Annotated in this window: 42 protein-coding genes and 1 tRNA gene (1 of these 43 cut by a window edge); 20 read left to right on the top strand and 23 right to left on the bottom strand. The window is 62.5% G+C overall.

Translation table 11 applies throughout. The features are described 5' to 3' along the window. Window positions 1-12 precede the first annotated feature (12 nt). The gene (locus ACYP2A_RS07320; RefSeq protein ID WP_459744037.1) at window positions 13-843 is read right to left on the bottom strand and encodes a class II aldolase/adducin family protein; all 831 of its coding nucleotides are present in this window, start codon (window positions 841-843) and stop codon (window positions 13-15) included. A 524-nt stretch (window positions 844-1367) separates the two neighbouring features. Between ACYP2A_RS07320 and ACYP2A_RS07325 the strand changes: the two genes are divergently transcribed. Beyond that, window positions 1368-2411, top strand: coding sequence for an ABC transporter substrate-binding protein (locus tag ACYP2A_RS07325; protein WP_459744039.1), 1044 nt, complete (start codon window positions 1368-1370; stop codon window positions 2409-2411). A gap of 84 nt (window positions 2412-2495) precedes the next feature. Here the strand turns inward: ACYP2A_RS07325 and ACYP2A_RS07330 are convergent, their stop codons facing one another. After that, a complete protein-coding gene (locus ACYP2A_RS07330; protein WP_459744040.1) occupies window positions 2496-3242 on the bottom strand; it encodes an outer membrane beta-barrel protein in 747 nt (248 codons plus the stop codon). Between the two features lie 219 nt (window positions 3243-3461). Here ACYP2A_RS07330 and ACYP2A_RS07335 point away from each other — a divergent pair, with 219 nt between their 5' ends. Next, window positions 3462-3701: a hypothetical protein gene (locus ACYP2A_RS07335; protein ID WP_459744042.1), complete on the top strand. Its 240-nt coding sequence runs from the start codon at window positions 3462-3464 to the stop codon at window positions 3699-3701. A gap of 498 nt (window positions 3702-4199) precedes the next feature. Here the strand turns inward: ACYP2A_RS07335 and ACYP2A_RS07340 are convergent, their stop codons facing one another. The 5 genes from ACYP2A_RS07340 to ACYP2A_RS07360 form a co-directional block, all read right to left on the bottom strand. Beyond that, the gene (locus tag ACYP2A_RS07340) at window positions 4200-5135 is read right to left on the bottom strand and encodes a hypothetical protein (protein WP_459744044.1); all 936 of its coding nucleotides are present in this window, start codon (window positions 5133-5135) and stop codon (window positions 4200-4202) included. A 166-nt stretch (window positions 5136-5301) separates the two neighbouring features. Next, a complete protein-coding gene (locus ACYP2A_RS07345) occupies window positions 5302-7497 on the bottom strand; it encodes an OsmC domain/YcaO domain-containing protein (protein WP_459744046.1) in 2196 nt (731 codons plus the stop codon). An 89-nt stretch (window positions 7498-7586) separates the two neighbouring features. Further along, on the bottom strand, window positions 7587-7769 hold the full coding sequence (locus ACYP2A_RS07350; protein ID WP_459744048.1) for a hypothetical protein: 183 nt from the start codon (window positions 7767-7769) through the stop codon (window positions 7587-7589). Window positions 7770-7841: 72 nt separating this feature from the next. Continuing rightward, window positions 7842-7964 carry a hypothetical protein gene (locus ACYP2A_RS07355; protein WP_459744049.1) on the bottom strand — a complete coding sequence of 41 codons (123 nt, stop codon included), beginning with the start codon at window positions 7962-7964 and terminating at the stop codon, window positions 7842-7844. A 71-nt stretch (window positions 7965-8035) separates the two neighbouring features. Next, a complete protein-coding gene (locus ACYP2A_RS07360; protein WP_459744051.1) occupies window positions 8036-9661 on the bottom strand; it encodes a methyl-accepting chemotaxis protein in 1626 nt (541 codons plus the stop codon). Between the two features lie 438 nt (window positions 9662-10099). Between ACYP2A_RS07360 and ACYP2A_RS07365 the strand changes: the two genes are divergently transcribed. Then, window positions 10100-12130, top strand: coding sequence for a TonB-dependent siderophore receptor (locus ACYP2A_RS07365; RefSeq protein WP_459744166.1), 2031 nt, complete (start codon window positions 10100-10102; stop codon window positions 12128-12130). A gap of 61 nt (window positions 12131-12191) precedes the next feature. Here ACYP2A_RS07365 and ACYP2A_RS07370 read toward each other — a convergent pair whose 3' ends face one another. Next, window positions 12192-13148, bottom strand: a complete 957-nt coding sequence (locus ACYP2A_RS07370; protein WP_459744052.1) for a helix-turn-helix domain-containing protein — start codon at window positions 13146-13148, stop codon at window positions 12192-12194. Window positions 13149-13418: 270 nt separating this feature from the next. On the opposite strand from ACYP2A_RS07370, the gene ACYP2A_RS07375 reads away from it, so the two are divergent. Further along, the gene (locus tag ACYP2A_RS07375) at window positions 13419-15467 is read left to right on the top strand and encodes a TonB-dependent receptor (RefSeq protein WP_459744054.1); all 2049 of its coding nucleotides are present in this window, start codon (window positions 13419-13421) and stop codon (window positions 15465-15467) included. A 17-nt stretch (window positions 15468-15484) separates the two neighbouring features. Here ACYP2A_RS07375 and ACYP2A_RS07380 read toward each other — a convergent pair whose 3' ends face one another. Genes ACYP2A_RS07380 through ACYP2A_RS07390 form a run of 3 tightly spaced genes read right to left on the bottom strand, consistent with a single transcriptional unit; the run spans window position 15485 to window position 21599 of the window. Further along, window positions 15485-17632 (bottom strand): TonB-dependent receptor, encoded by a 2148-nt coding sequence (locus ACYP2A_RS07380; RefSeq protein ID WP_459744055.1) that lies wholly within the window; start codon window positions 17630-17632, stop codon window positions 15485-15487. Between the two features lie 32 nt (window positions 17633-17664). Then, the gene (locus tag ACYP2A_RS07385; RefSeq protein WP_459744057.1) at window positions 17665-20718 is read right to left on the bottom strand and encodes a hypothetical protein; all 3054 of its coding nucleotides are present in this window, start codon (window positions 20716-20718) and stop codon (window positions 17665-17667) included. Next, window positions 20715-21599, bottom strand: coding sequence for an ABC transporter ATP-binding protein (locus ACYP2A_RS07390; protein WP_459744059.1), 885 nt, complete (start codon window positions 21597-21599; stop codon window positions 20715-20717). The genes ACYP2A_RS07385 and ACYP2A_RS07390 overlap by 4 nt, the downstream gene beginning before the upstream one ends. A 295-nt stretch (window positions 21600-21894) precedes the next feature. On the opposite strand from ACYP2A_RS07390, the gene ACYP2A_RS07395 reads away from it, so the two are divergent. The 14 genes from ACYP2A_RS07395 (at window position 21895) to ACYP2A_RS07460 (ending at window position 47584) form a co-directional block, all read left to right on the top strand. Further along, entirely contained in the window at window positions 21895-28314 is a 6420-nt protein-coding gene (locus ACYP2A_RS07395) for an amino acid adenylation domain-containing protein (RefSeq protein WP_459744060.1), read from the top strand. A gap of 38 nt (window positions 28315-28352) precedes the next feature. Then, window positions 28353-33821: a non-ribosomal peptide synthetase gene (locus ACYP2A_RS07400; RefSeq protein ID WP_459744062.1), complete on the top strand. Its 5469-nt coding sequence runs from the start codon at window positions 28353-28355 to the stop codon at window positions 33819-33821. Further along, a complete protein-coding gene (locus ACYP2A_RS07405) occupies window positions 33818-35554 on the top strand; it encodes an ABC transporter ATP-binding protein (RefSeq protein WP_459744064.1) in 1737 nt (578 codons plus the stop codon). The genes ACYP2A_RS07400 and ACYP2A_RS07405 overlap by 4 nt, the downstream gene beginning before the upstream one ends. Then, the gene (locus ACYP2A_RS07410; protein ID WP_459744065.1) at window positions 35551-37296 is read left to right on the top strand and encodes an ABC transporter ATP-binding protein; all 1746 of its coding nucleotides are present in this window, start codon (window positions 35551-35553) and stop codon (window positions 37294-37296) included. Before ACYP2A_RS07405 ends, ACYP2A_RS07410 begins: the two co-directional genes overlap by 4 nt. Next, window positions 37290-38393: a saccharopine dehydrogenase NADP-binding domain-containing protein gene (locus tag ACYP2A_RS07415; RefSeq protein ID WP_459744067.1), complete on the top strand. Its 1104-nt coding sequence runs from the start codon at window positions 37290-37292 to the stop codon at window positions 38391-38393. Before ACYP2A_RS07410 ends, ACYP2A_RS07415 begins: the two co-directional genes overlap by 7 nt. Further along, entirely contained in the window at window positions 38390-39421 is a 1032-nt protein-coding gene (locus tag ACYP2A_RS07420; RefSeq protein ID WP_459744068.1) for a class I SAM-dependent methyltransferase, read from the top strand. Before ACYP2A_RS07415 ends, ACYP2A_RS07420 begins: the two co-directional genes overlap by 4 nt. Then, the gene (locus ACYP2A_RS07425; protein WP_459744069.1) at window positions 39421-41106 is read left to right on the top strand and encodes a class I SAM-dependent methyltransferase; all 1686 of its coding nucleotides are present in this window, start codon (window positions 39421-39423) and stop codon (window positions 41104-41106) included. Before ACYP2A_RS07420 ends, ACYP2A_RS07425 begins: the two co-directional genes overlap by 1 nt. Then, the gene (locus tag ACYP2A_RS07430) at window positions 41103-42248 is read left to right on the top strand and encodes a Gfo/Idh/MocA family oxidoreductase (RefSeq protein ID WP_459744070.1); all 1146 of its coding nucleotides are present in this window, start codon (window positions 41103-41105) and stop codon (window positions 42246-42248) included. Before ACYP2A_RS07425 ends, ACYP2A_RS07430 begins: the two co-directional genes overlap by 4 nt. Window positions 42249-42280: 32 nt before the next feature. After that, the gene (locus tag ACYP2A_RS07435; RefSeq protein WP_459744071.1) at window positions 42281-42964 is read left to right on the top strand and encodes a VOC family protein; all 684 of its coding nucleotides are present in this window, start codon (window positions 42281-42283) and stop codon (window positions 42962-42964) included. Next, window positions 42957-44555, top strand: a complete 1599-nt coding sequence (locus ACYP2A_RS07440; protein WP_459744072.1) for a (2,3-dihydroxybenzoyl)adenylate synthase — start codon at window positions 42957-42959, stop codon at window positions 44553-44555. Before ACYP2A_RS07435 ends, ACYP2A_RS07440 begins: the two co-directional genes overlap by 8 nt. After that, window positions 44552-45310 carry a thioesterase II family protein gene (locus ACYP2A_RS07445; RefSeq protein WP_459744074.1) on the top strand — a complete coding sequence of 253 codons (759 nt, stop codon included), beginning with the start codon at window positions 44552-44554 and terminating at the stop codon, window positions 45308-45310. The genes ACYP2A_RS07440 and ACYP2A_RS07445 overlap by 4 nt, the downstream gene beginning before the upstream one ends. Continuing rightward, window positions 45307-45615 carry an isochorismate lyase gene (locus ACYP2A_RS07450; protein WP_459744076.1) on the top strand — a complete coding sequence of 103 codons (309 nt, stop codon included), beginning with the start codon at window positions 45307-45309 and terminating at the stop codon, window positions 45613-45615. Before ACYP2A_RS07445 ends, ACYP2A_RS07450 begins: the two co-directional genes overlap by 4 nt. Then, the gene (locus ACYP2A_RS07455; RefSeq protein WP_459744077.1) at window positions 45612-47027 is read left to right on the top strand and encodes an isochorismate synthase; all 1416 of its coding nucleotides are present in this window, start codon (window positions 45612-45614) and stop codon (window positions 47025-47027) included. Before ACYP2A_RS07450 ends, ACYP2A_RS07455 begins: the two co-directional genes overlap by 4 nt. 230 nt (window positions 47028-47257) lie before the next feature. Next, the gene (locus ACYP2A_RS07460) at window positions 47258-47584 is read left to right on the top strand and encodes a DUF2388 domain-containing protein (RefSeq protein ID WP_459744078.1); all 327 of its coding nucleotides are present in this window, start codon (window positions 47258-47260) and stop codon (window positions 47582-47584) included. Between the two features lie 44 nt (window positions 47585-47628). Here the strand turns inward: ACYP2A_RS07460 and ACYP2A_RS07465 are convergent, their stop codons facing one another. From ACYP2A_RS07465 to thrS, 11 genes are all read right to left on the bottom strand, one after another. Next, window positions 47629-47886 carry a DUF1652 domain-containing protein gene (locus ACYP2A_RS07465; protein WP_459744079.1) on the bottom strand — a complete coding sequence of 86 codons (258 nt, stop codon included), beginning with the start codon at window positions 47884-47886 and terminating at the stop codon, window positions 47629-47631. A gap of 250 nt (window positions 47887-48136) precedes the next feature. Then, the gene (locus tag ACYP2A_RS07470) at window positions 48137-48622 is read right to left on the bottom strand and encodes a GNAT family N-acetyltransferase (RefSeq protein ID WP_459744080.1); all 486 of its coding nucleotides are present in this window, start codon (window positions 48620-48622) and stop codon (window positions 48137-48139) included. A 177-nt stretch (window positions 48623-48799) separates the two neighbouring features. Beyond that, window positions 48800-48876: transfer RNA gene (locus ACYP2A_RS07475), tRNA-Pro, on the bottom strand. Window positions 48877-48967: 91 nt separating this feature from the next. Continuing rightward, the gene (locus tag ACYP2A_RS07480; protein WP_459744081.1) at window positions 48968-49324 is read right to left on the bottom strand and encodes a MerR family transcriptional regulator; all 357 of its coding nucleotides are present in this window, start codon (window positions 49322-49324) and stop codon (window positions 48968-48970) included. Beyond that, complete coding sequence (gene ihfA, locus ACYP2A_RS07485; RefSeq protein ID WP_437884046.1) at window positions 49305-49607, bottom strand: integration host factor subunit alpha; 303 nt, start codon at window positions 49605-49607, stop codon at window positions 49305-49307. The genes ACYP2A_RS07480 and ihfA overlap by 20 nt, the downstream gene beginning before the upstream one ends. Window positions 49608-49610: 3 nt before the next feature. Next, window positions 49611-51989 carry a phenylalanine--tRNA ligase subunit beta gene (pheT, locus tag ACYP2A_RS07490; protein WP_459744082.1) on the bottom strand — a complete coding sequence of 793 codons (2379 nt, stop codon included), beginning with the start codon at window positions 51987-51989 and terminating at the stop codon, window positions 49611-49613. A 33-nt stretch (window positions 51990-52022) separates the two neighbouring features. Then, window positions 52023-53039, bottom strand: a complete 1017-nt coding sequence (gene pheS, locus ACYP2A_RS07495; RefSeq protein ID WP_459744083.1) for a phenylalanine--tRNA ligase subunit alpha — start codon at window positions 53037-53039, stop codon at window positions 52023-52025. A gap of 102 nt (window positions 53040-53141) precedes the next feature. Next, window positions 53142-53498, bottom strand: a complete 357-nt coding sequence (gene rplT / locus ACYP2A_RS07500; protein WP_002553161.1) for a 50S ribosomal protein L20 — start codon at window positions 53496-53498, stop codon at window positions 53142-53144. A 30-nt stretch (window positions 53499-53528) separates the two neighbouring features. Then, the gene (rpmI, locus tag ACYP2A_RS07505) at window positions 53529-53723 is read right to left on the bottom strand and encodes a 50S ribosomal protein L35 (RefSeq protein WP_056839924.1); all 195 of its coding nucleotides are present in this window, start codon (window positions 53721-53723) and stop codon (window positions 53529-53531) included. 60 nt (window positions 53724-53783) lie between these two features. Next, window positions 53784-54335, bottom strand: coding sequence for a translation initiation factor IF-3 (infC, locus tag ACYP2A_RS07510; protein ID WP_459744168.1), 552 nt, complete (start codon window positions 54333-54335; stop codon window positions 53784-53786). Then, window positions 54335-56257 (bottom strand): threonine--tRNA ligase, encoded by a 1923-nt coding sequence (gene thrS / locus ACYP2A_RS07515; protein ID WP_459744085.1) that lies wholly within the window; start codon window positions 56255-56257, stop codon window positions 54335-54337. The genes infC and thrS overlap by 1 nt, the downstream gene beginning before the upstream one ends. A gap of 308 nt (window positions 56258-56565) precedes the next feature. On the opposite strand from thrS, the gene ACYP2A_RS07520 reads away from it, so the two are divergent. Together ACYP2A_RS07520 and ACYP2A_RS07525 are read left to right on the top strand one after the other, a co-directional pair. Beyond that, on the top strand, window positions 56566-56865 hold the full coding sequence (locus ACYP2A_RS07520) for a hypothetical protein (RefSeq protein WP_459744087.1): 300 nt from the start codon (window positions 56566-56568) through the stop codon (window positions 56863-56865). Window positions 56866-57124: 259 nt separating this feature from the next. Beyond that, window positions 57125-57337, top strand: a complete 213-nt coding sequence (locus tag ACYP2A_RS07525; RefSeq protein WP_459744089.1) for a cold-shock protein — start codon at window positions 57125-57127, stop codon at window positions 57335-57337. A gap of 78 nt (window positions 57338-57415) precedes the next feature. On the opposite strand, the gene ACYP2A_RS07530 is transcribed toward ACYP2A_RS07525, so the two are convergent. Further along, window positions 57416-57671, bottom strand: partial view of an I78 family peptidase inhibitor gene (locus ACYP2A_RS07530; RefSeq protein WP_459744090.1) — the 3' portion only. 104 nt of this gene lie beyond the right edge of the window; the window shows 256 of its 360 coding nt (coding positions 105-360); the start codon falls outside the window, past its right edge; the stop codon is at window positions 57416-57418.

Below are 57671 nucleotides of genomic sequence, written 5' to 3' on the forward strand. Positions count from 1 at the left end.
CAGTCATGCGCCTTAGTCCAGCAGATCAGGTTGCTGGGCGATGATCTCGTCCCACAACGGCTGAAAGTTGAGCCACGCAAACAGCTCGCCACGCGCACGGCCTTGCGCATTGACCGGATCGGTCTGCGGCACCACCGGTACGCCGACGGCACGCGCCAGCAAATGCGAGCGCGCCACGTCTTCGGCGAGAATAAAACGCCAGGCAGCACTCTCGACGCTCTCGCCGACGGTCCACACGCCGTGGTTTTGCCAGAACAGCAGGTTATTGCCGGCAAAGCTGTCAACGAAGGCGGCCGTCACCCGGTCACGGTCGTTGTCCAGAAGGCCATTGGCGGTGCGCAGGTCATGGCGGCGGAAGATCGCCTGGTCTTCGATAAAGGCTCCGGATTCAGCGGTGATCGGCTCGAACAGTTGCCCCAGCGACGACCATGTGCGGCCATAAAAACCATGCAGGTGCGCGATGCCGACCACTTCGGGCCGTGCTTGCTGAATACCGTCGTGCAATTCCAGCGCACTGACGTTGAGCAGGCCCTCGCCCTCCACCACCTGGCCTTCGCGGTTGACGCGCAGCAGTTGCGACACGGTGATTTTCGAGAACGGCACGCCCAGCGGGTTGATCCAGTAATGCTCGGGTTCGATCGGGTCACGGGCGGTGAAATGCCCGGCCAGTCCGACTTCGAAACCGTAGCGGGCAAACAGCCGATACGAGGCGGCCAGGCGCTGCTTGCGGTGCAGACGCTCTTGCACTGGGTCGGCGTGGCGCGGCACGGCCTCAAGCTGGAGACGGTTGTTGTCGTGGCGCAGGCTCAGCAGGCTGTTGGAATACGGTTGTGTGTGGCTCATGCCGGTGCTCTCTTCTTACTCAGGCGGGTGCTCGTGACGGGCGAGCGATATTCAGAGCGAACGCGAGCGCTGTGCGCCGTGCAGTGACTGATCACAGTGCTCAGGGTCGGATCGGGGGTCAGGCTAATGACGGTCAGCGCACGGTGCAGTGCCGGGCGCTTGGGGAAATGAAAATCAGGTGCTCATCTTCGGAAACCCTCGCATGGTGTGTGGCCACTGCTCTCCTCCACCGTGCGAGGGGTCGGGTTGAGCGCACGCTCTGACAGGGATCGGAGCGCATCGTTTTGGTGCCTTGGCTAGAACATAAACGCAGGGTCAGCCACTGTGAAATTCTTTAATGGAATAACCTAATATTAATAATGGTCATTTATCTGGAAAGCATTCATTACGTATTAGCATAAAAAGGCTGCACGCTGGACTGTCGTTCGAGCCTATACATATTCCTTTAAAGTATTTAAATTTATTTTTTAATATCTATATGATCCATGCCACGAACGCCATCATCGCCAGATACCGGAGCCTGCATGTCCAGACCCACCCGTTTTTTCCCGCGCCTCAGCCGCCTTGCAACCACGCTGGGCCTTTGCACCAGCCTGCTGGCCGGCGCAGTCATGGCGCCTGCCACCGCTCAGGCCGAGGGTGAGATCCGCATTGCCGAACAGTTCGGCATCGTTTACCTGCTGCTCAATGTGGTGCGTGACCAGAACCTGATCGAAAAACACGGCAAGGCCGATGGCCTGGACATCAAGGTCGACTGGACGCAACTGTCGGGTGGTTCGGCCGTCAACGACGCGCTGCTGTCGGGCTCGATCGATATCGCCGGTGCCGGTGTCGGCCCGCTGCTGACCATCTGGGACCGCACCAAGGACCGCCAGAACGTCAAGGCTGTCGCCTCGCTGGGTAACTTTCCGTACTACCTGGTGAGCAATAACCCCAACGTCAAGACCATCGCCGACTTCACCGAAAAAGACCGTATCGCCGTGCCGGCCGTCGGTGTCTCGGTGCAATCGCGCTACCTGCAATACGCCGCCGCGCAGTTGTGGGGCGACAAGGAATTCAACCGCCTCGACAAGTACACCGTCAGCCTGCCGCACCCGGACGCCACCGCCAGCCTGATCGCCGGCGGCACCGAACTGAACGGCCACTTCTCCAACCCACCGTTCCAGGAGCAGGCACTGCTGAAGAACCCGAACGTGCACGTGGTGCTCGACACCTACAAACTGCTCGGCCCGAACTCACCGACGGTATTGTTCGCCACCGAGAAATTCCGCGCCGAGAACCCCAAGACCTACAAGGCCTTCATCGAGGCCCTGAGCGAAGCTGAAGCATTCGTTAAAAAAGACATTGGTGCCGCAGCAGATACCTATATCCGCGTAACCAAGGCCAAGATCGACCGCGACGAACTGCTGAAAATCATCGACAAGCCCGAGTTCCAGTTCACCATCACGCCGAAGAACACCTACCCACTGGCCGAATTCCTGAACCGCGTGGGCGCGATCAAGAACAAACCGGCGTCGTGGCAGGATTACTTCTTCCAGGACTCGTTCAATCCGTTGAAAGGCAGCTGAGTGTTTTAAACCGCCTGAATGCAAAAAGCGGATCGTGTGTTCAACACGATCCGCTTTTTGTTGTTACAGCGTTGCCAGCCGCGCTTAGAACGCCAGGCCGACCTTCACGCCAAACTCGTCGCGTTTGAGTTTGGTGTTGTCTGCCACTTCCGAGTCGCCGTCCAGCTTGTATTCGGTGCGGGTGTAATAAACACCGGCCTGAATCGGCAGGTCGCCTTTCTGGTTCATCAGCAGGCTGACTTCGGCGTACGGGTTGGTGCGGTCCTTGAGGTCAACGCTGTCGCTGCCAAAGTCTTCGACATCCAGCTTGGTACGGCCATCGATGGTGCGACGGGCGCCGAGTTCGACACGCAGGGTCGAAGCGTCGAACTGGTGGTTGTAGCCCAGAGCGGCCTTGGCGAACGGCGACTTGTTGGTCAGCTCGACATCGACGCCATTGATCGACGGCTCGAAGCGCGACCAGCTGTAACCGCCACCGACGATCACATCGACGAAATTGCGGGCGTCAATCGCCGCGCGCCAGCCCAGGTCCAGGTCTGCCTGGGCTTCCTTGAGCTTGTTATCGTCTTTTTCGCCGTACTTGGCCTGACCACCGATCTGGTAAACGAAGCCGGATTCTGCGGTCATCTTGTTGCCGAAGTTGGCAAACACGCCGCCCTGGCCCAAGTGGTCGGAATCGGACTCGTCGCCCCCTTCGAATTTGAATTTGTCGTAGCTGCCCAGCACACCGAAGGTGAACAGCGGATCAGTGCTGGGCGCAGCTACGGCAGCCAGTGGTGTACCCAGCAAGGCCAGGATGCAGGTGTGACGTAGCAGGTTGCGCGTGGACATGTATGAAAAGTCTCCATGACTGAGTGGTGAAATAAACGCACCACTATGAGGCGTGGATTTTGTAAAAAGTTCGAAATAATTTGACGTATAGGTCAGAAAAGCAGAGTGCCTCCAACGCTTTTCGCCTTGGACGAATGCCTGAACGAGGATCAATTACCGCTTGCTGCACACAGCTGTACTGGTAGTCTCTTCAATGAATTCGATAACAAGGTGAATCCCATGTCGCTTGCTGACGTAGTGATGACCGACCCGGTAAGAAATGAAGCAACCACGATCCTGGCCGAGATCGAAAAGGCCGAAGGCCTGCTAGAAATGTCCCAGCTTGCCGGGGTGGCTGAAGGCTTTACCCGAGGACTGGCCTGTGGCGTGGCGATTACGGCCAAGGACCTTGATGCGCTTGAAAGGATGTTTGACGCGGCAGTCAGTCGGCGGATGTGGGCGATTCGTAGAGGGGAATAATGGTGGTGACGTTAAAAACGTATCCCACCGACAGTCTTTGAAAAATACCGGTACCAGGGAATAACCAGGGCGCTTACCAGCATGAATGAGCTGAGTGCCCCGAGAATCTTGTCGTGTTCCCAGATCAGAGCGTGTACCAGTGGCACTGTGACGACGACTAAAACCAGGACTCTGGCAATTCGGGTGCATCGGTCCGTGATAATAAATTTCACGCTTCATCCTCCGCTTGCAACTCAGTTGCTACGTCGTTTCGACAAAAAGTCGCGCATTTAACCATAGAACTTGCCAGCCGCCGGTATGAGACCTGTTGCCCTTACCAAAAAAGAACGACCAAAAAGAAGGCGGGCCTTTCAAGGCCCGCCTGTTCACATCAATGCATAAAAAGAGCGATCAGAATAATCACCGGAATAGGCACGCCGAGAAACCACAAGAGTAAGGAACGCATTGTTAATCTCCTGACCCGGACACCGCCGGGAAATAGTGAGGTGCAATCAAGTTTCAGCCCAGGGTGGCGCGGTCACGCGCCGGGGTGTCGTACGGGTCTTCGATCCACTGTGCACGGTCACGCTGACGACCGCCGAACAGCGCAGCAAAGCTTGCGAAGAATGCGCCACACAGCAGGGCCACGAAGGTCCAGAGTGCGGTGTGTGCCGCTACTTTCGCGGCGGTATCGGCGGCTTTCTGGGCCGCAACCTTGGCGTCTTCGGCGGCCTTGCGAGCCTCGGCGTAGACCTGATCCACGCGCTGTTCAGCTTCCTGCTGAGTCAGGCTGGTACGTTGGGCGACGAATTGCGCCAGGTAGGTCCGGTCTTCGGCATTCAGCGTTGCATCGCCCGCCAGGGTCTTGTTGAAAATGCGGCTGGTGACACCCTGGGCGTCAGTCTGGCTGGCCTGGGCCGGGTCTGTGCTGCGCAGCAGTTTGTCGATGAAGTAGCCACCCTCGTCTTTGCCATTGGCGGCAGCACCGGCTGCCGCTGCGCCACCGGCGCTGACGACGGCGCCGGCAGCCTGACCACCGGCCTGCACGACACTGCTGGCAGTCGCACCGACGGTGCTGGCCAGCAGTACGGCGGTGACCAGCGAGGCGACGGCCCAGGCCAGGAAGCCATGGCTGGTGTCGCGGAAATACACCTCATCGCCATGCAAGTTGGCCCATTTCACCCGCAAACGGCCCGCCAGATAACCACCCAGGCCAGAGGCCAGGATTTGCGTGAGCAACAGCCACACGATCGTTGACACACCCAGCGCTTTGGCACTGAGGCCTTCATTGGCCCACGGCGACGAGGCGGCGAAGCCAAGTCCCGCACCCAGTACCAGTAAAATCATCGACAAGGCGGCCGCCGCAGCGGCACCGGCGAAAATCGCCGCCCAGGAGACGCCCGATTGGTTGGCCCTGTCGGGCGAATAGTTGGGGTAATGCACAGGTGTGATCATGATTGCAGGCCTTTGGCAGTAAAAGGATTGGTCCATCACTGGTTGTGACCCGCTGCTGTGCAGATGTTTCAAAATATTATCGGCAATCGACCTACGGCTAAAAAGCCTTACCGCAGAAAGGCAAAAAGCACCCGAGGGTGCTTTTTGGTGGCTATGCTTAACGCGCTCAAATCACGCTATTAGCCCGCGCCGTGTGCAGCTTTTTATAGCTGTCGATCAGGCGCAGGTGCCGGTCGAGGCCTTCGAGCTTCATGCTGGTCGGCGTCAGGCCGAAGAAGCGCACGTTGCCGTCTACCGAGCCCATCACCGCGTCCATACGCGCATTCCCGAACATCCGCCGGAAGTTGACGATGTAGTCGTCCAGTTCCAGTTCGTTGTCCAGCAGCACTTCGAGCACCACATTCAAGGCCTGATAGAACAGGCCGCGCTCGACAGTGTTGTCGTTGTATTGCAGAAAGGCTTCGACCAGTTCCTTGGTCTCTTCGAACTTCTTCAGGGCCAGGTAGATCAGCAGTTTCAATTCCAGAATCGTCAACTGACCCCAGACCGTATTGTCGTCAAACTCGATACCGATCAGCGTGGTGATGTCGGTGTAATCGTCCTGATCGCTCTTTTCCAGACGCTTGACCAGCGCTTTCAGGCTGGCATCACTCAGGCTGTGCAGATTAAGGATGTCGGCGCGGTACAGCAGCGCCTTGTTGGTGTTGTCCCACACCAGGTCTTCGACCGGATAAATTTCCGAGTAGTCCGGCACCAGAATACGACAGGCCTTGGCGCCTATATGCTCATAGACCGCCATGTACACTTCTTTGCCCATGTCTTCGAGAATGCCAAACAAGGTGGCGGCTTCGTCGGCATTGGAGTTTTCACCCTGCCCCGAGAAATCCCACTCGACAAACTCGACTTCCGATCTGGCACTGAAGAAACGCCACGACACCACACCGCTGGAGTCGATGAAGTGTTCGACGAAGTTGTTCGGCTCAGTCACCGCATGGCTTTCAAAGGTCGGCTGGGGCAGATCGTTGAGGCCTTCAAAGCTGCGGCCCTGCAACAATTCGGTCAGGCTGCGTTCCAGCGCCACTTCAAAGCTTGGGTGCGCACCGAATGAAGCAAACACACCGCCGGTGCGCGGGTTCATCAAGGTGACGCACATCACCGGGAACTGCCCGCCCAGCGACGCATCCTTGACCAATACCGGGAAGCCCTGTTCTTCGAGCCCCTGAATGCCGGCCAGAATGCCGGGGTACTTGGCCAGCACTTCTTGCGGCACATCCGGCAGGGCGATTTCGCTTTCGAGAATTTCACGTTTGACCGCGCGCTCGAAAATTTCCGACAGGCACTGCACCTGCGCTTCGGCCAGCGTGTTGCCAGCGCTCATGCCGTTGCTGAGGTACAGGTTTTCGATGAGGTTGGACGGGAAATACACCACTTCGCCGTCTGACTGACGCACAAACGGCAGCGAACAGATGCCGCGCTGTACATTGCCAGAGTTGGTGTCGTACAGATGCGTGCCGCGCAACTCGCCGTCGGGGTTGTAAATCTCCAGGCAGTATTCGTCGAGAATCTCGGTTGGCAGCGCGCCTTTAGGGCCAGGTTTGAACCAGCGCTCGTCCGGGTAGTGCACAAACGCCGCGTTGGCGATGTCTTCACCCCAGAACTGGTCGTTATAGAAGAAGTTGCAATTGAGCCGCTCGATAAACTCGCCCAATGCCGACGCCAGGGCGCCCTCTTTGGTCGCGCCCTTGCCGTTGGTGAAGCACATCGGCGAATGCGCATCGCGGATATGCAGCGACCACACGTTGGGCACGATATTGCGCCACGAGGCGATCTCGATCTTCATGCCCAGGCCGGCCAGAATGCCGGACATATTGGCGATGGTCTGCTCCAGCGGCAGGTCCTTGCCGGCAATGAAGGTGCTGTTATCGGAGGCCGGGTTGAGCATCAGCAGGGCATCGGCATTGGCGTCCAGGTCGTCGACTTCTTCGATGACGAACTCGGGGCCGGCCTGCACCACTTTCTTGACCGTGCAACGGTCGATGGAACGCAAGATGCCCTGACGGTCTTTGTCGGAGATATCGGCGGGCAATTCGACCTGGATCTTGAAGATCTGGTTGTAGCGATTTTCCGGATCGACAATGTTGTTTTGCGACAGGCGGATATTGTCGGTGGGAATATCCCGCGTGGCACAGTACAACTTGACGAAGTAAGCCGCACAGAGCGCCGAAGAAGCCAGGAAGTAATCGAACGGCCCCGGTGCCGAACCATCGCCCTTGTAGCGAATGGGTTGGTCGGCAATGACGGTGAAGTCGTCGAACTTGGCTTCAAGTCGAAGGTTGTCGAGAAAGTTAACCTTGATTTCCATGCGGGATTACCATGACCACGTAACACAAATTGGCGGCCATTATCCCGATTTAGCAGAGGGAAGTCTTGTGGTTCTCGGGCACCGGCCCCTCAGCTTGCCGGTGTGCGGCGCAGGATTCTCATCAATAAAAAGCCGGCATTGGGCACCATCATGATCGCAAACATGCCCCAGAAACCAACCACGCCCGCGCTATTCAACGACGCGCCCAACACGATAAAGCACAGGGTAAGCACCATCTGATTCAACCCTGCACCCTTCGACTTGCCTTGCATTGAAGCTCCTTGAGTCTATCCATAAACCAACGGTCACTTTACAGGCTACCGCCCTCTTTGCGGCAACGAAAACTAGTCGTCGTACTCGTCGTCGAGGAAGGAGTCTGCCTCCTCATGCTCTTCGTCATCCAGGTCGTCGGCCGCGAACTCATGATCGAGCAAGTGTTCGTGTTCGGGTTCGAAGTCAGTGCCCATGTGATTACCTGCCGTTATCTGCCATTACCGAGGGGTTCAGGCGCTTTATATAAAGCGCCTGTAACGGAAGGTCAAATCACAAAGCGCGCCACCATGCCGTTGAGGTCCACTGCCAGTCTCGACAGTTCATGGCTGGCGGCGCTGGTCTGGTTGGCTCCGGCGGCCGATTGCGTGGCCAGATCGCGAATGTTCACCAGGTTACGGTCCACCTCGCGGGACACCTGGGCCTGCTCTTCGGACGCGCTGGCAATCACCATGTTGCGCTCGTTGATGGTCGAGATAGCCTCGGTGATCTGCTCCAGCGCTTCGCCTGCCGCACGCGCCAGCTCCAGGGTGGTTTGCGTGCGGCTGGTGTTCAATGCCATGGACTGCACGGCGCTGCCGGTGCCGCTTTGAATGCCGGCGACCATCTGCTCGATTTCCCGGGTCGATTGCGCGGTGCGATGTGCCAGCGCACGCACTTCATCGGCCACCACCGCAAAGCCCCTGCCCGCCTCGCCTGCCCTTGCGGCCTCGATCGCTGCGTTCAACGCCAGCAGGTTGGTTTGTTCGGCAATCGAGCGAATAACGTCCAGCACCTTGCCAATATCGCGACCTTGCCCGGCCAGGCCTTCGATCAGGGTCGAGGTGGTCTGCACATCCTGGGTCATGGCCTGAATGGCCTGGACGGTCTGTACCACCTTGTCGCGTCCCTGGCGTGCCGTGTCGGTGGACTGTTGCGAGGCCTGGGAGGTAGAGACGGCATTGCGCGCCACCTCTTCCACCGCAGCGGTCATTTCATTGACCGCCGTCGCAGCTTGCTCGACCTCATCGTTCTGGCGCTGCAAGCCACGCGATGATTCTTCGGTCACCGCGCTCAACTCTTCTGCGGCTGACGCCAGTTGGGTGGCGGAGCCTGAAATCATCTCGATGGTGCTGCGCAGGTTCTGCTGCATGATCGACAGCGCTTCGAGCAAACGGGCCGGTTCGTCCTTGCCATCCACCTCGATGGGGCTGGTCAGGTTACCCGCCGCAATGTGCTGTGCGGCGCTCACGGCTTTCGACAAGGGCGTGACAATGCTGCGGGTCAACAACCAGGCAAGGAGTACCGTCATTAACGAGGCCACCACCGCAACAGCAATGATAGCGACCGTTGCACCGTCATACTGCGCGCCGGCGATTCTCGACGACTCGGCAGCACCGGCCTTGTTGACATTGATCAACTGCTTGAGCTGGCTATTCAATGACTCTGCAACCTCGCGCATTTTGGCGTTCACCAATACGCGGGCTTCCTCGACTTTATCCTGGCGCGACAACTGCGTTTGTTCACTTAACAGACTCAAGTATTGACTGAGCGTGGTGTCGAACTGCTGGTAAATGGCTTTCTCGTTGGCCTCTGCCGGCAGTGTGCTGTAAGACGACTTGGCCACCTGCAATTGGCTGATCGTTTCCGTGATGCGCTGATAGCCTTCCTGCAGCATGTCAGGCTCACGGTTAACCAGCAGGCGCAGCGACAAGAGCCTCAGGCGCAACACATCTTCGTTGACCTCCCCAAGAAACCCTATGCTCGGTAGCGAGTTGGTTTCTATGTCGACGGTCGCCTGGCGGATCAGGGACATGCGGTTCAGCGCAAAGGCGCCCAACACCACAACCAGCAGCGCAATGAAGGCAAACCCGAGAAACGCCCGGGGCGCAATATTGATAGTTCGAAGGGTCATGGAATTATTCTCATCGAAGTCGTCAGCGTGAGCGTTCCTTGCGATGACCGTTATAAAACTACTGACCGTATTTCATAACGCAGGCGCGACAACAGCAGACCTGACACACCTTGTTACGTCTATCGGCACCGACACTCCAAGGGTTGAGCGTAAATCGAAAGTTATTTTCTGACGCCAAGGGACCGTCTGTCGTGCGGACTAACGCCTGCAAAGACATGAATGGTAATGATTATCACCATGTGTATGTTTTAGAATATGATTACTCCGCTAACGTCTTGTATTGATGTGACAAAACCTAAAAATTTTTAGCAGGCACTTTTAAATCAAAGGGGATTCTCGAGCATGACCGATACCAAAACCAGACTGACTGCTGCCCGTGCGCCATGGAGTGTGGCCACCAGGGCCGTTCTGGTGTGTGCACCTCTGGTGGCCGCTCCTATGGGTGTAAATGCTCAAGAGGCGAGCGAAATGACCGAGGACGGCACTTATCGTCTCGCGCCGATTATCGTCAACTCTCAGGCAGCAGCCAGTGACGACTCGCACTCGGTGGTCGCTCAGGAGCTTTGGGTCGGCGGCAAGGTTGCCACCAGCATTCTCAACACCCCCGCTTCGGTTTCTGTCGTCACCCAGAAAGAAATCGAACAGCGCAGCGCCAGCACCACAGAAGAAGTACTGCAATACACGCCGGGCGTTCTTACCGACTACTACGGCACCGATGACCGCAATGACTACTTCAAGATTCGCGGCTTCCAGGCGACCACCTATCGCGATGGCATGACCCTGGGTTCGATGCGCGGCGTTCGTGAAGAGCCTTTTGCCTATGAGCGCGTCGAAGTGCTGCGCGGGGCCAACTCCACGCTGTTCGGCCCTGCCGATCCTGGCGGCTCGGTGAACTTCGTGAGCAAGAAGCCGCGCTTCGAGAAGTTCGGTCAAGGCTATGTCACTTATGGTTCTTTCGACCATATCGAGACCGGCATCGACGTCGGCGACGCGTTGAATGAAGATAAAACCCTGGCGTACCGACTCACCGGCAAGTTCCAGGACAGCGAGCGCGAATACGACCACTCGCAGGACGATAACAAGTTCCTGATGGGCGGCCTGACCTGGGCACCGACGGCCTATACTTCCGGCACGGTGATTTTTGACTACCTCAAGACCAAAAGCTCGCCCAACAGCGGCGGTTATCCGCTGGACAAGGAATACAGCCGCAAAAAATTCTATGGCGAGCCTGACTACAACTTCCACGATGTCGAGCGCAGCAGCCTCAGCGGCAACTTCACCCATGATTTCGACAATGGTTTCGTTCTGCGCAGCAACCTGCGTTACAGCGAGCTGACCGATAATTTCGGCTATGTGTACCTGAGCGATTCCGCCGCACGCACCGGCACCACGGTTGATCGCTTTGCCTTTGGTACCGACACCAAAGCCGATCAGCTTAACGGCAACCTGATGCTGCAATACGATGCGCGTTTCGAGAACATCGACAGCAGCACGATGGTCGGGGTCGAGTATCGCGATGCGTCGTCCAAGGACACCTCGGTCTATGCGCTGACGACCCCGATCGATATCGCCAACCCGGTGTACCGTGGCGCGCCAGCCGGACTGGTGCCGTACAGCCGCAATAAACAGGACGAAACCACCAAGTCGGTCTTCCTGCAGCAGAACCTGTCGTTCTATGAACGCTTCATCGTTACCGGCGGTGTGCGCAACGACTCGCTGGACCTGTCCAGCACCGACATTACCGGGGCCAGAGAGTCGGATAACTTTTCGGAAACCTCTGTCCGCGGTGCGCTGACCTACATCGTTACCGACGAAGTTTCGACCTATGTCAGCATGGTCGAGTCGGTGTCACCGCCAACCATCGGCGTCACCCCTGAGCGCGGCAAACAGTACGAGCTGGGCGTGAAGTATTCGCCGATGGCCATGAATGCACTGTTTTCGGCGGCCATTTATGACCTCACGCAAGAAGATGTCTCTATTGCGGTTGTGCTGCCCAGCGGCATCATTCAACAGCAAACCATCGGTGAGTCCCGGGTACGCGGTCTCGATCTTGAAGCCAAGGCTGAAATCACCAACGACATCAGCCTGATCGGCGGTTATTCCTACATGAAATCAGAGGTCCGGCGTGGAACGCTGTACGACGGCGAGTCGATCAAGGGCAATGAGTTCTCGGCGGCGCCACGGCATTCGGCTTCGCTGTGGAGCTACTACACCTTCCCCGGCACCAAGATGAGCGTTGGCCTGGGGGCTCGTTACATTGGCACCTATTACTTTAACGAAAGGAACATTGGCAAAAGCGACGCAACGACACTGTTCGACGCCGCCTTCAACTATCCACTCGCCAAAGGCACCGACCTGGCAATCAACGTTTCCAACCTGGCAAACGAGCAGCACGTGGTCGGTACCGGCACGGCCAACTTCTATAACCCTGGCCGCGAAGTCACGGCCAAGCTGAGCTACAACTGGTAAGTCGATCGATTGTCATGTGCACGGCTCGAAGCCGTGCACATGACGCACGCAACAACGCCGCCTATGGCGCTCCCACAGCCGATGAGTAATTCCTGCCGCCATTCTTGAGCATCGATGGATTGATTCCAAACTGCTTGCGAAACGCCGTGGCGAAATGGCTGGCGTTGGCGTAGCCAAGGTCCGACGCGATGCGCATCACCGATTCATCCCCGCTCATCAGGCGACTGCGCGCCTGAATCATCCTTGCCTGCTGAAAGACGCCGTAGACGCTGTCAGAGAACAGATGGCGAAAACCGCGTGTCAGCTTTGGCTGGCTCAACCCGGACTCACGCGCCAGCTCCGACAGGCTCGGGGCCTTGCCAAGGTCTTCGAGCAGCCGGTCACGGGCACGTATCAGCCGCTGGCGATCGGTATGACTGACGCGGCAGGTGCATTCGGCATCCTGGCGCGACTCCAGGAACAGACTCATCAGGGTGACGCTTTGTCCGTACAGCCACAGGCTGCTGCGCGGCTGGGTCATCGGCAGGCTGGCACCCTGGTCCAGCGCCGTGCAGAGCATATGCGCGGTGGCGCTCAGTTCTCCGCTGCGGTGGCCATCGAGAAAACAATGGTCGCAGGTCAGTGCCTGATTGAGTAACGGGTCGAGTTTCAAGTCCCACTGCGCAAGCAATGCGGGGCGGATCATCACGGTGATGTTGTCGATTTCGCCATGCTGGTGATAAACGCCATGGCGGCACCGCCCGAAACTGATGCTGCCGGAACCTTCGTCAATCGTATAACGCCGTTGTCGGCGCCCATCCCGAAAGCTGCACGCGGCCTTGCCCTTGAGCAGCTTGGTGTAACTGAAGTGAATGCATTCGCTATCGTCCTGCAAGGGCAGTTCGACAGGCTGTTCGAACGTACTTTGCCAGCGCACGATATCCAGCCCCTCTTGCAACGTCACGCGGCTGACACGACAGACCGCGCCGGGCCCCAGGTCACTTCCATAGCCTGCCGTAATGATTCGCGAAACAGCCATCGGCTCTCGTGCATCTCCTTCAACACCTGACATCGTAAATCTCCTGACTGACCGGATACGGCTCGAATCAGACCATATCGGGGTAGAGATATGCAATTGATAACCATTAGCATCTATTGCGCCGCAAACCCATGCCCTGTCGCCGCTGCCATCCGGCAACGCGCGCCGATCAGAATTCCAAGTCAAGGTCCCCTCATGTCTGCACGATGCAACACGACGGCAACCCGTCAACGCTGCTCCAATCGTTATAATATAACAATGGCTCTGAGTTTGACACTCGCCAATTCGGCCCTCGCCGCCGCGCCGGGCGAAGCGCTGCAACTGTCGGCTTCGACGGTCACGGCCCGTATCGAACAGGAAGATCCGAAAGAGGTCCCCATCAGCATCAGCGTCATCAATGGCGAGCAACTGCGCACCCAGCGCCTTGACACCCTGGAAAGCGCCCTGCGCAACACGGCCGGCGTGAATGTCAACTCTTCAGGGGGGCCGAACGATTTCAACGTATTGATCCGTGGCGTGGGCTCGCTTTACCAGATGTCGATGGATGACAGCTCGGTGGCGTTCAATATCGACGGCGTCCCGGTGCCGTCGCGCAGCCTCGGTTTTGGCACCCTCGACGTTGATCGCATCGAAGTGCTCAAAGGCCCTCAGGGCACGTTGTCCGGTGCGATTGGCCAGGCTGGTGCGGTGAATATCACCACGCGCGCGCCCACCCGCGAACGCGAAGGTTATGTGCGCGGCGAAGTCGGCCAGCAAGGTCAGTTCCTCACCGAAGGTGCCATCGGCGGTCCGGTCAGTGACAGCCTCAGCGGTCGTCTGGCCGTACGTCGCGCCGGCTATGACAGCTGGATCGACAACGACCGGAACAATCACCCCATCACCAGACCGCGTAACGAAGCCTATCGCGCCAGCCTGCTCTGGGACCTCGACGATGACACCCATGTGCTGGTCAGCGCCGAACGCCAGAAAACCGAACGCGCCACCAACTCGCTGGTGCTACGCCCCTATGGCAGTGACCCAGGCCTTGACCTGACCCCCGGCCTGTTCGACGACAACTACAAGACCACCGAGCGCTATACGCTCAAGGTCGATCACGACTTTGCCAACAGCCGCCTGACGTCCACCAGCGCCACCTCCACCGCCGACTTCGAAGGCCTGATCGCCTACGACAGCAAACTGATGGGTGCCCTGTACGGCACCCCCGGCGAGTTCTGGGCGATGGACAAATCCTTCGAGCGCAGCTGGAGCCAGGACGTGCACCTGAGTTCGCTGCCCGACGCCGAGGTGTTCTGGGTGGCCGGCATCACCGCCAGCCGCAACGAGCGCAGCTACGACACGCCACGCAATACCTATGGCACCTCCAGTGCCAGATATCGCGACTTCACCACGACCACCTACGCAGGTTACGGCGAAGTCACCTTCCCGCTCGGCGAGCGCCTGAAACTCACCACCGGCTACCGCTATTCCCGGGATCGCAAGACCTACGATGGTCAATACCTCTCCGACAGCAGTGCGGTGCAAGACTCACGCAAACTGACCGACGGTTACAGCACCGGCCGCGTCGCCCTGAGCTACGCCATCACGGCGCAAACCAATGTCTACGTGCAACTGGCGCGCGGTTATAAATCCGGTGGGTTCAATGACTATGCAGCGCAGGTCGCCGACAGCGAACCCTTCAAGGCTGCCGTCAGCAACGCTGCAGAGCTGGGCTTCAAGAGTGAAACCGAAGACCGCCGTGGCAGCCTCGACGGTGCGCTGTTCTTCACCCGCGTGCGCGACGACCACTTGCTGGGCTACGACGCGGCGACCTTCGCCACCAATGCCTTCAATGCCGACACCCGCACCCGTGGCGCCGAACTGGAAGGCAGCTGGCGCTTCGACCACGGCCTGACCCTGGCCGCCAGCGCCACCTACCTCGACGCCAGGATCACTAGCGCCGTGCAAGGCATCCAGGCCGGTGACGTCGCCGCCGGCAACCGCACCCCGGATGTTCCGCGCTGGAGCGGCAACCTCAATGCCAGCTGGAAACACCCCCTGGGCGCCCTTGCCAGCCTCGGCGAAACCACCCTCAACACCAGCCTCAACTATCACCTGGTGGGCGAACGCGCGGCCGACCCGCAAAACCACTTCAACCTCGACAGCTACGAGAAACTCGACCTGCGCGCCGGCCTGGAAAGCCGGTTCGGCGAAGTCTATGCCTTCGCCGACAACCTGCTGAACCAGACCTACGACACCTACGGTTTCTACAGTGACCCGGTGGCCTACGGTGCGCCGGCACGCCGCCGCACCCTGGGCGTGGGTTACACGTATCAGTTCTGACCTGAAGGGGTGTGGGGTCAGAACTGGTAGCTATACCCCACCCCCGCCGAACGCCCGCGCCCCGGCATGCCGGTCAGCACCTGGTCGGTGGAGTAAGAGCCGTACAGGTCGTAGCGCGCATCCAGCAGGTTGTCGCCCCACAGGTAAACCTCCGAGCCGCCACTCTGCAGCCCAAGGTGCACATCCAGCTTGGCGTAGCCCTTGAGGTCATAGTGGTTCTGCGGGTCGGCCGGGCGGTTTTTCTGTACGCGGTAATTGAGCAAGGTGTTCAGGCGGGGCGTTGGCAGCCCGAGAAAGGCATCCAGGTTCTTCTGCCAGGCCACGCTGAAGTTGCCACTCCACAGCGGTACATCGGGTACGCGACTGCCTGCGGACACGTCACCACCGGACACACCCGGCGCATCCGAGGTCACCACCGCATTGGTGTAGCTCACGGCACTGCCCAGCGTCAGTTCATCGGTGACATGCCAGGTGCTCGACAGCTCGGCGCCCTTGCTGCGGGTGTCGGCATTCACTGCACTGACCGCCAGGGTGTTGAAGTCATAGCCCAGCAGGTGGTCGTCCTCCACGCGGGTAATGAACAACGCCCCTTCCAGGCTGAGGTCGCCACCGGCACTTTCATGCTTGAAACCCAGTTCGGCGGAATTCACCCTGGCCGCCTTGTAGGGTTCGCTGTCTTTGATCGATGTCGCGTAATCGTTGAACCCCGCCGACTTGTAGCCCCGCGACAGCACGGCATACACATTGGTCTGCGGCGTCAGCGCGTAGCTCAGCGCCACACGCCCGGTGCTGTAGTGGTCCTGCAAGCGCCGGTTGTCGCTGATCAGCACGGTGCCACTGGAATAATCGGCGCCATAGGTCTTGCGGTCCCAGGTATGGCGCAGGCCGGTGGTGAGTTTCCAGTCTTCGGCAATCGGGTAAGTCATCTCACCATAGGCGGCGTAACTGTTGGTGCTGAAGCCGCGCATCTGCCGGGCACCGCTGGTGAAGTCATCGGAATCGAAACTGCGCTCGGATCGCGACGCGTTGATCCCTGTCACCCAGAACACATCGGCCTCGGCCAGCGACCCCAGGCGCAAATCCTGGCTCCAGACCCGCTCATGGGCCGAGTCTTCGATCAGGTATTGGAACGGATAGCCGTACAGCGCCTGGGTGATATCCCGGTCGTAACCCTTGACCGCATTGAAGTCGGTGCTGGTGTAGGCACTGATCGACGTGATCCGCGACTGCGCCAGGTCGTGGTTGAGTTCGAAAGAGTACCGTTCGTTGGTTTTCTGGTTGCCATCGAATGTGCCTGGCGTGTAGTCCAGGGCCGGACGATTGCCAAATGGCCGCAGCAGTTCCAGGCCGGCATAGTGCTCAGCACGCTGGCGCTCGGCGGTCAGCAGGCCGGTGGTGCCCTCGTCGTTGTCCCACAGCAGGCTGCCACGCAGTGCCAGGTCACGGGGTCTGGTCAGCGGGTCGCCGTCCTGGCGATCATCGACCCAGTTATCGAAGCCGCTGCGCCGCACGGCGATACGCCCCGCCAGCGCGTCGGTCAACGGTCCGCCCACGGCGCCTTCGGCCATGAACTGACCCTGATTGCCCACCTCTCCACGCCCATAGCCTTGTAGCTCACGGGTCGGCTTGCGGGTGGTGACATTGATCGCCCCTGCCTCGCTGTTGCGCCCCAGCAGCGTGCCCTGCGGCCCTTTGAGCACCTCCACCTGCTGCACGTCGAGCGTGGCCAGGGCTGCGTTGCGTACCGACATCGGTACCCCGTCCACGTTCAACACCACCGAGCCGTCATCCATGCTCATCTGGTTCAACGAACCGACGCCACGGATACGCACGTTGGCATCATTGGCGCCGCCCCAGGAGTTCACATCCACCCCCGGCGTGGTGCGCAAGGCATCTTCCAGGCTGCGCAGGCGGCGGGTCTCAAGGGCCTGAGCGTCGATCACCGCGAGGCCGAACGGGATGTCTTTGGCAATCTCCTGGCTCAACCGCGCGCTGACCGTCATAGGTGCCAGTTCGATGCCCTGCGAAGGCGGCGCCGGTTGATAGTCAGCGGCATAGGCGGTGCAGATCTGGCTGGACAAGCCCAGCGCCATGGCCTGGGTCAAGACGTTGGCCCGCCAGCCCAGAGGACGGCGCAACGGCTGGATAAACAGTACGGATGACATGCAAAAACTCCAAAAGGCAGGATGGTTCGAATTCATTGCTCAGGCCCCCAGCGCTTGAGCACGGCGGCGATCGCCTGAAGATCGGGCGCGCCCAGCAGGGGCTGGATCGCGGCGGGCCATCCCTGGCCGTTTCGAATGGCGGCGGTCATTGCCGTCAACTGTTCGGGGCTTTGTCCGGCGGTCCACGCCAGGCTCGCCAGCGCTGCATAGCGGCTGGCCCAGCCATGTTCACGGGCCTGGGCCAGGGTGCCGACAGGCTCGCCGTCGTTGCCCAGGGCGCGGGTCAGGTCATCGGCCATGAGCGTAACCAGTGCCGCGCGGGCCTCTGGGCCGTCCACCTGCGCGACACACAGCACACCGATCGCCCCCGCCACGCCCTGAGCAAGCCACAGGTAACCGGGGGCCTGACGCACATCGCTGGCGTCGAGCAACGCTCGCCGGGCAAGCAGTTCGGCGATATGCGCACGGCGTGCCCAGCGCCCGACACCGACCGGGCCTACGTCCCAATCGGGCGATTGACCGAGCAACAGATGGCCGTGGCTCAAACGACTGGCGCCCATGCCGGTCGGCCACTGGCTCACCTGCTCTACCACCGGGCGGGTGCCCAGGCGCTGTGCGACACAAGCGCTCATCGCGTCCAGGTCTTCGCGCACTTCGCCGGCCGTCTGCTGGCGACTGGCATCCGCCCGGGACTGCACGGTGTAGGCAAAGTCCAAGGGGGCCGAGCCATGACCGCTAAAAGCCCGGCCATCGATCTCGACCTGCCATTGCCAGTCTCCCGCCGGGGCGATGGCCTGCACGGCGACGGCGGAGCCCATCGGCAAGGTCGGTACTTCTGGTGCCAGACCGGCCTCATTGCGCTGCACCGGTGCACGTAAAAACCGCTCGCTGTCCAGCCCAAGGCGTGGCATCACGCGGCGTGCTTCCAGCCACACGCCGTGCGGCCCCAGCCAGAATGCTTCACCTGCCGATGGCCAGCCGTTGGCGCTGAGTCGCCAGTTCAACTGCACACGGCAACCGTTCGCCGCGCAGATGCCCAACGGCACGCGCAAGTGCCCGAAGGCCTGTTCGAACGTCACCGGTTGCCCCATCACGCTGACCGCCGTCACCTGCAAGCCAGGCGGCAACTCGGCGTCCAGCTGGCTGGCGACCACAGCGTCCAGTGCCCACTGGCCCTGGACCTGACGCGCCGTTGAATCGACGTGCAACTGCACGCGCCCGCCTGCCACCTGCCAGGCCGTCGCGCCGGCCAGCCAGCGCTGCTCCCAGGCGGCGCGTTCGGCACGTTCCTCGGCCACGGACTGGTAATCGCCCTGCTCCACCAGATAACGCTGCAAAGCCACACCACTGCCGAGCAATCCCAAGGCGCCCACAGTCAACAACGCCCATGGCAAAGGCTGGCGCAGGCCAGAGATACGGCGGCGCTGCGTGCCAGCAGGCAACACCAGCGCCGCCACGCCGATCATCACCACACAACCGGCCAGCTTCCAGCCTGCCAGGGTGCCGAGATACGGCCACCAGGGCGCCCAGCCGGTGAGCTGTGACAAAGCCACATGCGCCGGTATCGCCATCTCATAGGCGGGATAAGTGACCAGCCCCAGTTCGTGGTTGAGCACCAGAAAAAACGTCAGCAGCATCGAGGTCGCGTACGCCAGCCCCGTGCGCCGTATCAAGGTGTGCACCAGCACCGTCAGCGTTGCGAGCTCCAGCAACGGCGGGGCGAACACCAGCGCCTGGTAAGTCAGAACGAAGCCCGGCGCCAGGCTGTCGGGCGCCGCCATCGCGCTGATCAGCAGACTGGCAATGCCCGGCACCAGCGCCATCACCAGGGTTGCCAGCAGCACACAGGCGGTGCGGCCGAACAGGCGCAGCCAGTTCGGCGCCGGGGTTGCCTGCAACATGGCGTCCAGGCCTTCGACATCATCGCGCCGGCACACCAGACCCACCAGCGCCGCGACCATGAACGCGATCACCAGAAACAACGCACTCGACAACAACGGCAGGGTCAGATCCGCCCGTGGCACCATTGGCCCGCGCGCATGCCACGCGCCGTGAACAAAGCCACTGAGCACCCCCATCACCAGCAGCAACCCGAGGGCCACCCACCAGATGCGCCGCGCAAACAGTTGCCGGACCTGCCAGCGCGTTTCATGCCACAAGGCTTGCAGCCAACGACTGGCCGCCAGTGGGCCAGGCAACTGCGTGTGACGGCTGCGCAGCATCGGCGGTTCTGCCAGCACCGAGCCGCTGCGCCGGCCCATCAATCCCTGGCGATCGGTGCGCGCCAATACCACGGCCAGCACCAGCACAGGCAGCACACACCACAGCGCCCGGTTGAGCCAGAACCCCGGCGTCAGCGCCAGCAGCGAGCGGGATTTTTGCGCCGCGCTCCAGGTCTCGACCTGAGCCTGGGCGAAGGTAAACAGCGAGGGGTCGAGGCTGGCCGCCAACAACGGGTTGATATGCCCGCCCTTGAGCACCACCACCGCAAACATCCACAGCAGCATCAATACCGTCGCCAGGCCAAAGGGCGCAGCCAGGCCACGGCTACGCAGTGCCAGCAGGTAGTACAAGGCGCCAATCCCGGTGCTCACCGGCAACAGCAAGGCCACCCAGGCAAACCCCAGGGCCGACCACATCGGCGCACCGATACTGGCTGCCGGTACCCAGCCGAGCCAGGCCAATACCGGGCTGAGCAGAAACCCGACAAGCAACGCGCTGCCAAGCAAGCCGCCCACCAGCGCCGCGCCGATAAAACGTCCCCATAACAGGGTCGGCAGCGACAGCGGCAACGCCAGCAACACCTCTTCGAGCTGCGCCTTGCGGTCGCGCAGGGCCGGTTGCGCAAACACCCAGGCCCAGGCAAAAAACAGGAAAAACATACAGCCGCACGACATCAGGTAAATCAGGCTGGGTGCATTGCGGGCGATGTCGCTGGCGCCCATTTTCTGGACATAGTCGGCATTCGCCAGGGACATCAGCAGGTAGCCGGTCAGGCCGAGAAACACCAGCAAGGGAATGCCACTGCGCATCCCGGCGCGCACTTCCATCCAGGCTTCACGCCGCAGCAAAGCGAAGGTATTCATGCGTCCACCGCCTCGCCGGCCTGGGCCAGCGCCAGGTAATAGATATCTTCAAGACGCGGTGCGTGGGCAATGAAGCGCGGGTCTGCCGGCCGCTCGCCATGCACGATCACCCGGCTGCCTTCGGGGCTGGCTGCCACATGCAAGGCTGCGGGCAGTGCCTCGCCACGACCGAACGGCGCTTGCCACAGGCGTCCCCGCTCGGCGTCGAGCAGGTCGGCCGGGCATCCTTCGACAATAATCTGCCCGCCGGCCAACACCGCGAGACGACTGCACAGGTTCTCGACATCTTCGACGATATGGGTCGAGAGCAGCACGATGGACTCGGTGGCGACGTCCGCCAGCACCCGGTGAAAACGGTTGCGTTCGGCCGGATCAAGGCCCGCCGTGGGTTCATCGACGATCAGCAGACGCGGCGACCCTACCAGCGCCATGGCAATGCCAAACCGGCGCAGCATGCCTCCCGAATAGGTCGCCAGCGCACGGTGCGCCGCCGCCTGCAGGTTGACCTTGTCCAGCAGGGCTTCGATTTCTTCACGGCGCTGGCGGCTGTCGGTGCGGCCCTTGAGCCAGGCGAAACGGTCAAGTAAATCGCGGCCACTGACACCGGGGTACGCGCCCAGTTGCTGCGGCAGGTAACCCAGGCGGCGACGCAGATGATCCGGCGCTTGCAGCGCATCCACGCCGTCCAGGTAAATACTGCCGGCGTCTGGCTGCTGCAAGGTCGCCAGGGTGCGCATCAGGCTGCTTTTGCCGGCGCCATTGGGGCCGAGCAAGCCATACATACCGGGGCCGACACTCAGGTCCACGCCGCGCAGCGCTTCGACGCCGTTGCTATAGCGCTTGCGCAGGCCGCGCACTTGTAAACCCGAATCGACTGACATCCGCAACTCCCTGAATAAGCCCTGCAAGAGGGCGGCGAGCGACGGTAGTCAAGGGCATGGACCTGCCTCTACCCGATTCAAGTCATTTTCCAACCGCATCGCACCCACGATCAGCGCCATGCCTCGCTGCTGCGCGGGTGCAACACGCAGCGGCGAAACGGATACGGGGCAAAAACGATTCGATCCGGGTAGTTACCGAATTGAGAATGACTAGCATCTTCTTCCACGTAAATAACTGCCCCCAGCGCCTGGGCCAACCCCGGCCCGGGCCCTAGCGATGAGAAGACGTTGAGCCATGGCCACTCCCAGCACCTCAACCACAACACTGCTGCGCCAATCCCTGTCCGACGCCCTTGGACTGCCCGCCGACCAGGTGCCTCTGGAGGCCAACCTGATCGAATGGGGGCTGGACTCCGTCACGCTGATCCGTCTCGCCGGCCAATGGCGGCGTCAGGGCCTGGCCGCGCGTTTCGCCGACCTGATGGCCGACCCGCGGCTGTGTGCCTGGCTAACGCTGCTCGATCCAGTGCCCGCACCCTGCGCGCCGCTCAGCACCGGTAGCGATAACGGCTTGCCGTTCGACCTGGCACCGATGCAGCACGCCTACTGGATCGGTCGTGCCCCCGGTCAGCAATTGGGCGGTGTAGCGGCGCACTTCTATAACGAGTTCGATGGCCACGGCGTTGACCCGATGCGGCTGGAGGCGGCCGTGCATGCCCTGCTGGCGCGGCATCCGATGTTGCGTGCGCAGTTTCTCGATGACGGTCGCCAGCAGATTCTCGCGCACAGCCCCTGGCCGGGGCTGACGGTGCATGACTTGCGCCAGGCCAGTGCCGAACAGGTGCAGCGACGTTTGGCGGACTTGCGCGCCGAGCTGTCGCACCGTCAACTGGCCGTGGAACAAGGCCAGGTACTGGATATCCAGCTGTCGCTGTTGCCCGCAGGCACCCGCTTGCACCTGAATCTGGACATGCTCGCTGCCGATGCCCTGAGCCTGCGCACCCTGCTCGGCGACCTGGTGCAGCTGTACCACCAACAGTCCCTGCCTGAGCTGAGTTACAGCTTTGCCCGCTACTTGGCCGACCTGCGCCAGGAACAGGCCAGCCCCGAGCAGCGCGAGCGTCATCGACAGGCACGCGACTACTGGGTACAGCGCCTGGACCAGTTGCCCGGCGCACCGAGCCTGCCGATCAAGCCCCAAGGCGACGAGCGCCAGGTCCGCCGTCGTCACCACTGGCTGGCGCCGGCCGAGCGCCAGGCATTCGAACGCCATGCACGGGCGCACGGGCTCACGCCGGCCATGGCGTTGGCGGCGGTGTTCAGTGAAGTCCTCGGCGCCTGGTGCGACACGCCCGAATTCTTGCTCAACCTGCCGCTGTTCGACCGTACCCCGCTGCATGCCGACGTCGATCGCCTGGTCGGGGATTTCACCTCGTCGATCCTGCTGGCGTGGGACGGCCGCCGCGCCGGCACGTTTGCCGAACGCGCCACAGCCCTGCAACGCCGCTTTCACAGCGATGTCGCGCACAGTGCGTTTTCCGGCCTGGAGGTGTTGCGCGAACTGTCCCGACAACGCGGCGAGCAAGTCCTGGCCCCTGTGGTGTACACCAGCGCGCTGGGCCTGGGCGAGCTGTTCGCCGAGGGCGTGCAGGCCAGTTTCGGCCAGCCGGCGTGGATCATTTCCCAAGGCCCGCAAGTGTGGCTGGATGCGCAAGTCACCGAACTGGACAGCGGCATCCTGGTCAACCTCGATGCACGTGAAGGGCTGTTCGCTGAGGGTGTGCTGGATGGCTTGTTCGAGGCCTATACCGGCCTGCTGCAACGCTTGTGCCTGGATCCCGCCGCCTGGCATCAGGTGCCGCCGGCACTGATTCCGGCCGGGCAATTGGCGGCGCGAGAGGCCGTGCAGGGCCAGCGTGTGCCTGTACCGGTCAAGCGTTTGCATGAAGCGTTTTTTGCCCAGGCGCGCCTGACCCCCGCCTTGCCCGCGCTGCTGCATGGCAACCAGCGGGTCATTTCCTATGGCGAGCTGGCCGGGCGTGCGCTGCAACTGGCGGCCTGCCTGGAAGGTCAGGGTATCCAGCGCGGCGATGTGGTGGCGCTGCAACTGCCCAAAGGCCCCGAGCAGGTGATCGCGGTGCTGGGCATCCTCGCCTGCAGCGCCACCTACCTGCCAATCGGCATCGACCAGCCCGAAGCGCGCAGCGAGAAAATCCGTAACGCTTCCGGCGCGCGGTTGCTGCTCAAGGCCCTGCCGCCCGCAGGTCCTGCGCTGGATGCCCCGCGGCCCGGCGCGGTCACCGACCTGGCCTATATCCTCTATACCTCAGGTTCCACCGGCGAACCCAAAGGGGTGGAGATCAGCCACCTGGCCGCTGCCAACACCGTTGAAGACCTGCAAAGACGACTGCAGTTGACCGCCGATGATCGAGTCCTCGCGCTCTCTGCGCTGGAGTTCGACCTGTCGGTGTTCGACCTGTTTGCCGCGCTGTCCACGGGTGCTGCGGTCATCGGCATCGAACCCGAGGCGCAACGCGATGCCCGGCGCTGGCGTGAGCTGGCCTTGCAGCACCGCGCCAGCGTGCTCAACTGCGTGCCAGCGCTGCTCGACATGTTGCTCGGTTGTGCGCCGGACGATGCCCGCCTGCCCCTGCGTGCGGTGTTGCTCGGCGGTGACAAGGTGGCCCCGGACCTGGCGCCAAGGTTGTGGACCCAGGCCCCGGGCTGTCGCTTCATGGCGCTGGGTGGCGCCACTGAAGCGGCGATCCACTCGACGCTGTTCGAAGCCTTCCCCGGCCAGCCGTTGCCCTGGCACTGCCTGCCCTATGGCAAACCGCTGGACAACGTCAGCCTGCGCATCGTCGACCATCAGGGCCACGACTGCCCGGACCGGGTTGCCGGTGAGCTGTGGATTGGCGGCGCCGGGGTTGCCGAGGGTTATCGCGGCGACCGCGTGCGCAGCGCCGAGCGGTTTGTCGATTACCGGGGCCTGCGCTGGTACCGCACCGGCGACAGTGCGCGCTACCACACCGACGGCAATGTCGAGTTTCTCGGGCGTACCGACTTCCAGCTCAAGCTGCACGGCTACCGCATCGAAGCCGGCGAAGTCGAACAGGCGCTGCTGGCCTGCCCGGATGTCGAGCACGCCGTGGCGCTGCTGGCGGGCCAGCAACTGGCGGCGGTGGTGCGTCTGACGCACGGTCCCGTACAGCCTGAGCCGGTCGAGCTGCCAGGCCTGGCCGAGCGTCTGCCGGCGTATATGATTCCTTCGGTCATCCTCGGCTGCGCACAGTTGCCCTTGACCGGTAATGGCAAGGTGGATCGCAAGGCGCTGCACGCCTGGCTCGCTCACCACAACCCTGCCCCACAGGCCCGCCTGACACCGCCCTGCGGAGTCATCGAACAGCAGGTAGCCCGCGCCTGGCAGCAGGTGCTCGGGTGTGGCGAAGTAGGCCGCGAGCACAACTTCTTTGCTCTGGGCGGCGACTCCCTGAGCGCCACCCGCCTGGTGCGCCTGCTGGCCGAACACGGGCTGGGCGGCGCACGTATCGCCCAGGTGTTTGCCAAGCCGGTGCTGGCACAGTTTTGTGCCGGCTTGCACCCACAGATTCAGGCCGAAACACGGCGAACAGTGGTACCGGACCTGGCGCAGCGCCACGCGCCCTTTGCCATGACCGAGGTGCAACAGGCCTACTGGCTGGGCCGCGACCCCAGCCTGGTGCTGGGTGGCGTGAGCTGCCACTTCTACCGCGAATACGAGGTCGAGGACCTCGACCTGCCACGCCTGCAACGCGCATTGCGGCGGTTGATCGAGCGTCACGAAATGCTTCGCGCCGTGTTCGACCAAAGCGGTCAGGCGCGCATCCTGCAACAGGTGCCCGCCTTCGTGATCGGTCAAAGCCATGCCAGCCTCGAAGACCTGCGCGAGCACTGCGCCCACCGCGTGTTCGACCCGGAGCAATGGCCGCTGTTCGACGTACAGGCCGTGACCCACGGCCGACAGACACGGCTGGCAGTCAGCCTCGACAACCTGATTCTCGATGCCCTGAGCATCCTGCGCTTCTACGCCGAACTCGATACCCTGTACCGCGAGCCCGAGCTGGCGCTGCCGGCGCTGGACCTGTCGTTTCGCGATTACCAATTACAGTCCGCTGCCGCGCCTGCCGAACTGCACGCCGCGCAGCAATTCTGGCAGGAACGCCTGCCGCAATTGCCGCCGCACCCGCAATTGCCGCTGGCAGCGGACCCGGCCAGCCTGGGTCGGCCACGCTTTGAACGCTTGCAAGGGCACGTTGACGCCAGCGCCTGGCAAGCCATCCAGACCAAGGCCCGGCAATATGGGCTCACGGCCTCGGCGGTGCTGCTCTGCGCCTTTGCCGAAACCCTCGGCCGCTGGAGTGCTCGCCCGGACCTGAGCCTGAATCTCACCCTGTTCGATCGTCGCCCCCTGCACCCACAGATCGATCAGGTGATGGGCGACTTCACCTCGCTGACCTTGCTGGGTTATGTGCCGCTGGCCGGTGAGCATTGGCTAGACCGCGCACGGCGTACCCAGCAATCGCTGGCCGAGGCGCTGGAACACCGCTGCCTGGGTTCGGTCAGCCTGCTGCGTCAGCTGGCACGGGGTCATGGCGAGCAACAGGTGAGTATGCCGGTGGTGTTCACCAGTGCACTGGGCGTGCCGGATGGCACGGCGGCGCCGGTGGACGGCCCGTTTGCCCGCCAGGTGTTCGGGCTGACACAAACCCCGCAAGTGTGGCTCGACCACCAGGTCGTCGAAGCCTACGGCGGCATCGCGCTGAACTGGGATCATGTAGCCGGCCTGTTTCCCGAAGGCCTGGTCGAAGCGATGTTCGACGCCTACCTGCATAGCCTGAACTGGCTGGCCAGCCACGCCTGGGACAACCCTGTGCCCGACCTGCTGCCCCAGGCGCAGGCGCAACGGCGTGCCCGGCTCAACGCACCGGTCACCGGCGTGCCGGGCGACCCGACGCTGCATCAGGGCTTCTTCGAACAGGCGCGCCACACCCCGCAAAATCCGGCGCTGCTATGGGGTGAGCACGGCACACTGAGGTATGGCGAACTGGCCGACCGTGCGCTGCGTATCGCCGGTAGCCTTGAGAACGCAGGCGTCGTCCCCGGCGACCTGGTGGCCGTGTCCCTGGCCAAGGGGCCGCAGCAGATTGCCTGCGTGCTGGGGATTCTGGCGGCCGGCGCCGCGTACCTGCCGGTCGGTGTCGACCAGCCATCACAGCGCTGCCAGCGCATTCTGCAACAGGCCGGCGTGACCCTGATGCTCGCCGGGCACGACCCGCACGTGCCCGGCGTCAAACACCTCACGCCGTGCACCGCCCTGAAGGCCGAGCCGCTGGCAGCACCCCGGCCCGTTGCGGCGGCTGAGCTGGCTTATGTGATCTACACCTCCGGCTCGACCGGCCAGCCCAAGGGCGTGGAAATCACCCACCGCGCGGCGGTCAATACCGTGGCCGAGATCAACCGCTGCTATGGCATCCAGGCCACCGACAGGGGGCTGGCCCTGTCGGCGCTGGACTTCGACTTGTCGGTGTACGACCTGTTCGGCCTGTTGTCGGCAGGCGGCGCCCTGGTGCTGATCGACGAAGACCAGCGCCGCGATGCGCGGGCCTGGCTCAAGGCACTGCAACAACACCGCGTGACGGTCTGGAACAGCGTACCGGCGCTGCTCGACATGCTGCTGGAAGCCAATGCCCGGGAGCGCCAGCCGCTGGAGCTGAAGGTCGCCTTGCTGTCCGGCGACTGGATCGGCCTCGACCTGCCGCAACGTCTGCAGGCCCAGGCCCCCGGTTGCCGTTTCATCGCCCTGGGCGGGGCGACCGAAGCGGCGATCTGGTCGAACCACTACGAGGTGCAACAGCCGCTGCCGGGCTGGCGTTCGATCCCTTACGGCGTGCCCCTGGCCAACCAGGCCTACCGGGTGGTCGATGCCTTGGGCCGTGACTGCCCGGACTGGGTCACAGGGCAATTGTGGATCGGCGGCACCGGTGTCGCTCGCGGCTATCGCCACGCGCCGCAACTGACCGCTGAACGCTTCGTCGACGGCTGGTACCGCACCGGTGACCTGGGCCGCTACCACCCGGATGGCCTGCTGGAGTTTCTGGGGCGCGCCGACACCCAGGTGAAGATCGGCGGCCACCGCATCGAACTGGGCGAAATCGAAGCCGCCCTGGCCCGACACCCCTGCGTGAGCAACGCCGTGGCGCTGGTCGCCGACAACCGGCTGATGGCCGCCGTCACCGCCAGTACCGTCGTTGAGGTGCTGGCGCAACACCTGGAGCAGTGCCTGCCGGCGTACATGCGCCCGGAACGGATTCTGCTGCTGGAGCGCCTGCCATTGAGCAGCAATGGCAAGGTCGATCGCCGTGCCTTGCTAGCCCCCTTGACCGCCGCTGCCCAGCCACCTGCCAAAACCCGTGAACAACCGCTGAGCGCCGACGAGCAGATGATCGCCGGGCTCTGGCAAGACTTGCTCAACGTGCCGGGCATATCGCGCCACGACAACTTTTTCCGCCTGGGCGGCGACAGCCTGCTGGCCACGCGTTTTCTCGAGATGCTGCGCAGCCGCCTGGGCGTCGAACTGCCCATGGGTCAGTTGTTCGGTGCCGCCACCCTGCTGGAGGTGGCGCAAACCCTCAAGCGCCTGCCCACCCCGCACACCGTTGAAGAGGGCGTTATCTGATGCCCGCACAACCTCCCTTTTTTCCAGGAACTGCCCCCATGCCCGCCGCCAAACTGTTAAGTGAACTCAAGTCCCTGGGCGTCGAACTCTGGCCCCAGGACGGACAACTGAAATTCCGCGCGCCCCAGGGCCTGCTCGATAGCGAGCGCCTGGCGCAACTGCGCGAACACAAGCAGCAGATCCTGCACCTGCTGGAGACACAGGAACGCCCGCAGGTCCTGCCCGACCCGGCGCAGCAGCATTCGCCCTTCCCTCTTACCGACGTTCAGAACGCTTACCTGCTGGGCCGCCAATCGTCCTTCGGCTATGGCAATGTCGCCTGCCATGGCTACCTGGAACTGAGCTGGCCGACCCTGGACCCGCAGCAGGTGGAGCAAGCCTGGAACCGCCTGATCGCCCGCCACGACATGCTGCGTGCGGTGATCGCCAGTGAAGGCTCGCAACGTGTGCTGGCAGACGTTACCCCGTACCCGCTGGCGGTCGTCGACCTGCGTGGCGCTGCCTGCGAGCAGCACCAGCATGCGCTGCAGCACATCCGTCAGGCCATGGAGCAGAAACTCTACCCCACCGAAGTCTGGCCACTGTTCGAACTGCGCCTGAGCCGCAGCGATGACGGCGACACGCTGCACGTTTCCATGGACTCACTGATCGCCGACTGGGCCAGCGCGCAGTTGTTGTTCAGTGAGCTGGAGCAGTTGCTGCAGGATCCGCAGACGGTCTTGCCGCCGCTGGAGATCACCTTCCGCGACTACTTGCTGGCCGAACGCAGCTTGCTCGAAGGCAGCCGCCATCAACGCGACCGTGACTACTGGCTGGCACGCATCGATGCATTGCCGGGCGCCCCACAACTGCCAGCGCCGCTGAGCGGCGAAGACACCCGCGTGCCACGTTTTCAACGGCACTCGACGCAGCTTGACCCACAACAATGGGCCGCCCTGAAAGCCACTGCCAGCGAACACGGTCTCACGCCATCGATCGTGGTGCTGGCGACTTATGCCAGCACCTTGCAGCGCTGGAGCCAGCAGCCCGCATTCAGCCTCAACCTGACACTGCTCAACCGCCTGCCGCTGCACCCGCAGGTGGATCGTCTGGTGGGCGACTTCACCTCGGTCAGCCTGTTGCAGGTCAACGACCCCGAGGGCCAGGACTTCACCGCCCAGGCGCGCCAACTGGGCAGCCAACTGTTTACCGACCTGGAACACCGGTTGTTTTCCGGCATTCAGGTCATGCGCGAAATCGGCCGCCGCCGCGGGCGTGAATCTGCGGCCATGCCGGTGGTATTCACCAGCGCCATCGGCCTTGGGCTTGAAGCGCCGACGGCCAGCCAGCGCCGGGTTGGCCACGGCATCACGCAGACCCCGCAAGTCACGCTTGACTGCCAGGTAATGGATGATGCCAACGGCCTGCATATCCACTGGGACGTGCGCCAGGGCGTTTTCCCTGAGGGCCTGGTGGACGACATGCAGCAGGCCTTCGTCGCCCGTTTGCAGGTGCTCGCCCAGGACCCGACGGCCTGGCAACGCCCTGTCCGGGTGCCACTGCCGGCCTGGCAACAACGTGAGCGCCTGGCAGCCAACGCCACCGCTTCACCCTTGCCCACCGGACGCCTGCACGACCACCTGCTGGTCATGGCCCGTGAGCAGCCGCATGCCCTGGCCGTGATCGACGCCAGTGGTAGCCTGACCTTCGCCGCCCTCGCCGAACGCGCGCTGGCGGTGGCCGCCGCCCTGCGTGATGCAGGTTGCAATGCCCAGGAGCCGGTGGCGATCCTGATGCCCAAGGGCCTCGATCAGGTGGTGGCGGCCTACGGCGTCCTGCTTGCCGGGGCGGCCTATCTGCCCCTGGACAGCAACGCCCCGGCAGCACGCCGTGACCGCGTGTTGCGCAGCGCCAATGTGCGCCATGTGCTGGGCCATTCCCTGGCACAGCCGTCGGCGCCGCTGCCTGAGACACTGCCCGAGACACTGCAATGGCACGAAGTGGACAGGCTGCCCTCGGCAAGCGCCGGTTTCGAGGGCGTGGAGGGCAGCCCCGATGACCTCGCCTACGTGATCTACACCTCAGGCTCCACGGGTGAACCCAAGGGGGTGATGATCAGCCATCGCGCCGCGCTCAACACCGTGCAAGACATCAACCGGCGCTTCGAGGTCAACGCCGGTGACCGCCTGCTGGGCCTGGCACAGTTGAGTTTCGATCTGTCGGTGTATGACCTGTTCGGCCCCCTTGCCGCAGGTGCAACCCTGGTGCTGCCCGACCCGGCACGCGGTGCCGACCCTTCGCACTGGGCCGAGCAGGTGCAGCGTCATCAGGTCACGCTGTGGAACTCGGTGCCGGCACAGTTGCACATGCTTGCCGACTACCTGCACGCCGAACCACGCCCGCTGGACAGCCTGCGCCTGGCGTTGCTGTCCGGCGACTGGATCGCGTTGAACCTGCCGCCGCAACTGCAGACGCTACTGCCCGATCTGAAACTGGTGGCCCTGGGCGGCGCCACCGAAGCCTCGATCTGGTCCAACCTGCACCCCATCGGCGCCATTGATCCTGCGTGGCGCAGCATTCCCTATGGCCTGCCGCTGGCCAACCAGGGCTTTCGGGTGCTCGACAGTCAATGGCGCGATGCGCCGACCTGGGTGCCGGGCGATTTGTATATCACCGGTGCCGGCCTGGCCCAAGGCTATCTGGGCGACCCGGTATTGAGCGAGGCACGCTTTTTTGCCCACCCATTCGACGGCCAGCGCCTGTACCGCACCGGCGACCGTGGTCGCTATCTGCCGGGGGGTGAGCTGGAGTTTCTTGGCCGGGAAGACGGCCAGGTGAAGATTCGCGGGCACCGGGTCGAACTGGGAGAAGTCGACGCAGCCCTGCTGGCCATCCCCGGCGTAGACAACGCGGTCAGCCTGGTCAGCGGCGAGCTGCTGGCGTTCGTCACCGCCGCACGCACCGAGCCTGCGCCACTGCCGGATGCGCCGTTGCTCACGGCGGTCAGACGCTATGCCGACAGCCAGGTCGGCAGTTTCAATGCACAACAGGTTCGCGAGTATCAGTCTGACCTGAGTACAGCCGCATTGAGTTCGATGCTGGAGGTGATGCTCAAGGCCCGGCTGTTCAGCGGCGAACTGACCGAGCCGGATGCAGCCACGATTCTTCAGGCCTTGCAGGCCGAGCCGCGCCACCACTGGCTGGTGCGCCGCTGGCTGCACGCGCTGTGCGAGGCGGGCCTGCTGTGCCACGAGCATGCCCGTTATCGCCTGGCAAACGCCGCACCCGATCCGGCACTGGCCTGGGGCCGTGCGGAGCAGGCCATCGCGTCGGGGCTGTGCAGTCAGGCGCTGCTCGACTATCAGCTCAGCCATGTGCGGCAATTGCCACAACTGCTCAAGGGTGAGGTCAACCCGTTCGACCTGCTGTTCCCTCAGGGCCAGCAGGACCTGGCGTTGCAGTTGTACGGCGGCGATGCCGTATCGCGCTACAACAACCACAGCATCGCCGCCCTGATCAACCGCCTGGCCACCTGGCATGAAGGCGACGGCCCGCTGCGCATCCTCGAAATCGGCGCTGGCACCGGGGCCACCAGCACGCCGGTCATCGGCCTGCTCGATGGGCTGGACGTCGATTACCTGTTCACCGACATGACCGCCTTTTTCCTGCCGGCAGCCCGGCAGCGCTTTGCCGAACAGAGCTGGGTGCGCTATGGCGTGCTGGACATCGACCAGGACATCAGGCCACAGGGTCTGGCCAGCAACAGCGTGGACATCGTGCTGTGCGCAGGCATGCTCAACAGCGTCAGGCACATCGACCATGCCCTCGGCCAGATCACCGAACTGCTCAGCCCCGGCGGCTGGCTGGTGTTCAGCGAACCCACCGCCGAATGGCCACCTATCCTGCTGACTCAGGGGTTCATGATGACGCCGGTCAATGGCGACCACGACCAGGGCCGCAGCGGCCTGTGCAGTGCCGGGGTCTGGCAGTCGCGAATCACGGCGTGCGGTGGCGAATGCCTGCCCGTCCTGCCGCTGGCCGACCACCCGCTGGCCGCCTGCGGCATGCAGGTATTCGCCGCCCGCTTCAAGGCCGGTGTGCAACGTCTGAGTGTCGACAACCTGCGCCGGGCCCTGGCCCAGCGCCTGCCGGACTACATGTTGCCGGTGCACCTGCAAGTGCTCGACCGCTTGCCGCTGACCGCCAACGGCAAGGTCGACCGCAAGGCCCTGGCCGGATTGCGCCCCGCCGCCGATGCCCAGGCATCCGCCAGCCAGCAAGCACCGAGCGATCCGCTGGCCGCCCAGTTGTGCCGCCTGTGGGCCGACGCCTTGGGGCTGGCGCAGATCGGCGTCGATGACAGCTTCTACGAGAAAGGCGCCGACTCGCTGATTCTCGCGCGTGTCGCCGGCCAACTGCGTGAGCAACTGCCTCAGGCGCAAGGCCTGAGTTACGACACCCTGCTGCGGCAGATGCTCAACGAGCCGAATGTCGCCGCCCTCGCACGCCTGCTCAAGGATGGCGAAGCCGCCCCCAACGTCATTGCCACCCGCAGTGAAGCGCAACGCTCGTCCGGCAGCAACGCGCTGGTGGTGCCATTTGGCGGCGGCGAGGTCGGCCCGGTGCGGGTGATGTTCCATGCAGCCCTCGGGACCCTGGATTATTTCCAGCACCTGGGACGCGCGCTGGCCGGGCAGCAGGCCGGCCCGGTGATCGGCTTTGCCGTGGCCGACACCGCGCAGTACCTGGCGCTGGAGCCAAACCGTCTGATCGAAAGCGTGGCACAGGACTATGCCGAGCGCTTGATCGCCGACGGCCATCGACGCTTCCAGTTGATCGGTTACTGCCTGGGCGGCCTGCTGGCCACCGAGGTCGCCCGGCGCTTGCTCGAACGCGGCATGGAGGTGGTCGACCTGAGCCTGATCGACAGCATCCCGATGTTCATCGATACCGACGAAGAACTGGCCTACGAGGCGATCTTCGTGCCCAACCTGAACCTGGACCCGGTGAAAACCGTGTTCGGTGCACACATCCGGGACGACGACGTGTACCGCGCCATCGACCTGCTGATGGCCCGCGACAACCGCCGCGTACCTGCCGGGGCCATGGCCGGCTTGAGCGGCGATCCGGGGCTGGAGGCGCTGGCACTGGCGGTCCGGCAGCAGTCTGCACGCAGCCAGGAAGAACGCCTGGCCGAGTACGCGCAGTTGGCATCGGGCCAGGCCGGGGTGCCGATCGGCCCCGAGCTGGTGCCGACACTGTTCCGCGTCTGCCGCCACAGCATGCGCGCAGCCAGATTCGACCCGCCGCCGTTCCTGGGCAACATGACTTATCTGCGCTGCCTGGAGCAGCAATCGTTCGGCATCACCGGTGGCGTCGGCCACCTGGCAGCGCCGTTCTGGGAAGACGCGTGCCTGGGGCGGTTCGAACTGATCGATGTGCCCGGTAACCACTTCAGTGTGATCGAGCCGCCGCACGTCCATACCGTCACTGCGCACCTGCTCCAGGCTCTTCGGAAAAACTCATGACCACGGCTTTGCAAACACTGAAACGTCCGGTCCAGGGTTTGATCCGACTCGGTGTGGTATGTGCGGCTCTGGGCGCGCTGGTCAACCTTGTGCCTTTCATCGGCCTCACCGAGCTGGGTCACTTGCTGCTGGCCGGTAACGCTCACAGCCAGACCTTGTGGCTGTGGGCCGCGCTGGTAGTGCTGGGCCTGAGCCTGGGCTGGATGGCCAGCGGCGTGGCGCTCTGGCTGACCCACGTGGCCGACCATCGCCTGCAAGCCAGCGTGCGCGAAGCCATGGTGCGCAAACTCGGGCACGTGCCGTTGGGCTGGTACACCGACACCACCTCCGGTGCCGTGCGCAAGGTGGTGCAGGACGACCTCGAAGACCTGCACCACCTGATCGCCCACCATGGCGTCGAACTCACGGCGGCCATCGTCACACCGCTGGCCGGCTTGCTGTGGCTGGCGACGCTGAACTGGCGGCTGGCGCTGCTGGCGGTGCTGACGCTGCCGGTCTATGCGCTGGCCTACGCGCTGATGATGCGCGGCTTCGGCGCCAAGATGCAGTTGCTGGACAAGAGCATGACCCGGGTCAGCACGGCGATTGTCGAGTTTGTCCACGGCATTGCCGTGGTCAAGGCTTTTGGCCGGGCCGGCCAGGCTCACCGCAGCTATCAGCAGGCCGTCAGCCAGTTCAGCGAGCAGTACGCCGGGTGGGTCAAGCCGTTGCTGCGCCTGGAGGCCTTTTCTTCGATGGCCTTGAGTGTGCCGGTGATCTTGCTGGCAAGCCTGGGGATCGGCAGCCTGTTGCTGGCGCAAGGCTGGATCACGCCGCTGGAGCTGTTCGCCGAAACCCTGGTGGCGGTGGTCATCCCGCAATCGTTGCTGGTGATCAACCAGAGCCTCACCGCCCAGCGCACCGCCCTGGCGGCAGCCGAGCGTATCGAGGCGCTGCTGCAGGTCGAGGAACTGCCGGTGCCCAAAGTCTGCGTACCGCCCAGGGGCCGCGATATCACCTTTGAACAGGTGCAGTTCGGCTACGACCCTGAACACCTGATCCTCAAGGGCGTTGACCTGCACTGCCCGGCCGGCAGCGTGACCGCGCTGGTCGGCGCATCCGGGGCCGGCAAGTCGACACTGGCCAAGCTGGTGCCACGCTTTCATGACGTCAGCGCCGGCCGTCTCTGCGTGGGTGGCACCGATGTGCGCGAGATCGACCCGCGCCAGCTGTATCGGCATGTGGGTTTCGTATTGCAGGACGCGCAACTGGTGCACGGCACGGTCGCCGACAACCTGCGCCTGGGCCGCCCCGACGCCAGCGATGCCGAGGTCGAGGCGGCGGCGCGCTCGGCGCTGATCCATGCCCGTATCCAGGCACTGCCGCGGGGTTATCAGTCGGTGGTCGGCGAAGACGCGATCTTCTCCGGTGGCGAAGCCCAGCGCGTGTCCATTGCCCGCACCCTGCTGGCCGACACGCCGGTGCTGATCCTCGATGAAGCCACCTCACATGCCGACCCGGAATCCGAAGCGCTGATTCAGGACGCCCTGTCGGCGCTGGCTCGCGGCCGTACGGTGCTGGTGATTGCCCATCGGCTGGCGAGCATTTGCGGAGTCGACCAGATCGTCGTCCTTGACCAGGGCCGGGTGCTGGAAAAAGGCCGGCATGAACACCTGCTTGCCGCCAACGGTGCCTATGCCCGCCTATGGCACGCCAGTGCCCACACCACCCCCGAACCGGAGATGTCACTGTGATCCGCAGCCTTGTGACCTTACTGGGCCAGGCCCATGCTTGGCGCCTCTATCGTTACCTTGCGTGGCTGGTGACCAGTGCCGTGTTGCAAGGCCTGGCCGTAGCCCTGCTGGTACCGATTCTGCGCGCGCTGTTCACCGGCGACCTGTCCACAGCCGTGGTCTGGCTGGCAGTGCTGGCGGCAATGGTGGTGCTGACCTGCATCGCCCATTACCAGCAGGCCATGAAGGGTTTCAACCTGGCCCTGCTGGTGCTGACGACCTTGCATGATCGCCTCGGCCAGCATCTGGCCAGCCTGCCTCTGGGCTGGTTCAACGCGGAAAAGGTCGGGCGTCTGTCGCGCAGTGCCACCAGCGGCACACTGATGGTCACCGGCTTGTTTGCCCACTATCTGGGGCCGGTGGTGTGCGGGGTGGTGGTACCGGCCACGGTCGCGCTGACCCTGTTCGTGTTCGACTGGCGCCTGGGCCTGACTGCCGTGCTGTGTGCGCCACTGATCTATTTCACCCATCGCAGGTCGGCCGCTGCCATCGGCAGCAACGATGCGCGGGTAGAAGCCGCCGCGACCCTGGCCGGCAACCGTGTGGTGGAGTTCGCCCGCTATCAGCAAGTGCTGCGCGCCTTTGGCCGCACCCAGGACGGCTACGCGCCGTTGCAGGCGGCCAACCAGGCACAAAAGCTGGCGGGCGGGTCGATGCTGTCGCAGACCTTTCCCAGGCTGCTGGCCGGTGGCCTGACCGTGCAAATGGCCTTCGCATTGCTGGTGGGCGTGGGCATTGCCCTGGTGGTCCAGGGTGAAATCGATGCGATTCAGTTGATCGCCCTGCTGGCCCTGGCGGCACGCTTTGTCGGGCCACTGGCCGAAGCGGCAGCGCGTAGCGGCCTGTTGCGCATGGCCGGCAACGACCTGAATCAACTGGTGGGCATCCTGCGTGAAGCAGCGCTGCCCGAACCCGCCGTCAGCCAGCCCCTGTCGGCACCCGGCAGCCTCGCCTTCGAACACGTGAGCTTCGGCTACCCCAGTGGCCCCACGGTGTTGCACGACCTGTCATTCAAGGCCACTGCCCATACGATGACGGCGATTGTCGGTGCGTCGGGCTCGGGCAAGACCACGGTCACTCGCCTGCTGATGCGCTTTTTCGATACCACGGCGGGCAGCGTCAAGGTCGGTGGCGTGGACGTGCGCGAGCTGTCCAGCGAGGCGCTGATGGCGCAACTGTCGCTGGTGATGCAGGACGTGTACCTGTTCAACGACAGCCTCGAAGCGAATATCCGCGCAGGCCGCCCGGACGCCGGTGCAAGCGAAGTCGCCGAGGCCGCGCGGCTGGCCGGCGTGGATGAAATCGTCGCACGCCTGCCTCAGGGCTGGAACACGCCCGTGGGCGAAGGCGGCGCAGCGTTGTCCGGGGGGGAGCGCCAGCGCGTTTCGCTGGCCAGGGCCTTGCTCAAGCGGGCGCCCATCGTGCTACTGGACGAAGCCACTGCCGCGCTCGACCCGCATAACGAAGCGTTTGTACAAGCGGCAATTCACAGCCTGATGCAAAGCTCGACCGTGCTGGTGATCGCCCACCGTTTGCCAACCATTATGGCCGCCGACCAGATTCTGGTACTGGAAGCCGGTCGCCTGGCAGAGTCGGGCAACCACGCGCACCTGCTGGGTCTCGATGGCCGCTACGCAGGCTTCTGGCGCGATCGCCAGCGCGCCGGTGGCTGGCGCCTGAATGTGCAGGCCCAGCCATGCTGATCGGGATAACGGGCGCCAGTGGCGACGTCGGCATGGCCAGCGTTCAGGCTTTGTTGAGCCTGGGCCTGCACGACCTGCGCCTGGGCGGGCGCGACCCGCACAAAGGCGCGCGTTGCCTGGCGCTGCTTCGGCAGCAATGGCCCCAGGCGCGGCTGGACTGGGCCACCGTGGACCTCAACGACGCGCCGGCCCTGGCCGCGTTCGCTTGTGGCTGCGAGGTGCTGCTCAACTGCGCCGGCCCGTCCTGGCGTGTGGCGGACCGTGTCGCACAGGCCGCCATGAAAGCCGATGCGCATTACGTCGATGCCGCCGGCGATATCAACCTCGACCCGACCCCGTGGCACAGGCGTAGTGCGGTGCTTGGCGCAGGCCTGCAACCGGGACTCACCGGGCTGATGCCACGCTGGCTGGCTGCGCAGGCGTTCACCGGGGTACGGGGGCTGAGCAGTTATTTCGGCCTGCGTGACCACTTCACGGCGGTGGCCGCCGACGATTTTCTGCAAGGTGCGTCGGACGGCTCCAGCGAGCCCCTGGCGGCCTGGCACCACGGCCGTTGCAGCCGCGTCCTGAGACGACGCCGGGATGTGCGGCTGCCGTGCTTCCCCGGCCCGGTGCACGTGCTGCCCTACTTGAACCTTGAAGGCGAACGCCTGGCCAGGGACCTGCACCTGGAGACGGGCCAGTGGTTCAACGTGATGACCGACGGGCATGTGCTCAAGGCCCTCGACCAGGCGCACAACCTGCCACGTGACGACGCGGTGCAGCGCTTGTGTACGGCCAGCCGGCTGGACCTCAGCGGCCAGCCCCCCTTTGTCACGCTACTGCTGCAACTCGATGGTTTCTGCGACGGCCAGGCCCGCACCCGCAGCCTGGTCCTCAGCGGCGCGGGCAATGCGGCGCTGACCGGGGCCATGGCGGCAGCCACGGTGGTGAGTGTGCTGGAAGGCGAAATTCGCACCGGCTGTCATGACGCCGCGCAGGCATTGCCGCCCGCCGCCACGGTCGAGCGCCTGCAACGCACCTCGGCGATCCGCGCCCTTAACCTGCTGGAGCACCCGCTCGACCACCTGCAACACGCCGAAGAAGGATGCCTATGAACACCGCCCTGAACGCGCTGGAACAACTGAGCCTGGGTGTCATGGCCGACCTGCTGCTGCACACGCAGGCCTTGCCGGTCGACGTCTGGCGAACAGCCGGACACCTGAATCAGGCCCTCGGCACGGCACCGCGCCATGCCTGGATTGTGCGGCGCTGGCTGGCGGCGTTGTCGCGTGCGGGCGCCCTGCGTGAAGACGGCGAGCGCGTTGCCTGGCACGGTACGCCGCCCCACGCAGCGGTTGGCGATTTGCCACAACTGTATGCCGAACTGGGCTTCCCGCCGAGCATGGCGCCGTTGCATGCCAAGGTCATCGACTGCCTGCCGCAGTTGTTGCGCGACGACATTGCTCTGGCGCCGTTGCTGGTCGTCGCGGGTGATCCGGTGACCGTACTGGGCGCCTATCAGCACAACCACTTCACCGCCGCAGTCAACCAGGCGCTGGCGGCCCGCGCGCGGCAAACCCGCGCGGCTGGCGCAGCACTGCAGGTGCTGGAACTCGGCGGTGGCGCTGGATGCACCACCGGCGTGGTGCTGGCAGCGCTTGAGGACCGCGAAACAATCTACCGATTTACCGACCTCAGCTCTCTGTTCACCGGCGCGGCTCAGCGCCAGTTTCGCCTGGAGCCAGGCATGGCGTTCAGCCTCCTCGACCTGGACCGCGACTTCAGCGAACAAGGCATCGAGCCTCACAGCCAGGACCTGGTCATCGCCGGCAATGTGCTGCACAACGCCCGCGACCTCGCCCGTAGCCTGGCACGAATCCGGGTGTGCCTGCGCGACGGCGGCACGTTGCTGTTCAGCGAGTCCATCGCCGACAACCCGGCGATGCTGACCTTCATGCACCTGCTGTTGTCACCGCCCGCCGGCGCCCCGCTACGGACCGTGGACGAGGTGTTCATGGCCCCCGACGACTGGCGCCATGCCTTGCACGCCGCAGGCTTCGAGCTGCTCGAGCTGTGGCCCGCTGCGGGTGATCCGCTGGCCGCCGCCGGGCAACGTCTGTTTCATGCCACAGGAGTTTCATGATGAATGTCGACACCCTGCTGATCGACGTGCCCCTCGGCCCTCATCCATGGTGCCTGCCCGCCTTGACTGCGCTGGGCAGTCATCACCTCGCCCCGCCACGCCTGCTGGCCGCACTCGAGCGCCAGCGCCCCGCCGTGGTCTTGATGGGCGCCGAGCAACTGCAGCGGCTGCTGGATTTTCCGGCACTGCCCTTGAGCGACCTCAGCTACCTGGAACAGGTGGTGTTTATCAGCACCCGACCGGGCGACTGGCCGCTGGCAGAACGGGCGGCGGCGCAACTCGATTGCCATGTGCAGGGGTTCACTCAGGTGCAGGGCCAGTGGCGCAACCTGGTCGACGTCAAGCTGGCGCACCACCGTTGGCGCGCGCGCGCCTTGGGCCACCCTCAGGTCAATGCCGTTGCGCTGCACGGCCAGACGTTGTTCGTGGTGCCGCATCCCTGCGAGGTCACACCGGTAGACGACCATCTGGACGCGACCGAGGCCGCCCTCGACCAGCAATTTGCCACCGCGCAACTGACCGAGGCGGTGCGACTCAATGATCGACTGGGCCACGCCGCGCTGCTGTCGATGCTCAACGGGCTAGAACAATGCGGGCTGCTGCCCGCGCCACTCAATGACGTGGGCCAAAGCCTGGCGTTGGCAGGCATTGCCCCCGGCCATCGGCCCTTGATTGCGCGCTGGCTGGATGTGTTGCAGGCACAGGGCCTGTTGCGGCCAGAGGCCAATCGGTTGCAGCCCACTCTTGATACCGGTGCCTGGAGCGATGCCGCCCTTGAAGGTATTTGGGCGCAACTGACCGTGGACTGGGCACGCAACACCGGCGGCAGCGGCACGCTTGAATACGCGCAAGACAACGCGCGCCAGTTACCGGCGTTGATGCGCGGGGAGTGTGCGGCGGTGCACCTGCTGTTTCCCGAGGGCCGCACCGAACGCGCGGCGGCGTTGTACCGCGAAAGTCTGGCGGCGCAGTACCAGCACCGCGCGGTAGCCCACTGGATCGGCGCCTGGGCTGCACGCCAGCCGGCCGGTACACCGTTGCGCGTGCTGGAAGTCGGTGCCGGCACCGGTTCGACCACCCAGGCGGTGTTGCCCGCACTGGCCGACAGCGCGGTGGACTACCTGTGCACCGACGTGTCGCGTTACTTCAGCGAGCAAGCCGCCGGGCGGCTCAAGGACTGGCCGTGGGTACGCCACGGCGTGTTCGATATCGATCGACCGGCACTGGCGCAGGGCTATCCAGCACAGGCCTGGGACCTGATCGTCGCCGGTGGCGTGCTGAATGCCGCCCGCGACACCGAACGCTCCCTGGCCACCCTGCTCGCGTTACTCAAACCGGGAGGCTGGCTGGTGTTCAGCGAACCGACGCAGGAAGAATTCTGGGTGATGGCCTCGCAGGCCTTCATGCTCAACCAGGCCAGCGACGAGCGTCAGCTGAGCAGTGCCACCTTTCTTGACCTTGCGCAATGGCAAGGCGCCCTGGCCCGTGCCGGCTTTCACGGCAACCGTAGCCTGCCCGCCGCCACCCACCCGCTGGCGAGCCTGGGCCATCGCGTGTTCGTGGCCCAGGTACCGGCCCGACGCCTGAGCCGCGCCGAACTGGCGGCCTACCTCGAAGCCCCCGAGCTGCAGCTTGAACTGCTCGACCATTTACCCGACTTCAGCACTGCCAAGGACTGCTCATGAGCCGCGCCCCTGCACGCAAACGCGTTATCGTCGCCGGCACCGCGTTTGGCCGTATCTACCTGCAAGCCCTGGCACGCGCCCGGGCCGACTATGAACTGGTGGGCATCCTGTCACGTGGCAATGCCTACTCACGCGCCTGCGCCGATCACTACAGCGTGCCGCTGTACGAGGCTGTCGAGCAGGTGCCGGACGACGTCGACATCGCCTGCGTGGTCGTGCGCTCCGGCGCCACCGGAGGGGTTGGCAGCGAACTGGCCCAACACCTGCTGCGCCGTGGTATCCACGTGCTGCAGGAGCACCCGGTGCACCACCGCGAAATCGCCGCGTGCATGCAGGCGGCTCGCCAGGGCCAGGCGGCCTATGCGGTGAACACGCTGTACCCGAATATTCTGGCGATCCGGCGCTTTCTCGCCGTGGCCGACTACCTGCGCGAACAGCAGGGGCTGGCGTATATCGACGTGGCCTGCAACAGCCAGGTGGCCTACCCGCTGCTGGACATTCTGGGTCGCCTGGCCGGTGGCCTGCGGCCGTGGGTGTTCGCGGCGCCAGCAGCCAGCGTCGGCGTACAGCCTTTCATGCGCCTTAACGCAAGCTTCAACGGCGTGCCGATCAGCCTGCGCATCCAGAACCAGGTGCATCCAGAAGACCCGGACAACCATTCCTTTTTGCTGCACCGCCTCGAAGTGGGCTGCGAGGCCGGCGTGCTGAGTCTGGGCGACACTCACGGCCCGGTGCTGTGGAACCCGCGCCTGCACGCCCTGCGCGACGACACCGATCGCCTGATCATGGCCGGCCCCGGCAGCGAGCGCCTGGCCGGACCGACGATGGTGGTGCTCGACCCGCAGATTCCGGCGAGCTACCACCAGGTCTTCAGCCAGGTCTGGCCTGATGCAGTCACTGTCGCCCTCGGCGAATTGTGCCGGGATATCGACGACCCCGCGCGCCGCTTGCGCAGCGGCGTCTGGGCCACTGAAGTTTCGATGGCCTGGCGCGAAATGAACAACCTGATCGGCATGCCTGAACTGATCTACCCACCGGTACCGCGAGCGCTGCCACTGGCCGACCTCTACGCCCGTGCCGACGCGGTGCAACCCCCTCGCGGTGACGACACCGCCCAACTGCCGGGAGCCTTGCCGTTTTGAACACTGCCCGATCTGCTTCGAGGTGCAGCCATGTGTTGCTGTGGGTGCGCGATTTGCACCAGGCCGTGGCGAATTTCCGCGCCGCCGGCTTCGAGGTCACTTACGCCACCGCCGAAGCCGGCGCACAACATGCACACATCTGGTTCAGCCAGGGACCGATCATCGAACTGTTGACCACACCGCGTCACGCCTGGCTGTTCAAGTGGCCCATCGACTGCCTCGCCGGTCGGGGTGCCGGGCGGCGCATGCTGCGCTGGGCTGCCCAGGGCGAAGGCTTCTGTGACCTCGCGCTGCTGTGCGAAGACCCAGCCCTGGCACCACGCCTCAAGGACCTGGTGGCCTGCGGCGTGAGCATGGGACACACGGTCAACTGGCGACGCACCTGCGCCGACGGTACCCAGACACGCTTTCGCTTCGTGTACCCGCGCCATGACCGCCTGCCCTTTCTGGTCACGCCTTATACGCCCTCGCAACACCCGACGTACAAGGTCCACCCCAATGGCGCCACCGGCTTGGCCGCAATTCACCTGGGGGTGCATCCCGATGATCGCACCGCCCTCAGCCTGCTGACCGGCGATGACCCGCTGCTGCACCTGCAGCCGGCCGCCCACACCGGTGTTCAGGCGGTGCAAATCACCGGCCTTGCGCACCCGCTGAATCTGCACGGCGCCCGGTTGCTGGGCTGCCCCACTGTCCAAGGAGATTGCCATGCTTGATGGATGCACTGACTGGCCCGACGATTTTATCCGCCGCTACCGCGAGCAAGGCTACTGGCGCGGCGTGCCGTTGGGCGAACTGCTGCGCGAGCAGGCCCGGCGTACGCCGCACAAAGAGGCATTGGTGGACGGCAGCCGGCGCTGGAGCTATGCCGAGCTCGACCATCAGGCCGACAGTGTGGCCGCAGGCCTCGCCGACCGCGGGCTGCTGGCCGGCCAGCGGGTGTTGGTGCAGTTGCCGAATATCGCCGAATTCTTCAGCCTGACCTTTGCCCTGTTGCGCCTGGGCGCGATCCCGGTGTTTGCGCTGCCGGCTCATCGCGAACATGAGCTTGCGCACCTGGCGCAGCTCAGCCAGGCGGTGGCCTATGTGATTGTCGACCAGCATCTGGGCTTCGACTATCGCCCGTTGGCGCACACGCTGTGCGAGCAAGTGCCGAGCCTGCAACAGGTCTGGGTGGTCGGCGCAGCCGAGTCGTTCGTGCCTCTGGCGCAGTGCGTTGCCCGCCCGCGCGAACTGCCGGCACCGGATGCGCGGGAGGTGGCGGTACTGCTGCTGTCCGGCGGCACCACCGGCATGCCCAAGCTGATCCCGCGTACCCATGACGATTACGCCTGCAACGCGCGCCTGGCGGCACAAGCATGTGGTTTCGACGCCGAGACCCGCTACCTGGCAGCGCTGCCGGTGGCGCACAATTTCCCCCTCGCCTCCCCCGGTGCGCTGGGCGTGTTCAGTGTCGGCGCGACCCTGGTGCTGGCGCCAGAGCCGAGCCCGGACACCGCCTTCGAGCTGATCGAACGCGAACGTATCACCCACACCGCGTTGATCCCGCCGCTGGTGCTGTTGTGGCTGGAAGTCGCGCAGTGGTCCGATCACGACCTGAGCAGCCTGCAATGGCTGCAAGTCGGCGGCGCACGGCTCAAGGCCGAGATCGCCGCACGCATTCACCCGGCGCTGGGCTGCGGCCTGCAACAGGTGTACGGCATGGCCGAGGGTTTGCTGTGCTTTACGCCGCTGGACGATCCGCAGGCGCTGGTGTTCGACACCCAAGGCTTGCCGCTGACGGCGGCCGATGAGATTCGCATCGTCGATGGCGATGACCTGCCGGTGGTGCCCGGCACAGTCGGTGAATTGCTGGTACGTGGTCCCTACACCATTCGTGGCTATTACGATGCCGCCGAGCATAACCAGCGCGCCTTTACCACAGACGGCTTTTACCGATCCGGTGACCTGGTACGACGCTTGCCCCAGGGGCATCTGGTGGTCGAAGGGCGCATCAAGGATGTGATCAATCGGGGTGGCGAGAAAATCCCTGTAGAGGAAATCGAGAACCTGCTGCTGGGCCACCCCCAGATTCGCGATGTAGCCTTGGTGGGCCTGGCCGACGAGTTACTGGGCGAGCGCAGTTGCGCCTGTGTGCTGGCCGACGGCGAGCCGGTCGACCTGGCGTCGATCAACGCCTGGCTGCGCGCGCGCGGGCTGGCCGCCTGCAAGTTACCGGACCGTTTGCAAGTGCTGCAGCAGTTCCCGCTGACGCGCCTGGGCAAGGTCAACCGCAAGGCTTTGGCGGAACAGATGGTGGTGCCATGAACAGCGTTGCATCGCCCTGGCTACGCGTGTTGCGAGAGAGCGAACAGGCTCGGGCACGGCTGGTGTGCCTGGCCCATGCCGGGGGCAGCGCGAGTTTTTTTCGCTCGTGGCTGGCACACCTGCCAGGGGATATCGACCTGCTGGCCGTGCAGTATCCGGGGCGAGAGGAGCGTTTCAGCGAAGCACCTATAGCCTGCCTGGACAGCCTGGCCGGGCACATTGCCGAAGCGCTGCAAGCCCTGCCCGAGCGCCCCTTGCTGCTGTTCGGCCACAGCATGGGCGCGGCGCTCGCCTACGCCGTAGGGGTGCGCCTGCAAGCGGCAGGCCCGAGGGCTGCCCATGTATTCGTCTCGGGGCACGCGCCCCCACACCGGCAACCGCCCAGCGACCTGCACCGCCAGGACGATGCGGCGCTGGTCGCCGACATCCTGCGCCAGGACGCCAGCGCCGCCGGTCTTTGGGCCGATCCGCAACTGCGGGCACTGTTTCTGCCCACCCTGCGCAGCGACTACCGGGCCATAGAAACCTGGCGCCCCACGCAGCTCACACCGCTGAGGGTGCCACTGGATGTGCTGCTGGCCCGCGATGACGCCGAGGTGAGCCTTGAGCAAGCCCGTGCCTGGGCAGACCTCAGCGACTACACCCCGGATATCCGCCTGTTCGATGGCAACCATTTTTACCTCAAGCATCAGCCGCGACCGGTGATCCAGCACCTGCTGCACCGCACCGCCTACCTTCAGGGAAACTCGCTATGAAAACCCCGGAACACTGCACTGACCTGACGGATATCCGTCAGGCCATCGACAGCCTCGACCAGCAGATCATCAGTGCTCTCGGCCTGCGCATGCACTACGTCAAGGCCGCCTCCGCGTTCAAGCCCGACCAGGCCAGCATCGCAGCCCCGGAGCGCGTCGCGGCGATGTTGCCGCAGCGTCGGCAGTGGGCGCAGGAGGCCGGGCTGGACAGTGAATTTATCGAGGGGCTGTTCAGCCAGATCATCCACTGGTACATCGCCGAGCAAACCGCTTTCTGGCTGCAAAAAAGGAGCAAGGTCGTATGAACGCGGCCGAACTGCTCAAGGTGTTGCAGACCGCGCATCAGCACGCGGCGGCGTATCAACGACCTGTAGTCGCCGTCTATTCGCACGCCGCACCGGCGCTGGATCCGCTTGCTCTTTATGAGTCTCACCGGCAGGGGTTTTTCTGGTGCACGCACTCACCGGAGCTGGCCCTGTTCGGTCTGGGCTGTGCCTGGCAGATAGAGGCCCATGGCCCCCGGCGCATGCTTGAGGTCGACCGACAATGGTTCGCACTGTGTGCCGATGCCGTGATCGACGGGCCCAAGGCACCGTTGCTGCTGGGCGGCATGCGCTTCGATGAACAGCGACCGTGCGCGCCGCATTGGGCCGCCTTCACCGACGCCAGTTTTCACCTGGCCCACTGGCTGCTCAGCGAAGACACCGATGGCCGCTGGCTACGTTGTCAGCGGGTGGTGAAACCCGACAGTGACCCGGCAGCACTGGCACGCGAAAGCCTGGCAGTCTATGCGCAACTGCTCGAACCACCGGCCTTGACCACACCTTCGCCGCACGTACTCGAATGCACTTCGCTGCCTTCGGCGCAGTGGCAAGCCAAGGTGGACACAGCGTTGCAGGCCATCGCCCGGCGCGACCTGAGCAAGGTGGTGCTGGCAAGGCATATCGACTACCAACTGGACACCGCCCTTGATAGCGGCGCGGTGATGCGGCGGCTGCACGCCCGACGCAACGCCTCCCACCTGTTTGCCTTGCACCGTGGCGAGCATTGTTTCATTGGCGCCACGCCCGAGCGGCTGCTCAGTTGCCAGGACTCGCGCCTGACCACCCACGCGTTGGCTGGCAGTGCGCGGCGCGGCATCAATGCCGACGAGGATCACGCCATCGGTGAACGCTTACTCGCCGATCCCAAGGAACAGCACGAACACCAGTTGGTGGTCCAGACCATCACCGGGGCCTTGGCCAACAGCGTGAGTCAATTACGCGCCGCACCGCGCCCCGGCCTGCTGAAACTGGCCACGGTGCAGCACTTGAGTACGCCCATCACTGCGCAACTCAACGCCGGCAAGCACCTGCTGGACGGCGTGCAGGCACTGCATCCGACACCCGCGGTCGGTGGGCTGCCGGGGGCGCCCGCACTGGATTTCATCCGTGATCACGAAGGGTTCGACCGTGGCTGGTATGCCGCACCAGTGGGCTGGCTGGATGCCGACGGCAACGGTGACTTTCTGGTGGCCTTGCGCTCGGCGCTGCTTACGCCGACGCATTGCCATGCATTTGCCGGCTGTGGAATCGTCGAGGGGTCGTTGCCTGCCAATGAATATGAAGAAACGCAGCTCAAGCTTGCCAGCATGGAGCAGGCACTGCTTTTGCGGCGCCAGTCGATGAATCCGGAGCAAAACTCAGCGACAACCAACAGGCTGCCGTTCTTGCAATAAAACAATACATGCACATCCGCTTCGGATGCTGAGATAGAAACTCCAAAACCCACCGAGCTGGACGCGATTGAAGTGATCGGCAAGGGAAATAGCGCCAGTCGTGTCCAGCCGCTCTCGCGCAGCAAGGTCAGCCATGCGCCCATACCCCGGTACAGCGCCGGGCTTTTCGTATCTGGCGATGCCCTACTCTGCTATGGTGACGACCATTCGAGTGTCAGGAAACAGCAAAAGTGGACTTATGGAAATCGCTGTCGTTTACCATTCTGGTAGCGATCAGTACCCCGGCATGGGCAGCCGAAAACAACAATCCATTCCAGGCGGCGCTGATGATTACCACCGTAGTTCCGGCGGTCATCATTTCAGGAGCCACGGCGCTTACATCGGAGATTCCCGATCTTTTCAAACCGGCGAAGAGTGATGCGCTGACGTTCATTGCTTCAGGTGGCGAGATTCGGGGGGCAGAGTTCGAGCAGGCGTCCCGACACTACCGCTCCACCTATGCGTCGCCGCTTATGTCCGACATGCAACTGGCACAGGCAATCGCGATTTTACCCTGACGTCGCGCCCAGGATGCCCGCAGCGCCGGGCAGTCGGGTCCTGCTTATGCCAGCCGCTTCATCGACAGCGTCATCTGTGCCATAAGATCCCTTTGCTCTTTCAGCGAAAGCACAACCCTGGCAATCGAGCGGCTGGTTGCCAGGTCAGACAGGGGGATGCTCGCAATGTACAACTCGATCTCGCCTGATTCAGGATGGATGAGCTTCACCGACAGGCTGTCACTGGCCGCACTGGTGCATTCGCACTTACTGGGTAGAAAGGCGGTTTCAAGCACACGCTGCAGCTCGATTTTCGAATACATGAGCTTTCCTTGTTAGTCTTTTGTCAGGTCAACTATAGACGAAGGCAATGGTGTTGCGCCTGGGTATTAACGTTCACGTGACCCGGCCAGAAATGCTGTTCTGTGTACTGAGGGAGCTGTCGGTGGCATACCGGGATGCGTCCCCCACATCCCGCCCCTGCTCCAGTACAGCGCACCCTGTTCGGATTGCTTCGCAGCGTGTGGTTTGAATTTCAACTTTGTGTGCCAGCAGCGCTAAAACCAGCGCTGACTAGTCGTGTTGATCGGCGTCAGGCGCTAGCCTTATGTACCAGCGATTATCGTCATAGTGTTGGGGATCATGATCGGCCAAAACCGCGCTCCAAAAACCACCGGAATGTTCGTCGACAACCCGAAAAAACAATCGCTGGTTATTGCTGTTACGGAGTATATCGATGAGCAGCCCGACGACAGCTCGGCCGATGCCCTGCCGTCGATAGGGCGGAAAGACGAATAGTGGCGTTACATCGCCATGGATAAAATTAAAAACACTAAAGCCGACAAGCTCGCCATCGCGCAGAGCCGCGTAGACAAAGCGTTCTCTGTCAGTGAACTCTAGAGGAAGCCCCAGGCTTGCCCTTTCTGAGACACCTTCGAGGAAACTCCTGATTTCCTGCATGTCGCTAGAAGATGCTTCGCGGAGCGTTACTCCCGTTGTCATCACGCTTGCCTCGGCAGATAGATATGGCAATTTAACACCGCGCAGGTAAAGCGCCAAAAGCCAGCTTGATCTGCCAGCAGCTTACTGGGGATTACGGCCAATCGATTCCCAAACATCAGTGCTGACAGCTCTTAAAAAGAGGCAGGCATGATCCGAAAGATCAAGCTCACTTGGAAAGTCCCTATGGGCAGAAATGAAAAAGCCACCCGAAGGTGGCTAAGTCATTGAAAATATTGGTCGGGACGGAGTGATTCGAACACTCGACCCCTTGCACCCCATGCAAGTGCGCTACCGGGCTGCGCTACGCCCCGACTCCGGTGTTGAAACGCTTCCCATGCTGCGGAAGTGGTGAGGAATATACCCTAAGCTTTTGAATTATGGAAGCATTTTGCCGAATCGATTTTATGATTTGAGCAAAACCAGTACATCTTCCAGATCGGTAATCATCTGCCGAATCATCTGCTTGTACTGCTGGGTATCGTCCTCGGGCTCACCGGCGGTCATGCGCAAGCGCGCACCACCGATGGTGAAGCCTTGCTCGTAGAGCAACGCGCGGATCTGCCGGATCATCAGCACGTCCTGGTGCTGATAATAACGGCGATTACCGCGTCGCTTGACGGGGTTGAGCTGGGGAAACTCCTGTTCCCAATAGCGCAAAACGTGCGGTTTGACCGCGCAGAGCTCGCTTACCTCACCGATGGTGAAGTAGCGTTTGCCCGGTATGGGCGGCAACTCGTCGTTATGACTTGGTTCCAGCATAAGCTTCAACTCGGGCTTTGAGTTTCTGCCCTGGACGAAAGGTTACGACACGGCGAGCGGTGATGGGAATTTCTTCCCCTGTCTTCGGATTTCGACCCGGACGCTGGCGTTTGTCGCGCAGATCGAAATTGCCGAAACCGGACAATTTTACCTGCTCGTTGTCTTCCAGCGCGTGCCTGATTTCCTCAAAGAACAGCTCGACCAGTTCCTTGGCTTCTCGTTTATTCAGGCCTAGCTCATCATACAGACGTTCGGCCATCTCAGCTTTCGTCAGAGCCCCCATACGTTACTTCCTTAACGTGGTGTTTAACCTCTCCTCAAGCGAGGTGAGGATTGCAAGCGTGGTTGCGTTGACCTCATCGTCGTTAAGAGTGCGCGATGGATGCTGCCAGGTCAAGCCGACAGCGAGGCTTTTTCTATGCGGATCAATGCCTTTACCTTGATACACATCGAACAGCCTGAGATCGGTAAGCCATTCGCCGGCATTTTCACGAATCACATCGAGTACGGCGCTGGCCGCTACGTCGCGGTCGGCCAGCAGGGCCAGGTCGCGGCGCACTTCAGGGAAGCGCGACAGTTCGTGGAATTTCGGCAGGCGGCCTTCAGCCACTTCCGCCAGAATCAGCTCGAATACGAAGACCGGACGATCCAGACCCAGGTTTTTCGCAAGCTCCGGGTGGATAGCGCCCAGGTAGCCGACTTCGCGACCGTCACGCTCGATCAGGGCGGTCTGGCCCGGATGCAGCGCCGGGTGCTTGCCTGGCTTGAAGGTGAATACATCCAGCGCACCGGCAAAGCCCAGTACCGCTTCGACATCAGCCTTGACGTCGAAGAAGTCCACGGCATCACGGCCCTGCGCCCAGCCTTCCGGCAGACGGCTGCCACACACCACGCCCGCCAGCATCGGCTCTTGCTTCAAGCCTTCGAGCTGACCGACGAAACGCAGGCCGCTCTCGAACAGGCGCACGCGATCCTGCTGACGATTGAGGTTGTGTTGCAGCGCCTTGACCAGGCCCGGCCACAGCGACGAGCGCATGGCAGCCATGTCGTTGGAGATCGGATTGGCCAGCAGCAGTGGCTGAGCACCCGGATTGAACAGTTCGAACCATTTCGGATCGATGAAGCTGTAGGTAATCGCTTCCTGATAACCGCGAGCAACCAGCAGACGACGCAACTCCGGCAGATCGCCGCGTGCCTCGGCTTTGGCCTGGGGTGCCAGACGCGCTTGCGGGTAGCGAACCGGCAGGCGGTTGTAACCATACAGACGCGCCAGTTCTTCGATCAGATCGATTTCAAGGCTGATATCGAAACGATGACTTGGCACTTCGACACGCCACTCGCCGTCAGCCTGACGGGTTGTGGTCAGTTCCAGACCGGTCAGCAGACGCTCGACTTCGGCGTCTTCGATTACCAGACCAAGCATTTGCTCGATGCGGTTGGCGCGCAAGGTGATCGGCGCAATCGACGGCAGGTGTTGCTCGCTGGCAACCTCGACGATCGGACCGGCTTCACCGCCGGTGATGTCCAGCAGCAGGCCGGTAGCACGCTCCATGGCTTCGCGGGCCAGTTGCGAGTCGACACCGCGCTCGTAGCGGTGCGAGGCATCGGTGTGCAGGCCATAGGAACGCGCCTTGCCCGCCACGGAAATAGTGTCGAAAAATGCACTTTCCAGGAAGATGTCCTGGGTCTTGGCGGTCACGCCGCTGTGTTCGCCGCCCATTACACCGGCGATGGCCAAAGCACGCTGGTGATCGGCAATGACCAGGGTATCGGCACGCAGAGTGACTTCCTGACCGTCGAGCAGGACCAGTTTCTCACCCTCCTCGGCCATGCGCACGCGAATGCCGCCATTTATTTCAGCCAGATCGAAGGCGTGCAGCGGCTGACCCAGTTCGATCATCACGTAGTTGGTGATGTCTACGGCGGCATCGATGCTGCGGATATCCGAACGACGCAGGCGCTCGACCATCCACAGAGGGGTCGGACGCGACAGGTCGACGTTACGGATAACCCGGCCCAGATAACGCGGGCAGGCGTTGGGTGCCAGCACTTCGACGGGGCGCACTTCATCGTGAGCCACAGCCACTGCAGGGACCTGCACACGGGTGACCGGCGTGTCGTACAGTGCGCCGACTTCACGGGCCAGACCGGCCAGCGACAGGCAGTCGCCACGGTTCGGGGTCAGGTCGACTTCGATGCTTGCATCGTCCAGTTGCAGGTAGACACGGATGTCTTCGCCCACCGGTGCATCGGCGGCCAGTTCCAGCAAGCCGTCGTTGCCTTCGCCCAGCTCAAGCTCGGCAGCCGAACACAGCATGCCGTTGGACTCGACGCCGCGCAGCTTGGCCTTCTTGATCTTGAAGTCGCCCGGCAGTTGCGCGCCGATCATGGCGAAAGGAATCTTCAGGCCAGGGCGCACATTCGGCGCGCCGCACACCACCTGAAAGGTTTCGTTACCATTGCTGACCTGGCAAACGCGCAGCTTGTCGGCATCGGGGTGCTGCTCGGTGCTCAGCACCTCGCCCACCACAACACCGGAGAAAACGCCGGCGGCCAGCGTCACGCTGTCAACCTCAAGACCGGCCATCGACAGACGAGCCACCAGCTCATCGCGGGATACCTGCGGGCTTACCCAGCCACGCAGCCATTGTTCACTGAATTTCATCCTGCTCTCCTGAAAGATTCGTTACGGGCCCGACTAGCGAAATTGCGCAAGGAATCGCAAGTCGTTGTCGAAGAACAGGCGCAAATCGTTGACGCCGTAACGCAGCATGGCCAGACGCTCGACGCCCATACCAAAGGCGAAGCCCTGGAATTGCTCGGGATCGATGCCGGACATACGCAGCACATTCGGGTGCACCATGCCGCAGCCCATGACTTCGAGCCAGCCGGTCTGTTTGCAGACGCGGCAGCCCTTGCCACTGCACATCACGCATTCCATATCCACTTCTGCCGAAGGCTCGGTGAACGGGAAGTACGAAGGACGGAAACGCACGGCCAGTTCTTTCTCGAAGAACACGCGCAGGAACTCTTCGATGGTGCCTTTCAGGTCAGCGAAGTTGATGTCGCGATCAACCAGCAGGCCTTCGATCTGGTGGAACATCGGCGAGTGGGTGATATCGGAGTCGCTACGATACACACGGCCTGGGCAGACGATGCGGATCGGCGGCTGCTGAGCCTCCATGGTCCGCACTTGCACCGGCGAGGTGTGGGTGCGCAACAGCATGTTGGCATTGAAATAGAAGGTGTCGTGCATCGACCGGGCCGGGTGGTGGCCTGGGATGTTGAGCGCCTCGAAATTGTGGTAGTCGTCTTCGACTTCCGGGCCTTCGGCAATGCCGTAGCCGATGTGGGTAAAGAACTGTTCGATACGTTCCAGAGTGCGGGTAATCGGGTGCAGACCACCAGTGGTCTGTCCGCGGCCCGGCAGGGTCACATCAATGCACTCGGCCGCGAGCCTGGCAGACAGCTCCGCCTCCTCGAACGACGCCTTGCGGGCATTGAGAACCTCTGTGACACGCTCCTTGGCAACGTTGATCAGGGCGCCGACTTTGGGGCGCTCTTCAGCAGGCATATTGCCCAGGGTCTTCATCACCTGGGTCAGCTCGCCTTTTTTGCCGAGGTAGTGAACCCGGATTTGCTCCAGGGCATTGATATCTTCGGCGCTTTGCACAGCCTCAAGAGCTTGGGAGACCAGCGCGTCCAGGTTTTCCATGTACAGACTCCAGATACGAAATAGGGGAAGAGCGCAGGCTCTTCCCCTATTTATGACGTTCAATACCGACCCTGAAAATCAGGGCCAGTGACTGTCGGGGACTTAGGCCAAAGTGGCTTTAGCTTTCTCGACAATCGCAGCAAACGCCGCTTTTTCGTTCACAGCCAGATCAGCCAGAACCTTACGGTCGATCTCGATGGACGCTTTTTTCAGGCCAGCGATGAAACGGCTGTAGGACAGACCGTTAACACGAGCACCAGCGTTGATACGAGCGATCCACAGAGCGCGGAACTGACGTTTTTTCTGACGACGGTCACGGTAGGCGTATTGGCCTGCCTTGATAACCGCTTGCTTGGCAACACGGAATACACGCGAACGTGCGCCGTAGTAGCCTTTTGCAAGTTTCAGAATCTTTTTGTGACGCTTACGGGCAATGACGCCACGCTTAACACGAGCCATGAGTTACTTCCTCTTAATTCTTGATCAAAATTAGCGCAGGCGCAGCATGCGCTCGACTTTTGCCACGTCAGATGCGTGCAGCTGGCTGCTGCCGCGCAGTTGACGCTTACGCTTGGTCGACATTTTGGTCAGGATGTGGCTCTTGAAAGCGTGTTTATGCTTGATGCCGTTAGCAGTTTTCAAAAACCGCTTGGCTGCACCGCTTTTCGTTTTCATCTTTGGCATGTTCGGATACTCCGCATTCAGTTGATAAACATAACCATAAGGCCTGCCGTGCCCTGGTGGTTACTTCTTCTTTTTCGGGGCGATGACCATGATCAGCTGGCGTCCTTCCATCTTAGGATGCTGTTCGACGGCACCGTATTCCACGAGGTCGGCTTCGACCCGCTTCAACAGTTCCATACCCAGCTCCTGGTGGGCCATCTCACGGCCGCGGAATCGCAAGGATACCTTGGCCCTGTCCCCGTCACTCAGGAAACGTACCAGGTTGCGCAGTTTTACCTGGTAATCCCCTTCCTCCGTCCCTGGACGAAACTTGATTTCTTTAACCTGGATCTGCTTCTGGTTCTTCTTCGCTGCTGCAACCTGCTTCTTCTTTTCGAAGAGCGATTTGCCGTAGTCCATGACTCGGCAAACCGGGGGTACAGCGTCGGCAGAAATTTCTACCAGGTCCAGTTTCGCCTCATCGGCGATACGAAGCGCTTCATCAATAGAGACGATGCCAATCTGCTCGCCATCAGCGCCAATTAACCGAACCTCGCGCGCCGAGATATTCTCATTGATCGGGGCTTTTGGTGCAGTTCGTTTATCTTGTCTCATATCACGCTTAATAATAATTACTCCGAATCTTGGCGACCACGCCGGGAAACCGCTTGCGTAAGGAACCCTGCGAATTGGGCGACCGGCATCGAGCCAAGGTCTGCGCCTTCGCGAGTACGCACAGCGACTGTTTGCGTTTCGACTTCCCGATCCCCTATCACAAGGAGATAGGGAACCTTGAGCAAAGTATGCTCGCGGATTTTAAAGCCGATTTTCTCATTTCTCAAGTCAGACTTGGCACGGAATCCGCTTTCGAGCAGAGTTTTTTCGACCTGCAGGGCAAATTCGGCCTGCTTGTCGGTGATATTCATGATCACCGCCTGGGTCGGAGCCAGCCACGCAGGGAACGCACCCTCGTAGTGCTCAATCAGGATACCGATGAAACGTTCGAACGACCCGAGGATCGCGCGATGCAGCATTACCGGGTGCTTGCGGCCGTTGTCTTCGGAGACATATTCGGCGCTCAAACGGATCGGCAGGTTGAAATCGAGCTGCAGGGTACCACACTGCCAGACACGTCCCAGACAATCCTTCAAAGAAAATTCAATCTTCGGACCGTAGAACGCACCTTCACCTGGCTGCAACTGGTACGGCAGGCCCGCGCTGTCGAGGGCTGCGGCCAGCGCGCTTTCGGCGCGATCCCACAACTCATCGGAACCGACGCGCTTCTCGGGACGGGTCGACAGCTTGAGTTCGATGTCCTTGAAGCCGAAATCGGCGTACACATCCAGGGTCAGCTTGATAAAGGCAGCCGACTCGCTTTGCATCTGCTCTTCGGTGCAGAAGATATGCGCGTCGTCCTGGGTAAAGCCACGTACACGCATGATGCCGTGCAATGCACCCGACGGCTCGTTACGGTGACAGGCACCGAACTCGGCCAGACGCAGCGGCAGCTCGCGGTAGCTTTTCAGGCCCTGATTGAACACCTGCACGTGGCACGGGCAGTTCATCGGCTTGATGGCGTAGTCGCGGCTTTCCGACTCGGTGGTGAACATGTTGTCGGCGTAGTTGGCCCAGTGCCCGGATTTCTCCCACAGGCTGCGATCGACCACTTGCGGGGTCTTGATCTCCAGGTAGCCGTTTTCACGCTGCAGCTTGCGCATGTATTGCTCAAGCACCTGATACAGGGTCCAGCCCTGCGGATGCCAGAACACCATGCCCGGCGCTTCTTCCTGGGTGTGAAACAGGCCCAGGCGCTTGCCGATCTTGCGGTGATCGCGCTTTTCAGCTTCTTCGATGCGCTGAATATAAGCCGCCAGTTGCTTCTTGTCGGCCCAGGCGGTGCCATAGACGCGCTGCAATTGTTCGTTCCTGGCATCGCCGCGCCAGTAGGCGCCGGACAGCTTGGTCAGCTTGAATGCCTTGAGAAAGCGGGTGTTCGGCACGTGCGGACCGCGGCACATGTCGACATATTCTTCGTGGTAATACAGACCCATGGCCTGCTCGTCCGGCATGTCTTCGACCAGGCGCAGCTTGTAGTCTTCCTGGCGAGCGGCGAAAACCTCGATCACTTCGGCGCGCGGCGTCACTTTCTTGATGACGTCGTAGTCCTTTTCGATCAGTTGCAGCATGCGCTGCTCGATCGCCGCCAGGTCATCCGGCGTGAAGGGGCGCTCGTAAGCGATGTCGTAGTAGAAGCCTTCGTCGATGACCGGGCCGATGACCATTTTGGCCGTCGGGTACAACTGCTTGACGGCATGACCCACCAGGTGAGCGCAGGAGTGGCGGATGATCTCCAGGCCTTCCTGATCCTTGGGGGTGATGATCTGCAGGCTGGCATCGGTGCTGATCAGGTCGCTGGCGTCGACCAGCTTGCCGTCGACCTTGCCGGCCACGGTAGCCTTGGCAAGACCTGCACCAATGGATAGCGCGACATCGGCGACCGATACCGGGTTATCGAAAGAACGTTGACTGCCGTCGGGAAGAGTAATGATGGGCATGGCGCCTCCTCTCCTAGTGGTGACCCCTACCAAAGGTCACGTGGGTTGGGATGAGCCAGTACGCGATCCGGTGGTATGCCTGCCTCACAGTGGCAGGAGCCTTCAGGCCAACCTTGAACCGAACCAGATGACTGGATTGTACGAAACTGGGTTACAACAGGACGCGCATCCTAGCACAGCTACCTCAATTGACACGTATCGGCCTGAAAATAGATCGAATTCGTCTATCGGGCTGAACCGTCGCGCCCCGTTACCGTCAGAACAGGTGTCTCAAGCCCGCAACGAATGTTCCAGCGAAGGAGAACATCATGAAGCTTCCACGCCGTTTTGCACTTCTCTCTTGCCTTGTTCTGGCCACCCCGCTGGCGGCTCAGGCAGCCATGGACAGCGCCACCCGTACCACCTTCACCCAGCAATGCATCAGCGCCGCCAAAGAGCAGAAACTGGATGAAAAAAGCGCCAGGGCTCACTGCGAATGTGGCGCCAAACAGATTGACGCGAACTTCAGCGACAAGGAAATTGCCGCCATGAACAACCCGGCGGCGGCCCCAGACCCTGCGTTGGCCACTAAACTGCAGAATCTTGTCGGGCAACATTGCGTAAAATAGAACCACCCGGCATACGCTGCCCGTTGCCAGCCAGAAACGCTCAAAGCCCCATGATTACGGGGCTTTGATCTTACCGGGCGCTGGGGTTCAGGCTGCAAAAACAGGTTCCTGGCGTGATCGAGCGCAAATTTGTGCACCTGCGGTCGATAAAGTTTCTACCTAAATGACACGCCCCTCGCGCATTTGGACTATGATAGCGGCGTGTGCCCAGTTGGCCTGAGCAGCACGTTACTGAAATTCATGTTTCCGGAGATTCACCATGTCCAATCGCCAAACCGGCACCGTTAAATGGTTCAACGATGAAAAAGGCTTCGGCTTTATCACACCTCAAGGTGGCGGCGACGATCTGTTCGTACACTTCAAGGCAATCAAGTCTGACGGCTTCAAGAGCCTGAAAGAAGGTCAAACAGTGACCTTCGTTGCTGCGAAAGGCCAGAAAGGCATGCAAGCAGAAGAAGTCCAGGTGGCCTGATTTTTCAGACCCTTGCGACATAAAAAACCCCGTCCTCATGTGACGGGGTTTTTTTATGCGCTGAATCTATCTTGAAGATCAGCCGCAGTTGACGCGAACCACCTTGCCACCCATATCGGTGTTGACGTTGACCCGCTCAGAGCGATATTCAAGGGTGACCATGTCGTTCGGGCTGAGGATGCGCGCATCCATGGCGCCGGACTGGGTACGGACCTGATTGAGAAGTTCGAGCGTGGCTTGCTTGCCAACCGCAGACTGCGCGCCACTGGCATCGCAACGACCATCCCCGACCGGCGCCGAACCAGCCGGACTTGCCGCCGTTGCAGCTTGCGTG

The sequence above is a fragment of the Pseudomonas sp. 3A(2025) genome (genome assembly GCF_054589175.1).

Coding starts and splice junctions, on each gene's coding strand:
- ACYP2A_RS07320 (WP_459744037.1), bottom strand. CDS start 843: ATGAGCCACACACAACCGTATTCCAACAGCCTGCTGAGCCTGCGCCAC.
- ACYP2A_RS07325 (WP_459744039.1), top strand. CDS start 1,368: ATGTCCAGACCCACCCGTTTTTTCCCGCGCCTCAGCCGCCTTGCAACC.
- ACYP2A_RS07330 (WP_459744040.1), bottom strand. CDS start 3,242: ATGTCCACGCGCAACCTGCTACGTCACACCTGCATCCTGGCCTTGCTG.
- ACYP2A_RS07335 (WP_459744042.1), top strand. CDS start 3,462: ATGTCGCTTGCTGACGTAGTGATGACCGACCCGGTAAGAAATGAAGCA.
- ACYP2A_RS07340 (WP_459744044.1), bottom strand. CDS start 5,135: ATGATCACACCTGTGCATTACCCCAACTATTCGCCCGACAGGGCCAAC.
- ACYP2A_RS07345 (WP_459744046.1), bottom strand. CDS start 7,497: ATGGAAATCAAGGTTAACTTTCTCGACAACCTTCGACTTGAAGCCAAG.
- ACYP2A_RS07350 (WP_459744048.1), bottom strand. CDS start 7,769: ATGCAAGGCAAGTCGAAGGGTGCAGGGTTGAATCAGATGGTGCTTACC.
- ACYP2A_RS07355 (WP_459744049.1), bottom strand. CDS start 7,964: ATGGGCACTGACTTCGAACCCGAACACGAACACTTGCTCGATCATGAG.
- ACYP2A_RS07360 (WP_459744051.1), bottom strand. CDS start 9,661: ATGACCCTTCGAACTATCAATATTGCGCCCCGGGCGTTTCTCGGGTTT.
- ACYP2A_RS07365 (WP_459744166.1), top strand. CDS start 10,100: ATGGGTGTAAATGCTCAAGAGGCGAGCGAAATGACCGAGGACGGCACT.
- ACYP2A_RS07370 (WP_459744052.1), bottom strand. CDS start 13,148: ATGGCTGTTTCGCGAATCATTACGGCAGGCTATGGAAGTGACCTGGGG.
- ACYP2A_RS07380 (WP_459744055.1), bottom strand. CDS start 17,632: ATGTCATCCGTACTGTTTATCCAGCCGTTGCGCCGTCCTCTGGGCTGG.
- ACYP2A_RS07385 (WP_459744057.1), bottom strand. CDS start 20,718: ATGAATACCTTCGCTTTGCTGCGGCGTGAAGCCTGGATGGAAGTGCGC.
- ACYP2A_RS07390 (WP_459744059.1), bottom strand. CDS start 21,599: ATGTCAGTCGATTCGGGTTTACAAGTGCGCGGCCTGCGCAAGCGCTAT.
- ACYP2A_RS07395 (WP_459744060.1), top strand. CDS start 21,895: ATGGCCACTCCCAGCACCTCAACCACAACACTGCTGCGCCAATCCCTG.
- ACYP2A_RS07400 (WP_459744062.1), top strand. CDS start 28,353: ATGCCCGCCGCCAAACTGTTAAGTGAACTCAAGTCCCTGGGCGTCGAA.
- ACYP2A_RS07405 (WP_459744064.1), top strand. CDS start 33,818: ATGACCACGGCTTTGCAAACACTGAAACGTCCGGTCCAGGGTTTGATC.
- ACYP2A_RS07415 (WP_459744067.1), top strand. CDS start 37,290: ATGCTGATCGGGATAACGGGCGCCAGTGGCGACGTCGGCATGGCCAGC.
- ACYP2A_RS07420 (WP_459744068.1), top strand. CDS start 38,390: ATGAACACCGCCCTGAACGCGCTGGAACAACTGAGCCTGGGTGTCATG.
- ACYP2A_RS07425 (WP_459744069.1), top strand. CDS start 39,421: ATGAATGTCGACACCCTGCTGATCGACGTGCCCCTCGGCCCTCATCCA.
- ACYP2A_RS07430 (WP_459744070.1), top strand. CDS start 41,103: ATGAGCCGCGCCCCTGCACGCAAACGCGTTATCGTCGCCGGCACCGCG.
- ACYP2A_RS07440 (WP_459744072.1), top strand. CDS start 42,957: ATGCTTGATGGATGCACTGACTGGCCCGACGATTTTATCCGCCGCTAC.
- ACYP2A_RS07445 (WP_459744074.1), top strand. CDS start 44,552: ATGAACAGCGTTGCATCGCCCTGGCTACGCGTGTTGCGAGAGAGCGAA.
- ACYP2A_RS07450 (WP_459744076.1), top strand. CDS start 45,307: ATGAAAACCCCGGAACACTGCACTGACCTGACGGATATCCGTCAGGCC.
- ACYP2A_RS07455 (WP_459744077.1), top strand. CDS start 45,612: ATGAACGCGGCCGAACTGCTCAAGGTGTTGCAGACCGCGCATCAGCAC.
- ACYP2A_RS07465 (WP_459744079.1), bottom strand. CDS start 47,886: ATGTATTCGAAAATCGAGCTGCAGCGTGTGCTTGAAACCGCCTTTCTA.
- ACYP2A_RS07480 (WP_459744081.1), bottom strand. CDS start 49,324: ATGCTGGAACCAAGTCATAACGACGAGTTGCCGCCCATACCGGGCAAA.
- ihfA (WP_437884046.1), bottom strand. CDS start 49,607: ATGGGGGCTCTGACGAAAGCTGAGATGGCCGAACGTCTGTATGATGAG.
- pheT (WP_459744082.1), bottom strand. CDS start 51,989: ATGAAATTCAGTGAACAATGGCTGCGTGGCTGGGTAAGCCCGCAGGTA.
- pheS (WP_459744083.1), bottom strand. CDS start 53,039: ATGGAAAACCTGGACGCGCTGGTCTCCCAAGCTCTTGAGGCTGTGCAA.
- rplT (WP_002553161.1), bottom strand. CDS start 53,498: ATGGCTCGTGTTAAGCGTGGCGTCATTGCCCGTAAGCGTCACAAAAAG.
- rpmI (WP_056839924.1), bottom strand. CDS start 53,723: ATGCCAAAGATGAAAACGAAAAGCGGTGCAGCCAAGCGGTTTTTGAAA.
- thrS (WP_459744085.1), bottom strand. CDS start 56,257: ATGCCCATCATTACTCTTCCCGACGGCAGTCAACGTTCTTTCGATAAC.
- ACYP2A_RS07520 (WP_459744087.1), top strand. CDS start 56,566: ATGAAGCTTCCACGCCGTTTTGCACTTCTCTCTTGCCTTGTTCTGGCC.
- ACYP2A_RS07525 (WP_459744089.1), top strand. CDS start 57,125: ATGTCCAATCGCCAAACCGGCACCGTTAAATGGTTCAACGATGAAAAA.